This window comes from Neobacillus sp. KR4-4, assembly GCF_042136325.1.
Lineage (GTDB): Bacteria > Bacillota > Bacilli > Bacillales > Cytobacillaceae > Neobacillus.
In genome coordinates, this window is record NZ_JBHHJU010000009.1 from 1 (window position 1) to 56625 (window position 56625).

At 37.4% G+C, this 56625-nt stretch carries 65 protein-coding genes and 1 riboswitch (1 of these 66 only partly in view); of the genes, 43 read left to right on the plus strand and 22 right to left on the minus strand.

What is annotated here, in order from left to right; all coding sequences use genetic code 11:
* The 9 genes from ACE198_RS11025 to ACE198_RS11065 form a co-directional block, all read left to right on the plus strand.
* Positions 1 to 203, plus strand: a 203-nt coding sequence (locus ACE198_RS11025; protein WP_375375619.1) for a hypothetical protein, incomplete at its 5' end; no start/stop codon positions are given.
* A 37-nt stretch (positions 204 to 240) separates the two neighbouring features.
* Positions 241 to 861 (plus strand): transcriptional regulator CcpN, encoded by a 621-nt coding sequence (ccpN, locus tag ACE198_RS11030; protein ID WP_098575536.1) that lies wholly within the window; start codon positions 241 to 243, stop codon positions 859 to 861.
* 34 nt (positions 862 to 895) lie between these two features.
* Positions 896 to 1705 (plus strand): pyruvate, water dikinase regulatory protein, encoded by an 810-nt coding sequence (locus tag ACE198_RS11035; RefSeq protein WP_098575535.1) that lies wholly within the window; start codon positions 896 to 898, stop codon positions 1703 to 1705.
* A 598-nt stretch (positions 1706 to 2303) separates the two neighbouring features.
* Positions 2304 to 4112, plus strand: a complete 1809-nt coding sequence (dnaG, locus tag ACE198_RS11040) for a DNA primase (RefSeq protein ID WP_251457339.1) — start codon at positions 2304 to 2306, stop codon at positions 4110 to 4112.
* A gap of 42 nt (positions 4113 to 4154) precedes the next feature.
* Positions 4155 to 5285, plus strand: a complete 1131-nt coding sequence (gene rpoD / locus ACE198_RS11045; RefSeq protein WP_098575532.1) for an RNA polymerase sigma factor RpoD — start codon at positions 4155 to 4157, stop codon at positions 5283 to 5285.
* Positions 5286 to 5663: 378 nt separating this feature from the next.
* Positions 5664 to 6803, plus strand: a complete 1140-nt coding sequence (locus tag ACE198_RS11050) for an acyl-CoA dehydrogenase family protein (protein WP_375375620.1) — start codon at positions 5664 to 5666, stop codon at positions 6801 to 6803.
* A 196-nt stretch (positions 6804 to 6999) separates the two neighbouring features.
* Positions 7000 to 7365 (plus strand): cytochrome c550, encoded by a 366-nt coding sequence (gene cccA, locus ACE198_RS11055; RefSeq protein ID WP_098575530.1) that lies wholly within the window; start codon positions 7000 to 7002, stop codon positions 7363 to 7365.
* Positions 7366 to 7439: 74 nt separating this feature from the next.
* A complete protein-coding gene (locus ACE198_RS11060) occupies positions 7440 to 8159 on the plus strand; it encodes a tRNA (adenine(22)-N(1))-methyltransferase (protein WP_251457334.1) in 720 nt (239 codons plus the stop codon).
* Positions 8146 to 9261: a Nif3-like dinuclear metal center hexameric protein gene (locus tag ACE198_RS11065; RefSeq protein WP_251457329.1), complete on the plus strand. Its 1116-nt coding sequence runs from the start codon at positions 8146 to 8148 to the stop codon at positions 9259 to 9261. The genes ACE198_RS11060 and ACE198_RS11065 overlap by 14 nt, the downstream gene beginning before the upstream one ends.
* 49 nt (positions 9262 to 9310) lie before the next feature.
* Here ACE198_RS11065 and ACE198_RS11070 read toward each other — a convergent pair whose 3' ends face one another.
* Positions 9311 to 10252, minus strand: a complete 942-nt coding sequence (locus ACE198_RS11070; protein ID WP_251457326.1) for a 4-hydroxy-3-methylbut-2-enyl diphosphate reductase — start codon at positions 10250 to 10252, stop codon at positions 9311 to 9313.
* A gap of 137 nt (positions 10253 to 10389) precedes the next feature.
* Complete coding sequence (locus ACE198_RS11075; protein ID WP_251457323.1) at positions 10390 to 11049, minus strand: YqfQ family protein; 660 nt, start codon at positions 11047 to 11049, stop codon at positions 10390 to 10392.
* Between the two features lie 252 nt (positions 11050 to 11301).
* Between ACE198_RS11075 and ACE198_RS11080 the strand changes: the two genes are divergently transcribed.
* Both ACE198_RS11080 and ACE198_RS11085 read left to right on the plus strand, forming a co-directional pair.
* Complete coding sequence (locus ACE198_RS11080) at positions 11302 to 12618, plus strand: DEAD/DEAH box helicase (protein WP_098575525.1); 1317 nt, start codon at positions 11302 to 11304, stop codon at positions 12616 to 12618.
* A gap of 22 nt (positions 12619 to 12640) precedes the next feature.
* Positions 12641 to 13534, plus strand: coding sequence for a deoxyribonuclease IV (locus ACE198_RS11085; RefSeq protein WP_098575524.1), 894 nt, complete (start codon positions 12641 to 12643; stop codon positions 13532 to 13534).
* A gap of 29 nt (positions 13535 to 13563) precedes the next feature.
* Here ACE198_RS11085 and ACE198_RS11090 read toward each other — a convergent pair whose 3' ends face one another.
* Positions 13564 to 13821, minus strand: a complete 258-nt coding sequence (locus ACE198_RS11090) for a DUF2624 domain-containing protein (RefSeq protein WP_251457321.1) — start codon at positions 13819 to 13821, stop codon at positions 13564 to 13566.
* A gap of 171 nt (positions 13822 to 13992) precedes the next feature.
* Between ACE198_RS11090 and ACE198_RS11095 the strand changes: the two genes are divergently transcribed.
* From ACE198_RS11095 to zur, 3 genes are read left to right on the plus strand one after another with little or no spacing between them, the layout of a single operon-like run.
* Complete coding sequence (locus ACE198_RS11095; RefSeq protein ID WP_251457318.1) at positions 13993 to 14766, plus strand: metal ABC transporter ATP-binding protein; 774 nt, start codon at positions 13993 to 13995, stop codon at positions 14764 to 14766.
* Positions 14763 to 15620: a metal ABC transporter permease gene (locus ACE198_RS11100; protein WP_375375621.1), complete on the plus strand. Its 858-nt coding sequence runs from the start codon at positions 14763 to 14765 to the stop codon at positions 15618 to 15620. The genes ACE198_RS11095 and ACE198_RS11100 overlap by 4 nt, the downstream gene beginning before the upstream one ends.
* Entirely contained in the window at positions 15610 to 16020 is a 411-nt protein-coding gene (gene zur, locus ACE198_RS11105) for a zinc uptake transcriptional repressor Zur (protein WP_251457313.1), read from the plus strand. The genes ACE198_RS11100 and zur overlap by 11 nt, the downstream gene beginning before the upstream one ends.
* Before the next feature lie 44 nt (positions 16021 to 16064).
* Here zur and ACE198_RS11110 read toward each other — a convergent pair whose 3' ends face one another.
* Positions 16065 to 16658, minus strand: coding sequence for a 5' nucleotidase, NT5C type (locus ACE198_RS11110; RefSeq protein WP_251457311.1), 594 nt, complete (start codon positions 16656 to 16658; stop codon positions 16065 to 16067).
* Between the two features lie 197 nt (positions 16659 to 16855).
* On the opposite strand from ACE198_RS11110, the gene ACE198_RS11115 reads away from it, so the two are divergent.
* Positions 16856 to 17338, plus strand: coding sequence for a DUF4190 domain-containing protein (locus ACE198_RS11115; protein WP_251457309.1), 483 nt, complete (start codon positions 16856 to 16858; stop codon positions 17336 to 17338).
* Between the two features lie 57 nt (positions 17339 to 17395).
* Here the strand turns inward: ACE198_RS11115 and ispG are convergent, their stop codons facing one another.
* From ispG to ACE198_RS11130, 3 genes are all read right to left on the minus strand, one after another.
* The gene (gene ispG / locus ACE198_RS11120; protein ID WP_180230196.1) at positions 17396 to 18496 is read right to left on the minus strand and encodes a flavodoxin-dependent (E)-4-hydroxy-3-methylbut-2-enyl-diphosphate synthase; all 1101 of its coding nucleotides are present in this window, start codon (positions 18494 to 18496) and stop codon (positions 17396 to 17398) included.
* A 117-nt stretch (positions 18497 to 18613) separates the two neighbouring features.
* Entirely contained in the window at positions 18614 to 18946 is a 333-nt protein-coding gene (locus ACE198_RS11125; protein ID WP_251457307.1) for a hypothetical protein, read from the minus strand.
* Between the two features lie 97 nt (positions 18947 to 19043).
* On the minus strand, positions 19044 to 19817 hold the full coding sequence (locus ACE198_RS11130) for a DUF1189 domain-containing protein (protein ID WP_251457304.1): 774 nt from the start codon (positions 19815 to 19817) through the stop codon (positions 19044 to 19046).
* Between the two features lie 176 nt (positions 19818 to 19993).
* Between ACE198_RS11130 and ACE198_RS11135 the strand changes: the two genes are divergently transcribed.
* The gene (locus tag ACE198_RS11135) at positions 19994 to 20479 is read left to right on the plus strand and encodes a DUF456 domain-containing protein (RefSeq protein ID WP_098575515.1); all 486 of its coding nucleotides are present in this window, start codon (positions 19994 to 19996) and stop codon (positions 20477 to 20479) included.
* A gap of 285 nt (positions 20480 to 20764) precedes the next feature.
* Here ACE198_RS11135 and ACE198_RS11140 read toward each other — a convergent pair whose 3' ends face one another.
* Positions 20765 to 21460 (minus strand): Crp/Fnr family transcriptional regulator, encoded by a 696-nt coding sequence (locus ACE198_RS11140; RefSeq protein WP_375375622.1) that lies wholly within the window; start codon positions 21458 to 21460, stop codon positions 20765 to 20767.
* 347 nt (positions 21461 to 21807) lie between these two features.
* On the opposite strand from ACE198_RS11140, the gene ACE198_RS11145 reads away from it, so the two are divergent.
* The 20 genes from ACE198_RS11145 to ACE198_RS11240 all read left to right on the plus strand — a co-directional run bounded on the left by ACE198_RS11145 (position 21808) and on the right by ACE198_RS11240 (position 39856).
* On the plus strand, positions 21808 to 22416 hold the full coding sequence (locus tag ACE198_RS11145; protein WP_251457298.1) for a superoxide dismutase: 609 nt from the start codon (positions 21808 to 21810) through the stop codon (positions 22414 to 22416).
* Positions 22417 to 22516: 100 nt separating this feature from the next.
* Positions 22517 to 23746, plus strand: a complete 1230-nt coding sequence (locus tag ACE198_RS11150) for an MFS transporter (protein WP_251457295.1) — start codon at positions 22517 to 22519, stop codon at positions 23744 to 23746.
* A gap of 191 nt (positions 23747 to 23937) precedes the next feature.
* On the plus strand, positions 23938 to 26016 hold the full coding sequence (locus ACE198_RS11155) for a peptidoglycan D,D-transpeptidase FtsI family protein (protein ID WP_251457639.1): 2079 nt from the start codon (positions 23938 to 23940) through the stop codon (positions 26014 to 26016).
* Between the two features lie 194 nt (positions 26017 to 26210).
* On the plus strand, positions 26211 to 27128 hold the full coding sequence (locus ACE198_RS11160) for a phosphate ABC transporter substrate-binding protein (protein ID WP_251457292.1): 918 nt from the start codon (positions 26211 to 26213) through the stop codon (positions 27126 to 27128).
* A 79-nt stretch (positions 27129 to 27207) separates the two neighbouring features.
* Positions 27208 to 28128, plus strand: coding sequence for a phosphate ABC transporter permease subunit PstC (gene pstC, locus ACE198_RS11165; protein ID WP_251457289.1), 921 nt, complete (start codon positions 27208 to 27210; stop codon positions 28126 to 28128).
* Positions 28128 to 29015, plus strand: coding sequence for a phosphate ABC transporter permease PstA (gene pstA, locus ACE198_RS11170; protein WP_251457287.1), 888 nt, complete (start codon positions 28128 to 28130; stop codon positions 29013 to 29015). The genes pstC and pstA overlap by 1 nt, the downstream gene beginning before the upstream one ends.
* A 43-nt stretch (positions 29016 to 29058) precedes the next feature.
* Positions 29059 to 29853, plus strand: coding sequence for a phosphate ABC transporter ATP-binding protein PstB (gene pstB, locus ACE198_RS11175; RefSeq protein ID WP_375375711.1), 795 nt, complete (start codon positions 29059 to 29061; stop codon positions 29851 to 29853).
* Between the two features lie 12 nt (positions 29854 to 29865).
* On the plus strand, positions 29866 to 30639 hold the full coding sequence (pstB, locus tag ACE198_RS11180) for a phosphate ABC transporter ATP-binding protein PstB (protein ID WP_375375623.1): 774 nt from the start codon (positions 29866 to 29868) through the stop codon (positions 30637 to 30639).
* A 13-nt stretch (positions 30640 to 30652) separates the two neighbouring features.
* Complete coding sequence (gene phoU, locus ACE198_RS11185) at positions 30653 to 31312, plus strand: phosphate signaling complex protein PhoU (protein ID WP_375375624.1); 660 nt, start codon at positions 30653 to 30655, stop codon at positions 31310 to 31312.
* A gap of 218 nt (positions 31313 to 31530) precedes the next feature.
* Positions 31531 to 32139, plus strand: coding sequence for a hypothetical protein (locus tag ACE198_RS11190; RefSeq protein WP_375375625.1), 609 nt, complete (start codon positions 31531 to 31533; stop codon positions 32137 to 32139).
* Positions 32140 to 32244: 105 nt separating this feature from the next.
* On the plus strand, positions 32245 to 32394 hold the full coding sequence (rpmG, locus tag ACE198_RS11195) for a 50S ribosomal protein L33 (protein WP_015594975.1): 150 nt from the start codon (positions 32245 to 32247) through the stop codon (positions 32392 to 32394).
* A gap of 61 nt (positions 32395 to 32455) precedes the next feature.
* Positions 32456 to 33022, plus strand: a complete 567-nt coding sequence (locus ACE198_RS11200; protein ID WP_098571119.1) for a 5-formyltetrahydrofolate cyclo-ligase — start codon at positions 32456 to 32458, stop codon at positions 33020 to 33022.
* Positions 33019 to 33807, plus strand: coding sequence for a DUF92 domain-containing protein (locus ACE198_RS11205; protein ID WP_375375626.1), 789 nt, complete (start codon positions 33019 to 33021; stop codon positions 33805 to 33807). The genes ACE198_RS11200 and ACE198_RS11205 overlap by 4 nt, the downstream gene beginning before the upstream one ends.
* Before the next feature lie 59 nt (positions 33808 to 33866).
* On the plus strand, positions 33867 to 34823 hold the full coding sequence (locus ACE198_RS11210; RefSeq protein ID WP_098571121.1) for an L-lactate dehydrogenase: 957 nt from the start codon (positions 33867 to 33869) through the stop codon (positions 34821 to 34823).
* Between the two features lie 70 nt (positions 34824 to 34893).
* Positions 34894 to 35088, plus strand: a complete 195-nt coding sequence (locus ACE198_RS11215; protein WP_251457274.1) for a hypothetical protein — start codon at positions 34894 to 34896, stop codon at positions 35086 to 35088.
* Between the two features lie 170 nt (positions 35089 to 35258).
* Entirely contained in the window at positions 35259 to 36821 is a 1563-nt protein-coding gene (locus tag ACE198_RS11220) for a rhomboid family intramembrane serine protease (RefSeq protein ID WP_251457272.1), read from the plus strand.
* Between the two features lie 113 nt (positions 36822 to 36934).
* Positions 36935 to 37141, plus strand: a complete 207-nt coding sequence (locus ACE198_RS11225) for a YqgQ family protein (RefSeq protein WP_098571123.1) — start codon at positions 36935 to 36937, stop codon at positions 37139 to 37141.
* A 14-nt stretch (positions 37142 to 37155) separates the two neighbouring features.
* A complete protein-coding gene (locus tag ACE198_RS11230) occupies positions 37156 to 38127 on the plus strand; it encodes an ROK family glucokinase (protein ID WP_251457270.1) in 972 nt (323 codons plus the stop codon).
* A gap of 174 nt (positions 38128 to 38301) precedes the next feature.
* A complete protein-coding gene (locus ACE198_RS11235; RefSeq protein WP_375375627.1) occupies positions 38302 to 39447 on the plus strand; it encodes a YqgU-like beta propeller domain-containing protein in 1146 nt (381 codons plus the stop codon).
* 91 nt (positions 39448 to 39538) lie between these two features.
* On the plus strand, positions 39539 to 39856 hold the full coding sequence (locus tag ACE198_RS11240; RefSeq protein WP_375375628.1) for an MTH1187 family thiamine-binding protein: 318 nt from the start codon (positions 39539 to 39541) through the stop codon (positions 39854 to 39856).
* Positions 39857 to 39951: 95 nt separating this feature from the next.
* Here the strand turns inward: ACE198_RS11240 and ACE198_RS11245 are convergent, their stop codons facing one another.
* Positions 39952 to 40128, minus strand: coding sequence for a DUF2759 domain-containing protein (locus tag ACE198_RS11245; protein WP_375375629.1), 177 nt, complete (start codon positions 40126 to 40128; stop codon positions 39952 to 39954).
* A 214-nt stretch (positions 40129 to 40342) separates the two neighbouring features.
* Here ACE198_RS11245 and ACE198_RS11250 point away from each other — a divergent pair, with 214 nt between their 5' ends.
* Both ACE198_RS11250 and ACE198_RS11255 read left to right on the plus strand, forming a co-directional pair.
* Positions 40343 to 40978, plus strand: a complete 636-nt coding sequence (locus tag ACE198_RS11250) for an MBL fold metallo-hydrolase (protein ID WP_098571128.1) — start codon at positions 40343 to 40345, stop codon at positions 40976 to 40978.
* Between the two features lie 163 nt (positions 40979 to 41141).
* Entirely contained in the window at positions 41142 to 42233 is a 1092-nt protein-coding gene (locus ACE198_RS11255) for a class I SAM-dependent methyltransferase (RefSeq protein ID WP_375375630.1), read from the plus strand.
* Between the two features lie 44 nt (positions 42234 to 42277).
* On the opposite strand, the gene ACE198_RS11260 is transcribed toward ACE198_RS11255, so the two are convergent.
* The 12 genes from ACE198_RS11260 to ACE198_RS11315 all read right to left on the minus strand — a co-directional run bounded on the left by ACE198_RS11260 (position 42278) and on the right by ACE198_RS11315 (position 50379).
* Positions 42278 to 42520 carry a DUF2626 domain-containing protein gene (locus ACE198_RS11260; protein WP_088088969.1) on the minus strand — a complete coding sequence of 81 codons (243 nt, stop codon included), beginning with the start codon at positions 42518 to 42520 and terminating at the stop codon, positions 42278 to 42280.
* A gap of 83 nt (positions 42521 to 42603) precedes the next feature.
* Positions 42604 to 43302: a helix-turn-helix transcriptional regulator gene (locus ACE198_RS11265; RefSeq protein WP_375375631.1), complete on the minus strand. Its 699-nt coding sequence runs from the start codon at positions 43300 to 43302 to the stop codon at positions 42604 to 42606.
* A 217-nt stretch (positions 43303 to 43519) separates the two neighbouring features.
* A complete protein-coding gene (locus tag ACE198_RS11270; protein ID WP_026563593.1) occupies positions 43520 to 43705 on the minus strand; it encodes a YqzE family protein in 186 nt (61 codons plus the stop codon).
* Between the two features lie 49 nt (positions 43706 to 43754).
* Positions 43755 to 44141: a competence type IV pilus minor pilin ComGG gene (gene comGG / locus ACE198_RS11275; RefSeq protein WP_375375632.1), complete on the minus strand. Its 387-nt coding sequence runs from the start codon at positions 44139 to 44141 to the stop codon at positions 43755 to 43757.
* A complete protein-coding gene (gene comGF / locus ACE198_RS11280) occupies positions 44138 to 44614 on the minus strand; it encodes a competence type IV pilus minor pilin ComGF (RefSeq protein ID WP_375375633.1) in 477 nt (158 codons plus the stop codon). The genes comGG and comGF overlap by 4 nt, the downstream gene beginning before the upstream one ends.
* Complete coding sequence (locus ACE198_RS11285; protein WP_375375634.1) at positions 44562 to 44900, minus strand: hypothetical protein; 339 nt, start codon at positions 44898 to 44900, stop codon at positions 44562 to 44564. The genes comGF and ACE198_RS11285 overlap by 53 nt, the downstream gene beginning before the upstream one ends.
* Positions 44884 to 45324: a competence type IV pilus minor pilin ComGD gene (gene comGD, locus ACE198_RS11290; RefSeq protein WP_375375635.1), complete on the minus strand. Its 441-nt coding sequence runs from the start codon at positions 45322 to 45324 to the stop codon at positions 44884 to 44886. Before comGD ends, ACE198_RS11285 begins: the two co-directional genes overlap by 17 nt.
* Positions 45325 to 45330: 6 nt before the next feature.
* Complete coding sequence (gene comGC, locus ACE198_RS11295) at positions 45331 to 45642, minus strand: competence type IV pilus major pilin ComGC (protein WP_251457255.1); 312 nt, start codon at positions 45640 to 45642, stop codon at positions 45331 to 45333.
* A gap of 21 nt (positions 45643 to 45663) precedes the next feature.
* A complete protein-coding gene (gene comGB / locus ACE198_RS11300) occupies positions 45664 to 46695 on the minus strand; it encodes a competence type IV pilus assembly protein ComGB (protein WP_375375636.1) in 1032 nt (343 codons plus the stop codon).
* Positions 46682 to 47764 (minus strand): competence type IV pilus ATPase ComGA, encoded by a 1083-nt coding sequence (gene comGA, locus ACE198_RS11305; RefSeq protein WP_375375637.1) that lies wholly within the window; start codon positions 47762 to 47764, stop codon positions 46682 to 46684. Before comGA ends, comGB begins: the two co-directional genes overlap by 14 nt.
* Positions 47765 to 47921: 157 nt before the next feature.
* Positions 47922 to 48713, minus strand: coding sequence for a YqhG family protein (locus ACE198_RS11310; protein WP_375375638.1), 792 nt, complete (start codon positions 48711 to 48713; stop codon positions 47922 to 47924).
* Positions 48691 to 50379, minus strand: coding sequence for a DEAD/DEAH box helicase (locus ACE198_RS11315; RefSeq protein WP_375375639.1), 1689 nt, complete (start codon positions 50377 to 50379; stop codon positions 48691 to 48693). The genes ACE198_RS11310 and ACE198_RS11315 overlap by 23 nt, the downstream gene beginning before the upstream one ends.
* 175 nt (positions 50380 to 50554) lie before the next feature.
* Positions 50555 to 50642: riboswitch (glycine riboswitch) on the plus strand.
* Between the two features lie 172 nt (positions 50643 to 50814).
* Between ACE198_RS11315 and gcvT the strand changes: the two genes are divergently transcribed.
* From gcvT to gcvPB, 3 genes are read left to right on the plus strand one after another with little or no spacing between them, the layout of a single operon-like run.
* On the plus strand, positions 50815 to 51921 hold the full coding sequence (gene gcvT, locus ACE198_RS11320) for a glycine cleavage system aminomethyltransferase GcvT (RefSeq protein WP_375375640.1): 1107 nt from the start codon (positions 50815 to 50817) through the stop codon (positions 51919 to 51921).
* A gap of 18 nt (positions 51922 to 51939) precedes the next feature.
* Complete coding sequence (gene gcvPA / locus ACE198_RS11325; RefSeq protein ID WP_375375641.1) at positions 51940 to 53286, plus strand: aminomethyl-transferring glycine dehydrogenase subunit GcvPA; 1347 nt, start codon at positions 51940 to 51942, stop codon at positions 53284 to 53286.
* Positions 53279 to 54739: an aminomethyl-transferring glycine dehydrogenase subunit GcvPB gene (gene gcvPB, locus ACE198_RS11330; protein WP_375375642.1), complete on the plus strand. Its 1461-nt coding sequence runs from the start codon at positions 53279 to 53281 to the stop codon at positions 54737 to 54739. The genes gcvPA and gcvPB overlap by 8 nt, the downstream gene beginning before the upstream one ends.
* A gap of 92 nt (positions 54740 to 54831) precedes the next feature.
* On the opposite strand, the gene ACE198_RS11335 is transcribed toward gcvPB, so the two are convergent.
* Positions 54832 to 55215, minus strand: coding sequence for a rhodanese-like domain-containing protein (locus tag ACE198_RS11335; protein ID WP_098571143.1), 384 nt, complete (start codon positions 55213 to 55215; stop codon positions 54832 to 54834).
* 192 nt (positions 55216 to 55407) lie between these two features.
* Between ACE198_RS11335 and ACE198_RS11340 the strand changes: the two genes are divergently transcribed.
* Both ACE198_RS11340 and ACE198_RS11345 read left to right on the plus strand, forming a co-directional pair.
* Complete coding sequence (locus ACE198_RS11340) at positions 55408 to 56244, plus strand: lipoate--protein ligase family protein (protein WP_251457238.1); 837 nt, start codon at positions 55408 to 55410, stop codon at positions 56242 to 56244.
* Positions 56245 to 56572: 328 nt separating this feature from the next.
* On the plus strand, positions 56573 to 56625 hold the beginning of the coding sequence (locus ACE198_RS11345) for a vitamin B12-dependent ribonucleotide reductase (RefSeq protein WP_375375643.1). The gene runs 2506 nt beyond the window's last position; 53 of the gene's 2559 nt are visible here — the first part of the coding sequence; it begins with the start codon at positions 56573 to 56575; its stop codon lies off the right edge, out of view.

A 56625-nucleotide genomic window follows, 5' to 3' on the forward strand; every position in this document is an offset into this window, starting at 1 on the left:
GGCTCCCCGAACCGCCCGCGGAAAGCGAAGCCGCCTGGAACGGAAATCAACAGACTAGTTTAATGAGCCAAACAAAAAAGACTGTCGATTTAAAACCCGAAATCCTTCGGATTTGTCGACAGTCTGAACTCGCCAATTGGCGAGTTTTCTTAATAGATTCAATAGTATATAATATTTCTAATAAAGTAAGTATCTTGAGATAAAAACCTTTCTAAATGGGAAACTAAGGTGGTGTGAACAATCGAACTAACCAAACGGCAAGAACATATTTTGCAAATTGTAAAAGAAAACGGGCCTATCACAGGGGAACATATTGCAGAGCAACTAAGTTTGACTAGGGCGACGCTTAGACCGGATCTTGCCATTCTGACGATGGCAGGTTATTTAGATGCAAGGCCCCGTGTAGGTTATTTTTATACTGGGAAATCAGGGACACAGCTTTTAACCGAAAATTTACAAAAAATATACGTGAAGGAATATCAGTCTATCCCTGTTGTGGTGAATGAAAATATTTCCGTTTATGATGCCATCTGTACGATGTTCCTGGAAGATGTGGGAACCTTATTTGTAGTAGATCAAAACACCATTCTTGTTGGAGTATTATCCAGAAAGGATTTGCTCCGTGCTAGTATAGGGAAGCAAGAACTAACCACCATTCCTGTTAATATTATAATGACAAGAATGCCTAATATCACTATGTGTGAACGAGAAGATTTATTAATTGATATCGCTAAGAAATTAATTGAAAAACAAATCGATGCACTTCCAGTGGTTCGGAAAACAGAAAATGGATTTGAGGTTATCGGAAGAATAACCAAAACAAGTATTACCAAAGCGTTCGTCGCACTGGGTGATGAGTAACAAAGATAATATGTTAAGGGGTTGTTGAGGGAGAATGAGTTCGCCAATTATTTATGTCGTATCCGATTCAGTGGGGGAAACAGCTGAATTAGTTACAAAAGCAGCAATAAGCCAATTCAATGGCTCAGGAATGATATTAAAACGATTCCCATATGTGGAAGATAAGGAACATATTGATGAAGTTCTTTCACTGGTTTTATTAGATAAAGCAATGGTTGCATTTACGCTGGTCAAACCTGAAATGCGTACATATATTAAGAATAGAACTGAACAGGAAGGGATTTTAGCTGTCGATCTAATTGGTCCAATTATGGATCAGATTCAACAGTTTAGTGGAAAAACACCTTTATGTGAACCAGGACTTGTTCGAAAATTGGATGAAGATTATTTTAAAAAAGTCGAAGCAATCGAATTTGCCGTTAAATATGATGATGGTCGTGACCCGAGAGGAATATTAAAAGCAGATATTGTATTAATAGGGGTTTCAAGGACTTCAAAAACACCACTTTCACAGTACTTAGCTCATAAAAGATTAAAGGTAGCAAATGTCCCGCTTGTACCAGAAGTGGATCCGCCAGAAGAACTCTATAGAGTTCCAATCGAGAAATGTTTTGGTTTGAAAATAAGTCCTGAAAAGTTAAACCATATCAGAAGGGAACGGTTAATTTCTTTAGGCTTAAATGATAAGGCAAGTTATGCTACGCTCGACAGGATTAAAGCGGAATTAATCTTTTTTGAGAAAGTAGTACAGAAAATAAATTGCCCAGTTATTGATGTTACCAATAAAGCGGTTGAAGAAACGGCAAATGTTATCTTAAATTATTTTCATAAAGGGAGAGTCTAGCACATAATCATTTGATTATGTGTTTTCTACTGATAGAAAGTGGAATAATAATGATAAAAAGTTATGGTAAAATGATAATAAATGTACTATAATAAAAAATTGTGATAAAAATATATCTTTTTAGGTTTAGACTTGCTTATGAACGAATAAACTATTTATTGTTAGATGTCAAGGGGACCCCCTAAAAAGAATTCGACATAACTCCTTTTGCAAAAGTTATTTCTTAAAGAAGGAATATGCGGAGTAATGTAGAATTAATACTTATGTAAACGGCAATTCGACTATTTATGCCGGTGTAGATTCATGCCCGGATTAAACGGAGATTGTCGAAATAGTGTTGGTGTTTAGTCCTCATATTCTTTTTGCTGCTTTCTACGTTCATCATATGAAAGAAGAAAACTCTACATATACAAACTGGAAATATGTTGATGTGCACAAGCAAGAAAAAGGGGGATTTATGGAAAGGAACCAAAACTTTTTCAAACAGAAGAGCGTGAAAAATTTAAGACAGAATTAAATTCCAAAAATTTTGTCGAATTTTGCAGGAATTAAGAGGGTGCCTGCCGAATACCTGATAGACCAAATGGAGTTGTTTTACATGGCAGAACGTATTGCCGAAGAAAAGATTAATCAAATTCGTCAGTCTGTTGATATTGTCGAAGTAATCAGCGATTATGTTCAACTGAAAAAGCAGGGGCGAAATTACTTCGGATTATGTCCATTCCATGGAGAAAGCACCCCGTCATTTTCTGTATCTATTGATAAACAAATTTTCCATTGCTTTGGTTGCGGCGCTGGTGGTAATGTCTTTTCATTTCTAATGGAGCTAGAAGGGATCTCCTTCCAAGAAGCAGCCATAAAACTAGCTGCAAAGGCTAATATAGACCTTGAAATCAATTTGTCTGGCGGATATGGTGAGAAAAAGTTTTCGGAAGAGCACCAAGCATTTTTAGGTGCTCATGAGCTGTTACAGAAATTTTACCATCATTTGCTAGTAAATACAAAAGAAGGTCAACATGCTTTGGAATATTTGCTTCAGAGGGGATTCACTCGAGAATCAATAGATAAGTTTCAAATTGGGTATTCTTTAAATTCATGGGATTATGTTTTTAAGTTTCTTTCAAAAAGAGATTTTCCGCCTGAATGGATGGAGAAAGCCGGATTAATTATCAAACGTGAAAGAGATGGGACTTATTTCGATCGATTTAGGGATCGGATTATGTTTCCGATTTTTGACCGAAACGGCAATACGATTGCTTTTTCAGGAAGAACACTTGGGGCCGACGAGCCCAAATATTTAAATAGTCCTGAAACGCCAATCTTTAATAAAAGTAAAATTTTATACAATTACCATAATGCGAAGCCAAGTTTAAAAAAATCGCAATTTGCTGTTTTATTTGAGGGATTTGCTGATGTTATTTCTGCAAATCGCGCTGGTGTGGAAAATGGTATAGCCACGATGGGGACTTCCTTGACAGATGAACATATAGCCCTCTTACGGCAAAATGTCCAATCCGTAACCATTTGCTACGATTCTGATAAACCCGGAATTGAGGCAGCCTATCGTGCTGGAAACCATCTTAGTAATGGTGGATTTCAAGTAAAGGTTGCGATGATGCCAGATGGAATGGACCCAGATGAATATATTAAAAAGAATGGTCCCGAAAAATTCCGAAATGAGGTTATTAGTGCAAGTCTAACGTGGATGGCGTTCAAATTTCTTTACTTTCGCAGGGGGAAAAATCTGCAAATTGAAGGAGATAGACTTGCATATATCGAAGTGTTAATAAAGGAAATCAGCACTTTGAATAAAGCAGTTGAAAGGGATCACTATTTACGTCAACTTGCCGCTGAATTCTCACTCTCACTTGATGCTTTAAAACAGCAGCAAAAGGAGATATTCTTCGCAGAAAAAAGAAAATCAACTGGAAGTAAGCAACCTGCAAATAAGCCTATTTTAGTCCCAAAGCAAGATAGCAAACTTAAGCCAAAGCATTATACAGCAGAGAGACGATTAATTGCTCACATGTTAAAGGATCGAGATGTGGCTTATAAGGTGCAGGATTTGTTACAGGGTAATACGTTTAATATTGATGAACATCAGGCAATAATAACCTATCTGTTAGCATTTTATGAAGAACATTTCCAGTCTGATTCAAGTGCGTTTTTGTCCTATATTCAAGATGATAATCTCAGACGAATGGTTGCAAACATTGAAATGATGCCCATTAACGATGAGTTAACAAATCATGAATTAAGTGATTATATCAAACAGGTGTTGAATTATCAAAAATTGTTAAAGATAAAAGAAAAAGAAGTGGAACAAAAAGAAGCAGAGCGGCAAAGTGATTTTAGTAAAGCTGCTGCAATTGCAATGGAAATTCTTCAATTGCGTAAATCTCTATAGATTCCATTTTTACTGTCTTTGATTCTGGAAGGAGTGGGACATATGGCTGCTGAAAAATCAGCCCGTTCAAAAGAAGTGGAAAATGAATTCACTTTTGAACAAGTGAAAGACCAGTTAACGGTACTGGGGAAGAAAACCGGCGTCCTTGCCTATGATGATATTGCTGAGAAATTGGCTAACTATGAATTAGATTCTCACCAAATGGAAGAATTTTTTGAGTTCCTCGGTGACCAAGGTATTGAACTAGTTGGCGATAGTGAAGAGGAAGATCCAAATCCTAAGCAATTGGCAAAAGGTGATGATGATGAATTTGATTTAAACGATCTTAGCGTTCCTCCTGGAGTTAAGATTAATGATCCGGTTCGTATGTATCTAAAAGAAATCGGCCGGGTTGACCTGCTTTCCGCTGATGAAGAAAAAAAATTGGCTCTCCGTATTGAACAAGGTGATGAAGAAGCCAAGCGACGCCTTGCAGAGGCAAACCTAAGGCTGGTAGTAAGTATTGCCAAGCGTTATGTGGGCCGCGGAATGTTGTTCCTTGATTTAATCCAAGAAGGAAATATGGGATTAATTAAGGCCGTTGAAAAATTTGATTATCAAAAAGGTTTTAAATTCAGTACTTATGCAACCTGGTGGATTCGCCAAGCGATTACACGTGCAATTGCTGACCAAGCGAGGACGATTCGTATTCCTGTGCATATGGTTGAAACGATTAATAAATTAATCCGTGTTCAGCGTCAGTTACTTCAGGATCTTGGCCGTGAACCAACACCAGAAGAAATTGGTGAAGATATGGATCTCACACCTGATAAGGTTAGAGAAATTTTGAAAATCGCCCAAGAGCCTGTATCACTTGAAACACCAATTGGTGAAGAAGATGATTCCCATCTAGGTGATTTTATTGAGGACCAAGATGCAACCTCTCCTTCAGAACATGCTGCTTATGAATTATTAAAAGAGCAGTTGGAAGATGTCCTAGATACACTTACTGACAGAGAAGAAAATGTCCTCCGCCTGCGTTTTGGACTGGATGATGGCCGAACTCGTACACTTGAAGAGGTTGGTAAAGTCTTCGGTGTTACACGGGAACGTATCCGTCAAATTGAAGCTAAGGCATTAAGGAAATTACGCCATCCTAGCCGCAGTAAGCGATTAAAAGATTTCTTAGAATAAAATTCATTAATAAATAGTTTACTTCATCATTTGAAGTAGGCTATTTTTTTTGCCAAGCATACGTAATATCATAAATGGAAATGTAAGCACTTTCTGTATTTGAATCCATTTTACTGAATTGTCTCTCATTTTGCAAATAGACATGAGAATTTCCTGACATGGTTTTTTATCTTTTACTTTTGTAAAAAAGAGATAGAATTTGTTTTCCATTAACAGAATAGTGAAATATTTTAGTTATCCGTTATCATTGATTGAATTTTTATTATATCCATATAATAGAATATTTTTTAAAATTTTTAAGTATTGTGAAATAAAGATAATTCCTCTTATAATAGTAAAGAAAGCGCATTCATTTGGTTTTTGATAAGGGGGATGAACATGAATTTTGACTTAACTTCTGAGCAGGAAATGATAAAGAGAACAATGCGTCAATTTGCGGAAGAGGAAGTCGCACCAAGTGCGATTGAGCGCGACCGAAATAAACAATTTCCAGTAGAAATATTTAAAAAATTAGCTGAAATGGGCATTATGGGACTGCCTTTTCCTGAGGAATTCGGCGGGGGAGGAGCAGATACAGTCAGCTTTGCGATTGTAACCGAAGAGCTAAGCCGAGCATGCGGCTCGACAGGGATTACCTATTCTGCTCATATTTCTTTAGGAGGGGCACCACTAAATTTATTTGGCACCAAGGAGCAAAAGTTAAAATATCTAACTCCGATTTGTACTGGGGAATCATTTGGTGCGTTTGGGCTTACAGAGCCTAACGCTGGATCTGATGCTGGCGGGACTAGAACATCTGCACGTGAAGAAGACGGTATGTTTGTCATAAACGGAAATAAATGTTTTATTACAAATGCTAGTTATGCCAAGCACCTATCGTTAACGGCCATTACAGGAGAAAAGGACGGAAAAAAAGAAATAAGTGCAATTATTGTTCCAACTAGTACAGATGGATTCTCTATTATTGATAACTATGAGAAAATGGGCCTGCATTCATCAAATACAACCGAATTAGTGTTAGAGGATGTACGAGTGCCTGTTGAGAACCTTTTAGGCAAGCGTGGAGAGGGTTTTAAACAGTTTTTAATAACGTTAGACGGTGGTCGTATAGGAATTGGTGCGATGGCTGTAGGAATTGCTCAGGGGGCTTATGAAAAAGCTTTAGCCTATGCAAAGGAAAGGAGACAGTTTGGGAAGTCTATTTCCTCTTTCCAAGCTATACAGTTTAAGCTTGCTGATATGGCCATGAAGATCGAATTGGCCCGGAATATGGTGTATAAGGCAGCCTGGTTAAAGGATCAGGGAAGACCATTTTCAAAGGAGTCAGCAATGTGTAAACTCTATGCATCAGAAATTTGCATGGAAGTGACTGACCAAGCTGTTCAAATTCATGGCGGTTATGGTTATATGAAAGAATATCATGTGGAGCGAATGATGAGAGATGCAAAGCTGCTTGAAATTGGCGAAGGTACTTCAGAGGTCCAAAGAATGGTCATTTCAAGGTTAATTGGATGTTAATAAGATAAAAGAGTGAAATTTAGAACAGGCTAAATTAGAAAATTTTACAAATTTAGCCTGTTTTCTTTTTTTTATGAAGATTATAGTGATAAAATAAGTTTAGGGCTTTTCCTTCTGTTCTTTTTCGAGTAAAATAGTAGTTGTTTGCAGACTATTTTCATATTTACTGACGTTCGTACATAAGGGAGGTAATATCATGAAGCGAAATCCGGTTATTCCTTACGTTCTTATCATGGCTTTTGGAATTGTGCTGATGCTAATTTTGTCTTTCAAAGGTCTTGGTGATAGTAAAGAAATTGCGAAGGATAAAGGAGAAGGCACTGAGAAAACTGAGGTTGCCGCATCAAAGCCTGAGGACATTTACAAGCAATCTTGTATTGGTTGTCATGGCGATCAGTACCAAGGGGTTGTAGGACCATCACTTAAAGGTGTAGGCAGCAAGTATTCTAAAGAAGAAATTATGACCTTTGTAACAAAAGGTAAGGGTACAGGTATGCCAGCAGGACTTGTTCCAGAAGAACAAGCAGCTGCAATGGCAGACTGGTTAGCAACAATAAAATAAGTAAAAAAGGTCCTTTGCATCTGTAAAGGACTTTTTTTATACTATATAAATTACATATAAAAGTGGTGGTATGATTGAATACAGATAAATTATCAGCTAGGTTAGCAGCGGTTGCCAAATATGTCCCAAGTGGGGCGAGGGTTGCTGATATTGGCTCAGACCATGCATATTTACCTTGTTTCCTAGCGAAAAACAAAGGGATATCATTTGGAATTGCAGGTGAAGTTGCAGTAGGTCCATTTCAATTAGCTGAAAGAAATGTATTAGCAGAAGGATTGACGGATATCATTTCGGTGCGAATGGGTGATGGTCTAGAGGTTATTGAAGATGGAGAAGTCGATTGTATTACTATCGCTGGTATGGGCGGGGCTTTAATTGCGAGTATTTTAGAGAATGGTAAAGAAAAGTTAACCTCAGTCAAGCGCCTTGTCTTACAGCCCAATATTAATGCTATTTCCATTAGGCAATGGTTTATAGAAAATCATTGGGAGCTTATTGCGGAAGAAATACTTGAAGAAGATGGGAAAATATACGAAATATTAATCGGAGAAAAGGGCGACCCGTATAAGCCGTATAATAAAAATCAAGATTTAGGGCTATTAGTTGGACCTTTCCTTGTTGAAGAACTGGATGAGACTTTTAAGAAAAAATGGACGGCAGAACTGAATAACTGGAAACGTATATATAAGGCACTAGAAAATGCAGCACAATCTCCTGAAACGGAAGATAAAAAGCAAGAAATTATTGGCAAAATTCAGCTTGTAAAGGAGGTTTTAATGGATGAAAATTCCTAATGGCCATGAAGTCATTCAATTGTTTGAACAGTTTTCACCAAAAGGATTGGCGATGGAGGGTGATAAGATTGGATTACAAGTCGGTCGTTTAAATAAAAAAGTAGAGCGAATCATGATTGCACTCGATGTCCTTGAAAATGTTATCGATGAGGCGATTGCAAAAGATGTCCAACTCATTATCGCTCATCATCCGATTATTTATCGTCCCCTTAAGAATTTATTAACGGAATCCGTTCAGGGGAAAATCATTGAAAAATTATTGAAACACGATATTGCTGTTTACGCAGCGCATACGAATCTTGACATAGCAACAGGCGGGGTAAATGATCTGCTTGCAGAAGCACTAGAGCTGGAAAGTACAGAGGTTCTAGTACCTACATTCGAAACTAATCTTAAGAAATTAGTTGTTTTTGTTCCAGTCAGTCATGCAGAGGATCTCAGGAAGGTTCTTGGAAATGCAGGTGCAGGATTTATTGGGAACTACAGCCATTGTTCATTTTCCGGAAGTGGTACGGGACGATTCTTACCAGGAGAAAATACGACTCCATTTCTTGGTGAAACAGGCCGTTTAGAAGAAGTGGAGGAAGTGAGGATTGAGACGATTGTCCCAGAATCTATTCTCAAAAAGACAATAACGGCCATGATCAAAGCCCATCCATATGAAGAAGTGGCCTATGATGTCTATCCACTTGAAAACAAAGGAGAAGTACTCGGTCTTGGACGTATCGGAAAAGTTCCTGAAATGACATTAGAAGAATTTGCGGAAAAAGTTAAAAAGACATTAGAAGTTTCTCATGTCCGAGTGGTTGGGGATTTGTCTTCAAAAGTTAAAAAGGTAGCTGTGTTAGGCGGAGATGGAAATAAATACTTTATGAATGCCAAGTTTCAAGGGGCAGATGTATATGTTACGGGGGATATTTATTATCACACCGCACATGATGCAATGATGCAAGGCTTGAATATGATTGATCCAGGTCATAATGTTGAAAAAGTAATGAAAAAAGGGTTAACAACAGTTCTACAGAAGATGTGCCATGATTCAGGTTTTGAAGTGGAGATTTTTCCTTCTGCTGAAAATACCGATCCATTCCAATTTATATAAAAGAAAAGAACCGGTCATGTAGACTCGGTTCTTTCGATTATTTTTAGGTTTATAATTTTTTTACCTTTGGGAGAATTCTGCTCAGCTGAACTTTTTTGCGGCGGTCCCATGTAACTTCATTATTTGGATCAAATTGCTCCAGGAATGTAATAACTTCTTTTGTTATTGGTGTCGGAGTGGAAGCTCCTGATGTGACGGCAACGTTTTTCGCGTTTTTAATCCAATCAATTTCTAACTCGGTTATATCAGCAATTCGATACGCTTTTGTTCCGGCGATTTCTTCTGAAACTTGTGCAAGACGATTGGAATTATTACTCTTCGGATCACCGACAACAATCGTTACATCTGCTTCTGTTGCTTGTTCAGCAACTGCTTCTTGGCGAATTTGTGTTGCATGGCAAATTTCATTATAGACTTCAACATGTGGATATTTTTCCTGAACTTTTTTCATCGTATCGGATACATCCCATTGACTCATTGTTGTCTGATTAGTGACTAACAATTTGTTACTGTCAATTGTTAAGAGCTCTACATCTTGTGGAGTTTCAACCAAATGTACCATTTCAGGTGCGACCCCAACGGCGCCCTCAGGCTCAGGATGGCCTTTTTTTCCTATATAGATGACTTGATATCCTTGTTTTGTTTTTTCTTCAATTAGATCATGGGTTCTAGTTACATCTGGACAGGTAGCGTCTATCGTTACTAGTCCTTTCTTTTTAGCTAACTCTCTTACTTCAGGCGATATTCCATGGGCCGTAAATATTACGGTTCCTGTGTCTACTTTATCGAGAATATCCTTGCGATTTTTTCCATCTAGGGTAATAATCCCTTCTTCCTCGAACGCATCAGTAACATGTTTATTGTGAACAATCATCCCTAATATGTATATAGGGCGAGGCAATGTTTTATCTAAAGCGGCATTACGTGCAATTACCATTGCATCAACAACACCGTAGCAATAGCCTCGTGGTGAAATTTTGATGATTTGCATATTAAAAGTCCCCCTAAAAAAGACATTGATTCATAGTTTTATGTATTTATTATATAAAACTAATAGATATAATACAAAGATACATTTTTCCTTAACAGTTTTAGGAAAAAAAGAATGCTGTTGCCAGCATCCTTCATTTAAATATACATTTTAGGAATGGAAGATCCCTTTTGGGAAGAAGTTTTTCGTGAAGAAACTGGCTGTTGATGGTTCTTGCGTTTGACCTTTTTTTGGGTACTTTTATTTTCAGATACGTCATGAGAAGATGATTCTTCTGAGGCTGCTTCGGTTTGTTGGCTATTTTTGTCTGAGGCCGCATCCGTATCCTTTGTGGCATTTTTAAATCCTTTATAAATTTTCCACATGGCAGGGAGATTTTTAATCATTGGTCCATATTGTTGGACCATTGGACCGAGGGATTGGGCTGTTTTTAGTACCTGCTGGGTATTATTTAACATGCTTGTTAAGCCGCCGGGGCTACTTAACGATTGAAGCAGACCTCCACCTCCGGATGCAGCTTTGCCAGCTGATTGCATTCCCATAAAGCCGCCTGCTTGGTTGCTTCTTCCAAATAATTTCGAAAGAATTCCACCGCCCCGTGTATTCATCTGATTCGGTCTTCCCATCATTTGTCCCATCATTGGGTTGAATCCTCCTCCAAATTGGTTGGATGAGGGCCCCATCATTGGGCTCCTGCTGCCAAAAGGGTTAAATCCGGGATTCATCATCTGATTATTCCGCCCGAATGGCCCAGGTCCCATTCCCCCTTGCATTGGCATTCTAGATCTTGGTTGCATATCTTAGCCTCCTTTCAAATTGCCTCATGCTTTAAATTATGCATTTATCCTAATTTGGTTTAGGTATTATGCACAGGACAAAGACTAAATTTAGTTGTTTAAAAGTTAGCAGAAGGTAGAAAATGATATTAAAATGAAAGATAACTGGAGTTTTGAAGGAATATTGACTATAATTGCATGATGGAATAAAAAGTGTTAATCATGCTGAAATAAGAAAAACTAATTCAAAGTTTTAATATAAGGAGAAACAATATGAAAGAAAATCGTTTTGATCGTTTTACGTTTCAACCATTTATTATAGAAGCTATTAAAGGATTCGGTTTTACCAATCCGACTGAAATTCAAGAGCGCATGATCCCGGTTGCTTTAAAGGGAGAAAGTGCAATTGGCCAATCTCAAACAGGGACGGGGAAAACCCTCGCTTTTGTCCTGCCTATTCTTGAAAAAATTGATCCGAAACGCTCGGAAGTACAGGCTGTCATAACTGCACCTACCAGAGAACTAGCCTCGCAAATTTACCATCAAATTCTAAAAATAACCGAACACTGCAACCCAGAGCAAGCGATAATGACTAGATGCTACATTGGGGGAACAGACAAGCAGCGAACAATTGAAAAATTAAAAGTCCAACCACATATTGTTGTCGGGACTCCTGGAAGAATCAAGGACCTGATGAGTGATAAGGCGTTATTTGTTCATACTGCGGAAATACTGGTGGTCGATGAAGCAGACATGATGTTAGACATGGGATTTATTGAGGATTTGGACAGAGTGGCTGGAAAAATGCCTGAAAATCTGCAAATGCTTGTTTTCTCAGCAACAATCCCTGAAAAATTAAAACCTTTCCTTAAAAAGTATATGGAAAATCCGAAAACAATTCAAATTGAACCGAAAAGAAGGTCAGCAGAAAATCTAGAGCACTACCTCCTTCCTTCAAGACATCGGAGTAAGAAGCAGCTGGTTCATGATGCACTTGTTGCTTACAATCCCTATTTAGCGATTGTGTTTACAAATACTAAAAAAATGGCTGAAGAGGTCGCTTACTTTTTAAATGAAAAAGGATTAAAGGTTGGCCGAGTTCATGGTGATTTAAACCCGCGTGAACGAAAACAAATGATGAAACAAATACAGGATTTAGAGTACCAATATATAGTTGCGACGGACCTTGCTTCACGAGGAATTGATATTGAAGGGATCAGCCATATCATCAATTATGAGCTTCCTACAGACTTAGATTTTTATATCCATCGCGTCGGGCGAACTGCTCGTGCCGGATATTCTGGGATTGCACTGACAATCTATGAAGCATCAGATGAGGATGCGTTAAATCGATTAGAGAAAATGGGGATACAATTTAATTACGTTGATCTTAAAAATAACGAACTTGTGAAAATTGATGAGCGTAATAAGCGGAAGACCCGTGTAAGACAAGAGGATAAGGCCGATCAAAAAGCCAAATCAATGGTAAAGAAACCAACCAAAGTGAAGCCTGGTTATAAAAAGAAAATGCAGTGGGAAATGGATAAAATAAAAAAACGAGAACGAAGAATCGAACAAAGAAAAAAATAATGGAAGCAGGGAGAGAAAAGTCATGCTGAAATTAGGATCGCATGTATCAATGAGTGGAAAGGGCATGCTTCTTGCAGCAAGTGAAGAAGCAGTTTCCTATGGTGCAAACACGTTTATGGTTTATACAGGAGCACCGCAAAATACAAGAAGAAAAAAAATAGAGGACCTTAATATTGAAGCTGGACGCAGACATATGGAGCAAAACGGTATTTCTGAAATTATTGTCCATGCTCCATATATCATCAATATTGGAAACACAACTAACCCAGATACATTTGAATTGGGTGTCAGGTTTCTTCGATCAGAAATTGAACGAACCGAAGCAATCGGAGCAAAGCAAATTGTCTTACATCCAGGAGCACATGTTAGTGCTGGAACGGAAGCGGGCATTAAAAAAATTATCGAAGGATTAAACGAAGTTCTAACAGGGAAAGAGCAAGTGCAAATTGCCTTGGAAACGATGGCAGGGAAGGGCTCTGAATGTGGTAAATCGTTCGAGGAAATAGCCATGATTATGGACGGTGTCAACTATAGTGATAAGCTATCCGTTTGCTTTGATACTTGTCATACCCATGATGCGGGTTATAATATTGTCGAGGATTTCGATGGAGTTTTAAATGATTTTGATAAAATTATTGGCGTGGACAAACTGAAGGTCTTGCATATTAATGATAGTAAGAATGCTGTCGGGATGAGAAAGGACAGACATGAAAATATCGGTTTTGGCCATATCGGCTTCAAGGCACTTAATTATATCGTCCACCATCCACAACTTTCAGATGTTCCTAAAATTTTAGAAACTCCATTTGTGGGTGAAGATAAGAATAATAAAAAAGCACCCTATAAATATGAAATCAATATGCTTCGTGAGCAGAAGTTTGATGAGAATTTGCTGAATCTAATCATGGAATCATAAGGAAAAAAGCTGTGAGAAGTCACAGCTTTTTACTTTTTGGCCAGTTGCATAAATAATTTATTTACTTCTCGCGCGGTTGTAGGACCAGCAGTTTTGGCAATTTCTTTTACTAATTGAGCCCTTTGTGAATCATCAAAAATATTAACATTTTTCCCTCTTAAGTATTCCGCAATTTTCGCAGCTTGCTGCTTAGTCACAGAGATATTAAACTGTTCTGCATATTTTAGCAGTTCTTCAGCGGTTATCGTATTGATTTTATGATTGATGATGCTCTGAAAAATTGTCACACTCACCACTCCTCACCTTAATGTATGATGAAGTTCCCAGAGTGTGATTACAGATTTTTTGAAACAACTAACTAACTTTAGTGTTATTGGCTTTACAATCAATCAGACCTATTGTATACTACTTGAGTTAAATCGGAATGATTCTTATAATTAAAAGGTGATGTGCAATTTATGCAATCAATTATTGAAATAAAAAAACTTTTTTACCGTTATGAAAAAGATGCGGTTTTGGAGGATATCAATATTATTGTTCCTCATGGTTCTTTCTTAGCGATTGTCGGGCCTAATGGTTCTGGTAAATCAACACTTTTGAAGTTAATCTTAGGTTTATTAAAGCCGCAAAAAGGGGAAATTTATTTATTTGGCCAGGAAATTAATAAATTTAAGGATTGGCAAAAAATTGGCTATGTTTCTCAAAAGGCTAATTCCTTCAACACTGGTTTTCCGGCAACTGTATCGGAAGTGGTCGAGAGTGGTTTGACGAAAAAGCTAGGAATGTTTAAGTTTTTTAAAAAGGAGCATGCTCAAAAAGTTCGCGATGCCTTGGATGCAGTTGGGATGACTAAGTTCAGTAACAGAAATATTGGCGAACTCTCTGGAGGTCAACAACAAAGAGTTTTTATTGCCCGAGCCCTAGTTAGTGAACCGAGCCTCCTTATTCTTGATGAACCCACCGTAGGCGTAGATGCGGAGAATGTAAGTAATTTTTATCAAATGCTTGGTGAATTAAATAAAAATCGTGAAATTACCCTTCTATTGGTTACACATGATATTGGAACAATCTCGGATAAAGTTTCACATGTAGCCTGCTTAAATAAACATTTGCATTTTCATGGAGAAACAAACGAATTTGAACAACTCCGAGCGGATGATATGTCTAAAGCCTATGGGCACGATGTTCACCTGCTAGCCCATCATCATGAGCACGGAGGCGTTATAAGATGATTCAAGGAATTTTCCATTATGAATTTTTACAAAATGCCTTTTTAACTGGGATGATGATCGGGATTATTGCCCCGTTATTAGGAGTGTTTGTTGTTGTCAGGAGATTATCATTAATAGCAGATGCCCTAAGCCATGTAACATTAGCCGGGATAGCAGCTAGTTTGCTTGTAGAAAGAAATGTGGCCATGATGGCGGGTTTAAATCCACTGTACTTAGGAATGGTTTTTTCAGTGGGAGGATCACTATTCATTGAGAAACTAAGAAGTGTTTATAAGCACTACCAAGAACTTGCGATTCCAATTATCCTTTCGAGCGGGATTGGCTTAGGTGTCATATTTATCTCACTTGCCAATGGCTTTAATACTGACTTATTCAGTTATTTGTTCGGCAGTGTCTCCGCCGTTAGCAGAACTGATTTATGGGTCGTGTTTATAATTGGAATTTTAGTGATTCTGGTGATTATCTTATTATATAAAGAACTGTTTTTACTTTCTTTTGATGAGGAACATGCCAAAGCCTCCGGTATTGCAGCAAAAAGTATTCATTTCATTTTTATTGTCATGGTAGCCTTGGTGATCGCGGCATCGATGAGAATTGTTGGGATTTTGTTGGTGTCATCACTAATGACATTACCTGTTGCTGCCAGCATTCGGATCGCGAGAGGATTTAAGCAAACCATTTTCTTATCTGTTTTGTTTGGCGAAGTTTCAGTTCTAGGCGGCTTGTTTACAGCTTACTACCTAGATTTGGCTCCCGGAGGAACAATCGTAATGATTGCCGTTCTCATCTTAATTATCTCCATCTTTTACAAAAAATTATTAATTCATAAGGGGGGGCAGCCTGGTGAACGTTGATGAAGCGATACAATATTTAAAAGAAAAGGGATTTAAACAAACAGGTAAAAGAGAAGATATGCTGCAATTGTTTGCAGAAAGTGATAAATATTTAACGGCTAAGGACGTATTGGATCACCTCAAAGATGATTACCCTGGTCTGAGTTTTGATACGATATATCGGAATCTCTCTTTATTTGTTAATATGGGAATTCTAGAGATGACTGAATTATCAGGTGAAAAGCACTTCCGTTTTTCTTGTTCAAGGCAGCACCATCATCATCATTTCATTTGTTTGACTTGTGGAAAAACGAAAGAAATTGATACCTGCCCAATGCAAGATCTAAGTGAAAATTTAAAAGGATACGACATTTCCGGTCATAAATTCGAGATTTACGGTCTTTGTCCTGAGTGTCATTAAAAAACAGCTTGTGAAATTCACAAGCTGTTTTTTTATAGGTATTGTTAGAACGTTTGTACCAATGGGCGACTTTCCTTCATCCAATGTTCTACCCAATTCTTTGCTTCATTCCAGTTATTAACACGAATTACCCCATTTGGAATGGGGTCTTGATTATACGGCGTATCAAATAAAATGACTGGGATCTTACACTCTTCATGTATCATAACCGCATTATCATGCTTATCCTCAAAAAAGATATCTAAGCGATGCTTTTTAACGGATGCGACTTTGTCATGTGAGCCAATTAATTCAATGTGATCAAAGGTTAAGCCATTATTAATAAACCATTTAATGGTAATATCAAGCAAATGAGAACTGCGAGCACTGATAAAAAACAATTCATGCTGATTTTCCCATTTTTTAAGGACATGTTCTGCTCCATTCGCAAGTGGGGAATTGGCGTAAATAACCGGTTCGTTTGCTGTAAACCATTCAGCAAACACCTTTTCAGAGACATTTACGTATGGAGTATATTCATATTGGGTAACGTCCTCATACGATATGTTCAGTCCAAATGCTTTATTAATAACAGGTAGGATGGATGATTTTGGGCACGTTACGGTTCCATCGATATCGATACCAAATCTTTTTTTCATGTGTAGACTCACTTTCCTATTTCTTTTCCGTATTTCTTTATATTTTACCAAAGTATTGGGTTCAATAAAGTAACTATTTACAATTAATTTTTTAAGAATAGAAATAAAAAACTATTTTAGGCAAACATTGACATACTAAAATTGATTCTAAAGCAAACAATAATTAATGCTCCTATTACTGAAAGTGAGGGATTAGGATGGCAGACGAAAGAGACACGAAAGTGCAAGAGGCTCTTCAAAGCTCAACAATTGGTCAAGATATACCCAATTCTCCTGCTTCATTTAGGGAGGAAACCGCATCAGAATTTACTGAACCTATTAAGGCTCACTACACTTTGAAAAAAGATGAGTCTACGCCAAGGATTGGTGCTTCGGTTCCGATACATTCTTCTGAATATAGGGAAGAGACAGCTGCAGAGATTGCTGCACCTGCTCCCCTTGTTCGCAGAAAGGAACACGATGGGGTAAGGGAAAAAGCTGCTGGTGGTACTGGTATCGGGACGCTTGCGTTAGTGCTTTCGATTTTATCACTATTTGTTATGCCAATACTTTTTGGTGCTGCAGGGATTGTGTTAGGCTTCGTTGCCAGAAGAAGAGGAGCCAATGGTTTAGGTGCTTGGGCAATTGGTATCGGTGCAATTTCAATTGTAATCGGTATCTTTATTCTCCCGTTCTTTTAATGTAAACCTGCAGAGGAGCAAAAAGAAACCCGGTGATTTATACCGGGTTTCTTCGTGTTATTGAATGACCTTTTCTTCTTCTGCTTTTTTTTGGAAGTACTCCTCGGCAATTTGATCGATTTCCTTTTTCAATTCCTCTACTAATTGCGCTTCAGGAACTTTGCGGACAATCTCACCCTTCCTGAATAGTAACCCTTCACCACGAGCACCAGCAATTCCAATATCAGCTTCGCGTGCCTCGCCAGGACCGTTAACAGCACAGCCTAATACCGCTACTTTAATCGGTGCTTTAATTTTTTCAATGTATTCTTCCACTTCATTTGCAATACTGATTAAATCAATTTCAATCCGGCCGCAAGTCGGGCATGAGATCAATGTGGCAGCGTTAGAAGAAAGTCCAAAAACTTTTAACAGTTCTCTGGCAACCTTTACTTCTTGAACAGGATCCGCGCTTAAGGAAACGCGAAGTGTGTTCCCGATCCCTTTGTGTAAAATAGCACCTAAACCAGCGGCGCTTTTTATACTGCCAGCAAAAAGAGTGCCTGATTCCGTAATCCCAAGATGGAGGGGATAATCGAATGCTCGAGATGCCTTTTCATACGCTTCAATCGCAAGATTAACATCAGATGCTTTCATGGATACAATAATGTCATGAAAATCTAAATCCTCAAGAATTTTAATATGGTGGAGTGCACTCTCAACCATGCCATCGGCTGTTGGATAACCATATTTCTCTAATATTCTCTTCTCGAGCGAACCTGCATTGACACCAATCCGGATTGGAATACCACGTTCTTTTGCAGCCTTTACAACTGCTTCTACCTTTTCACGTTTACCAATATTTCCTGGATTGATTCTAATTTTATCTGCTCCGCCTTCAATAGCTTTCAGAGCCAATTTATAATCAAAATGAATGTCAACGACAAGTGGTATGTTAATTCTTTTCTTAATTTCAGATATAGCATTTGCCGCGCGTTCATCAGGACAAGCCACCCGCACGATCTGGCAGCCCGCTTCTTCAAGACGTTTTATTTCAGCAACAGTTGCTTCCACATCATGTGTTTTTGTTGTAGTCATACTTTGGATAAATAATTCGTTACTCCCGCCAATTGTTAAGTTACCTACTTTAATTGGCCGGGTCTTTGTGCGATGTATTATTTCACTCACGTGTAATTCGCTCCTTCAAAATGGGATTCGAATATGGTATTAAAAAACAATCCGCCTTTTATTTTATCAGCCTTTCACTATTTTTGACAATAATAAGCATTATCCTCTTTATTTTGAGTAATCAGGGAAATGATATGTAGAGCCAATTTGAATTTTTTCTGGTGTTTCCCCGGGGTTTAGTTTTCGGAAGTCCTGAATTAAGTCAGTGATCGAGACAGGAAGTGGTTTATCCAGTTGATGTTCGACAATTGATATTACGGTTGCTCCGGGTTCCACTTTTGCTTCAAAGGAAGGCAGGTCTGATTTCACCTGCAGTTTGGGTGCCTCGACTTTAGCGTCGACCTGCTGTGTTAGTGAAGAGGGGAGAGTACCAACAGTTAAGTCAATATAGATGACGTATATAATTAAAACGGCTAATAAGAAACCAAATAATTTTTTCATCGGACAAGCCTCCAAATAGGACAGTTTGTACATTGGTATGCTTGTCCAATGGTAAAAAGAACGAGTTTATAAAAAAAACGCCCGCAATGGGCGAATTTTAGTTTACTTTTTTGGGTTTCGGAATTTCCTTTATTGCTAAAGATAATACAATGATTACGACAAACCAATTTATCATAAAGCTGCTGGGAACCGTTGTTTTAATCGCAGCCATGATGGTGAAAAACAGGGTGGGCAACGTTTCACTGTATGCGGCCATTCTCCACAACTGCCGGTAATTAAGATTTCTTCCAAAAAGATTTTTAAGTAACAATCCTATCAATGCCAATACTGTGACTTCAATAAAACTGCCAGCACTTGCAAATAAGTAAATAAATAATGCTCCAACAGGGATGATGATCCATTTCATACCGCTAATTCCGTTAATAAAATTGACGAAGTCACCCTTTGTGATGGCTAATCCTTCTAACATTGAATAGGGATATGTTTCAACTCTGCCCCCTGCTGCAAATACAAATTGATCCTCCAATAATGCAAAAGCGTTACCTTCATCCTCAACATCAGTATCAGAAACAGCACCTGTTGGGTCGAGAATGATTGTAAAGTCATCTCTATTTATCGTAATTGGAACCTTGGTATCCGCAGTTAAATGTCCATCTTCAATAGAAAAATCAGGTAATTTATCATTGATAATTGTATCTGCACTTTCCAGTCCAGTGGTAACAGCTGTGCTTAAATAAATAACGGAAGGGAGAATCGAAATAAAAGTTAAGAAAAAGACATATAGAATTGTCTTTCCAATTCCTTGAAACCGAAACAAGGCAATATCCTTTGGGGAATAGATACTTTTATAAAGTTGTTTAAAAATATTCATAATGACCACCTTTACACATAAATACAAATAAATGCTTCAGCATCTATTGTATCTTTAGTAAGGGTTATATACAAGAATGATACCATTTATAAAAAATTTGAAACCGTTCATAAGATTATTCGTATGAAGGAATGTATACATGTAATAATATCAACAAGTTATGAGGGATGAGTAGAATGGAAATGGTATATTGGGGTATCGTCATATTATTATTTATCGTCGCGTTTGTAGGTCTTGTTTATCCAATCATTCCAAGTGTATTGTTTTTATTAGCTGGGTTTTTATTATATGGTGTGTTTTTTAGTTTTGAACCCTTTCGATGGTATTTTTGGTTGATACAAGGTTTGTTTATCGTCCTTCTTTTTATTGCTGATTACATTGCCAATATGATTGGAATTAAAAAATATGGTGGTTCTAAGGCGGGTGTCTGGGGGAGTACGATTGGAATTTTGGTTGGCCCGTTTGTTATTCCTTTTTTAGGAATTCTCATTGGTCCATTTATCGGGGCCATAGCAGCAGAATTAATTTTTAACAAAAGAAGTTTCACGGAGAGCCTAAAAGTTGGATTTGGGTCAGTGATTGGCTTCATAAGTAGTGTTATCACGAAAACTATTATTCAAATCATCATGGTCATCTTTTTTTTCATCGTCGTACTTAAATAGAAAAAAGCCATGCCATGCTTTAGAGATCATTAATGATTTTATAACCCTGTTGATTGTAGTGGAAGGCGGCGAAGACTCCTGCGGGAGTACGGGGCAGGGTAGACCCCGCAGACGCTGAAAGCGGCGAGGAGGCTCCCCGGCACGCCCGCGGAAAGCGAAGCCGCCTGGAACGGAAATCAACAGACTAGTTTAATGTAGCCAAACAAAAAAGACTGTCGATTTAAAACCCGAAATCCTTCGGATTTGATGACAGTCTGAAAAGCCACCTAGGTGGCTTTTTTTCAATTAATTCAATCCACAAATTTCAAAGGAGCAGTTTTGGCAGTCGACTTCTTCTTTTAAGTTGTTTAGTTTTTTTACGGTAAACTTCTGATTATCATAGGAGATAATCTTCTTTTCGCGCAGATCTTTTAATGAGCGTTGAATTACTTCACGTGTTCCAAATGTTAAATTAGCCAGTTCCTGATGTGTTAATGGAAGGTCAATTAGAATACCTTCTTCTGTTTTTATCCCATATGAATTGCATAAGCGAATAAGGATCGAATATAAACCGCCTTTTTTTCCATTCATAATGAGGTCCTGACATTTCATCTGTGCTTTTAAATAACCTGTACTTAACCATGTAACAAAAGAATTCATTGCCTCAGGGTCTGTTAAAATGAAATCTTCAAATTGCTCTTTTCTTATTAGTATCATTTCACAATCAGTTAGTGTTTTTGCGTAAAATTGATAATGAGGATTTTCCTTGAAAAGTTGGTACTCTACAATTAATTCTTGATCGTTTAAGATTTTTAAGATAAAATCTTTGCCGCGTAAATGAACTCTTCCAATTGAAATGCTCCCTTTAAGTAATAAATAAACATACTGAGCAGCATCTTTTTCTTGAAAAAGGATTGAACCGGCTTTTATTTTTTGAATAGGTTCTTTTTTTTGAAAAAAGGCAACTAATAAATTATATATAGAAGAACGGTTTAATTGCATAGAAAATCACTCCTTATCTACCACTTCCCTTTGATTTAAATAGATAATTTATTAAGTGTCAATATGGCTATTACAGGATTTAGAAGTGACAAAAGTTGGATATGACAAAAATCGTTGACAGATTGCCCTTTAGGTAAAAGGTGACAATTTTTCGAAAAATTACGAATGGATGGGCTTCAATACATATTTTTGAATAATATCCAACTGAACGGGAATGGTAAATATGTTAAGAACCTAAGCATTTTATTTGATACAAATAACCAACTTTGGTATCTTAAGGAGGAAAGCTTTAGAAATATTCGAAATTCTAAAGCCGATAAAATCACTTATACATAGGAGGAATTAAAATGGCATTTGAATTACCACAATTACCTTATGCAGAAAACGCACTTGAACCACATATTGACAAAGAAACTATGAATATTCACCACACAAGACACCATAACACATATGTAACAAATTTAAATAACGCTTTAGCTGGTAATGAAGAATTACTTTCTAAATCAGTTGAAGAAGTTATTGCTAATTTGGATGCGGTTCCAGAGGCTGTTCGTACAGCAGTTCGTAACAATGGCGGCGGACACGCTAACCATTCTTTATTCTGGCAAATCCTTTCTCCAAATGGCGGCGGTGCACCAACAGGTGAATTAGCTGACGCAATCAGCAGTAAATTTGGCAGCTTCGAAAACTTTAAAGAAGAATTTGCTAAAGCAGCAACTACTCGTTTCGGATCTGGTTGGGCATGGTTATCTGTAAACAATGGTGAGTTAGAAGTTTCTAGTACACCAAACCAAGATTCTCCATTAATGGAAGGCAAAACTCCAATTCTAGGTCTTGATGTTTGGGAGCATGCTTACTACTTAAACTATCAAAACAAACGCCCAGACTATATTTCCGCTTTCTGGAATGTAGTAAATTGGGATGAAGTTTCAAACCGCTACAGCCAAGCTAAATAATAATGATAATGAAAAAAGGCAGCCCAAGGGTTGTCTTTTTTTGTGAATAAGAAAAACTAGCTTGTTAAAGACTACCCATAAGATAAAAGGGGAGTTTTTGATGGCAAAAAAAATTAAGATTCTGGGTGATGTTACACTTACAAAAGATTTATTACTATTGCTGGTTATTGGAGGGCTATACTCATTAAGTATTGCTTTGTCTAACACCTTTGTTAATATTTATCTTTGGAAACAGACGGGGAAATACTCGGATATCGCCTTCTTTAACCTTTCGACCGTGATTCTACAATTGCTGACATTTATCTTAGCAGGACGATGGGCGAAAAAAATTGACAGGGTAATTGTGCTTAGGATTGGGGTTATTTTTTTAGCTTTATTTTATGTATTGGTTTTAGTGTTTGGTACAAATGCTTCAACCTATTTACTTCTTTTAGGAAGTTTTTTAGGAGTAGGGTATGGTTTTTATTGGCTTGCCTACAATGTATTAACATTTGAAATAACTGAACCAGATACTCGAGATTTTTTTAATGGTTTTTTAGGGATATTATCATCTGCAGGGGGGATGATTGGCCCCATCGCTGCAGGTATCATTATTACCAAATTTGAAAAATATACTGGCTACACGATTGTTTTTGGACTATCACTTGCTTTATTTGCACTGGCGGTTTTTATGAGTTTTTCATTGAAACCACGACCGTCATCAGGCAGTTATTGCTTCATGAAAATTGTAAATGAAAGAAAACAAAATGAAAATTGGCGTTTAATTACAAATGCTAACTTCTTTCAGGGCTTGAGGGAAGGTACCTTTGCCTTTGTTATCTCTGTTTTTGTTTACCTTTCAACGGGAAGTGAAATGTCTCTTGGGACATTCGGTCTTCTTAATTCAGGAGTATCATTCGTAGCGTATTATTTTGCTTCACGTTTAATAAAACAAAAAAATCGAAAAAAAGCCATTCTTATTGGAGGGATTATTTTATATGCATCTGTTCTGTTAATTGTTTGGGACGTTAGTTTTGTCAAATTACTTATCTATGGCGGGATGATTGCAATCGCTTATCCGCTTTTACTCGTGCCATATATGTCGACTACATACGATGTTATTGGAACCGGATGGAAGGCTGCGGAAATGAGAATTGAATATATTGTTGTTCGTGAAATATACTTGAATCTGGGCAGGATCATTTCTATCGTATCTTTTTTAGTTGGTATCACTTGGTTCAAAGCTGAGAACAGTATTCCCATTCTCCTTCTCATTTTAGGTGCGGGGCACTCATGCATCTATTTTTTTCTTAAAAGGGTACACTTACCAGCCCCGGAATGCGTTGAGTAAATTATTTACTCAACGCCATTTTTTTCATTGGCATTATTACCTTATAAATTGGTAAGGGTTTTTCATAGAAAAAAGCAGACTTATCCTATAAAATAGAGAAAGTTAAGCTTAAGCCGTGAAAAAGGAAGTGTTTTTACCCCTTGAATAATAAAAAGAAAAAAAAGAAGGAACATGTGCCGTTTCGTTTAAACATGTTATTCTTTGTGGTATTCATACTATTTTCTGTCCTCATTCTTAGACTTGGAGAATTACAAATCGTTTTTGGGGATGATTTTAAACGTGAAATTGAACGGACAGAAGATGTAACAGTCAATAACCCTGTCCCAAGAGGGAAAATGTTTGACCGGAATGGGAAAATTATTGTTGATAATACACCATTGAACGCGATTACTTATACGAAATATCAACAAACAACCCAAGAGGAAATGTTGGAAAGTGCAGCGAAATTGGCAAAAATTATTGACAAAACTGATGATGCAAAAAAAGTCCCTATTCGGGAAAGAAAAGATTATTGGATTACAAAACATCCCGAAGAAGCAAAAGCAAAAATTACTGATAAAGAATGGGCTCTCTATAAACAAAAGAAGTTAGATGATAAGCAAATTTATCAACTTCAGGTGGATCGAGTAACTGATGAAGAAGTGAAAAGTATTGTCGGTGAAGAGCTTGAAACTCTTGCGATCTATAGAGTCTTTAACAGTGGTTATGCCTTAACACCACAAATTGTTAAAAACAAAGACGTTACACCTGAAGAATTTGCGGTGGTCAGCGAAAACCTAGAAAATTTACCTGGTGTTGATACAACAACGGATTGGACGCGAAAGTATGTTTTCGGGAAGACACTAAAGTCAATATTAGGAGATGTTACTACCTCTGAGGCAGGAATTCCCAAAGAGCAATTAGAAAAATATATGGCCCGTGACTATAGCCGTAATGACCGAGTTGGAAAAAGTTATCTTGAATTAAAATACGAAGATGTCTTACATGGTCAAAAGGCAAAAGTGAAAAATGTAACAGATAAAACGGGAAAAATCCTTTCAACAGAAGTTGTTTCAGAAGGTAAAAGAGGTAAAGATCTTGTTTTAACGATTGATATGGATCTTCAGAAGAAGGTAGAAAATATCATCGAAGAAGAAATGTGGAGTGCAAAGCAAAAACCAAATACAGCCCTTCTCGACCGTGCATTTGTCGTTTTGATGGATCCTCATACCGGTGAAGTCTTATCACTGGCTGGAAAACAAATTAGTAAAGATAAAAAAGGTAAAACAGTCATGAATGACTTTGCCGGAGGAAATATTACGACTTCTTACAATGTGGGGTCAGCAGTAAAAGGAGCAACGATTTTAACTGGTTATAAAACAGGGGCCATACAACCAGGCACCACACTACTTGATGAGCCTTTGAGAATTGCTAGTTCTCCTGTAATGTCTTCATGGAGAACATTTGGCCGGATCAATGATTTAAGGGCACTGCAGGTTTCATCCAACGTGTATATGTGGAAAACAGTTATTGCAATGGCGGGTGGACAGTATCGAGCAAATCAACCATTACCACTCGATTATTCAGCCTTTGATACGATGCGGCAGTCATTTAGTCAGTTTGGATTAGGAACGCGAACAGGAATTGACTTGCCTAATGAAATGAGCGGCTTTCCAGGTCCGGAAAGAACGCCTGGTTTACTCCTTTTCCTATCAATTGGTCAGTATGATACGTATACACCAATCCAACTCGCTCAGTATGTCTCCACGATAGCAAATGGCGGGAATCGTATCCAGCCTCATCTAGTGAAGGAAATTCGCGAACCTGTAATGGAAAATAATGAATTGGGTCCGATTGTTGAGGAAATCCAGCCTAAGGTATTAAACCGACTAGATATGAAAGAGTCATGGATCAAGCGGGTCCAAGAAGGTTTTCGAATGGTCATGCAAGTGGGTGATGGGACGGCTGTCAGCTACTTCAAAAGCGCAAAATATAACCCTGCGGGAAAAACGGGTACAGCCGAGGCATTTTATGATGGTTCCGATAAATCAAAACGAGGGACACCTGTAATGAATTTAAGTCTTGTAAGTTTTGCACCGGCAAATGATCCTGAGGTAGCCATGGCTGTTGTCGTCCCATGGGCATATCAAGGAAACAGCGGTCCAAGTATTAATAACCTAATAGGGCGAAGAGTCTTGGATGCTTATTTTGATTTAAAAAAAGAGCGTCAAGAAAAGGATAAAAAATCAACATCTGAACAAAAGGAAGAAACCACAAGTAATAACGAGTAAACTCAACATCCCTAACACCTGTCTCTCAAGTCGGAGACAGGTGTTTTTTTTATTCATGATTTACAAAAACTCAATATTCATTTACATAACCTTTACACAAGATTAAAACTCAGTTAACAGTTTAGCTTTATTCTTATACATGTAAGGCAGAACAAATCAAAAACAAACTTAAATTCACAGGGGGAATTAAACCAATGAAAAGTTATAAAAAAATTGGTCTAACACTTACTCTAGCAGCATTAATGGTACTTGTTGCTGCATGTGGTGGAGGAGCTTCTACTAATAAAAATGAAGGAACTTCTAATAAAGATAGTAAAAATGCTGAACTTTCAGGCTCATTAACTGTTTCAGGTTCCTCTGCGATGCAGCCATTAGTTGCAGCTGCTGCTGAAGAGTTTATGGCTGAAAATCCAAATGTCGATGTTCAGGTAAATGCGGGTGGATCTGGTACAGGCTTATCGCAAGTTGCGGAAGGGTCTGTTCAAATTGGTAACTCTGATGTATTTGCTGAAGAAAAAGAAGGAATCCCTGCTGACCAGCTTGTTGACCATAAAGTAGCTGTTGTGGGCATGACTGCTGCTGTTAACCCTAAAGTTGGTATTAAAGAAATTAAAAAAGCGGATTTAATTAAAGTTTTCACTGGTAAAATTACAAACTGGAAAGAACTTGGCGGTGCTGATCAAAAGATCGTTCTAGTAAACCGTCCAGACTCTTCAGGTACACGTGCAGTATTCAATAAATTCGCCCTTGATGGAGCAACACCTGCGGAAGGTATTACGGAAGACTCATCAAACACAGTTAAAAAGATTATTAATGAAACTGATGGTGCAGTTGGTTACCTTGCATTCTCATACTTCACTGACGATTCTGTCACACCACTAGCGATTGATGGAGTAGAACCAACAGAAGAAAATGTACAATCTGGACATTTCCCGATTTGGGCTTATCAACACTCTTATACAAAGGGCGAGGCAACAGATCTTGCTAAAGCGTTCCTTGACTATTTAATGTCTGATGATATCCAAAACACTTTATTAAAAGAACAAGGATATCTTCCTGTCACAAAAATGAAAGTAGAACGCGATGCTGAAGGGAATCAAAAAGACCTATAACAACAGGTTGAAAATAAAAGGGTAAATGCAAGTAGGCGTTTACCCTATTATGACGTATTTTAGGGGTGTTTGGTGCATTATGGAAAAATTAGAACCTGCAAAAGATAGATTATTAAAGTCTAAGAAAAATTGGCTGGATGGGGAAATACGCGGGAGAATTCTCGTTATCCTATGTGCTGTCATAATGATATCTGCAACCATCTCAATTACCATTTTCCTAGGATCAAAAGGGTTACAATCCTTTATAAAAAATGGTGTAAGTCTTATTGAGTTCATAACCAGTACACACTGGAATCCTACAAATCTAGCAAAACCGGAATATGGGGCATTACCGTTTATTTTTGGATCCTTTGCGGTAACCTTTTTATCAGCTTTGGTTGCAGCACCATTAGGGATTGGTGGAGCGATTTTTATGACGGAAATTGCACCCTCATGGGGGAGGAAAATTTTACAGCCTGTCATCGAGCTTTTGGTTGGAATTCCATCGGTTGTTTATGGTTTCATCGGGCTTACAGTATTAGTTCCCTTTATTCGGGAGCATGTGGGCGGACTGGGTTTTAGCTTGCTGTCTGGAACGATTGTTTTATCTATCATGATTTTGCCAACAGTAACAACAATTGCAACAGATGCGATGAGTTCACTGCCTAAAAATCTTCGTGAAGGTTCGTATGCTCTTGGCGCTACTCGCTGGCAGACGATTCGAAAAGTATTAATACCTGCCGCATTACCTACCCTCTTAACTGCTATTGTTCTTGGTATGGCAAGAGCATTTGGAGAGGCTCTTGCGGTACAAATGGTTATTGGTAACGTAAGAGACTTGCCAACAAGTTTATTAGATGCTTCAGCAACCTTAACAACCATTATTACTCTAAACATGGGTCATACAACCTATGGCAGTGTAGAAAATAATACGCTTTGGTCAATGGGCTTAATATTATTAATCATGTCGTTTGCGTTTATTCTCCTCATTCGCTACCTATCATCAAGGAGGAAAATGTAATGAACAGTAAAACTGCAGATCGAATTGCTACAGGCGTATTTATTACCATTGCAATCATAATCATTTCTATTTTAGTTGGCTTATTTTATTATATTTTGGGTAATGGACTTAAACATATTTCTCTTGAATTTTTAACCACTCCATCAAGCAATGTACGTGCTGGTGGGGGCATTCGCGACCAATTATTCAATTCGTTTTATATATTATTTATTACGATGTTAATCGCCCTTCCGTTAGGAATAGGCGGGGGGATCTATATGGCGGAATACGCTAAGCCAGGAAAAATTACTGATATGGTTCGTTCCTGTATAGAAGTTTTAGCTTCGCTGCCATCTATTGTTATTGGGATGTTTGGTTTATTAATGTTCGTTAATTTAACAGGCTGGGGCTACACCATCTTGGGAGGAGCTTTAGCATTAACTGTTTTCAACTTACCGGTAATTGTTCGTGTAAGTGAGGATGCTATTCGTGCAGTCCCGAGAGAGTTGAAAGAAGGAAGTCTAGCATTAGGGATTACTAAGTGGCATACGATAAAAACTGTTTTATTACCAAGTGCTTTTCCGTCTATTTTAACAGGAGCGATTCTTGCTGCAGGGCGTGTATTTGGGGAAGCTGCTGCGCTATTATTTACTGCTGGTCTTTCAACACCAAGACTTGATTACGCAAACTGGAATCCATTTTCCCCTCAATCACCATTAAATATCTTTCGTCCGGCTGAAACGCTTGCTGTTCATATTTGGTCCGTAAACACACAAGGGTTAATACCTGATGTTGAGGAAGTTTCCAATGGGTCAGCTGCTGTTTTAGTTTTATCGGTATTAGTATTTAACTTACTTGCTAGGTGGATTGGAAGTATGATTCATAAGAAAGCTACTGCATCTAAATAAAAGGCGGGGAGATAGAATGGTTACAACTTTTGAGGAAAAGGAAATGGTAAACCAAGCTGTTCGGTCAAACAGTCAATTACAAAATGACTTAATCCTAGAGGTAAATAATTTAGAAATATTCTATGGAGAAAAACGAGCAGTAAATGGAATTTCAATCGATATAGAAAAAAATTCAGTTACTGCTCTAATCGGTCCGTCAGGTTGTGGTAAGTCGACTTTTTTAAGAAGTATTAATCGAATGAATGATCTCATTCCCGGTGCAAGGGCAAAGGGAGAAATCATTTATGAAGATCTTAATATCTTGTCGGAACAAATAGATGTTGTTGCTCTCCGCAAGGAAATTGGGATGGTTTTTCAAAAACCCAACCCGTTTCCAAAATCAATTTATGAAAATATTACGCATGCCCTTAAGTTTGCTGGTATCAAGAAGAAAAGCGAACTGGATGAAATTGTAGAGGAGAGTTTGAAAAAGGCGGCATTATGGGAAGAGGTAAAGGACAGGCTTCATAAATCTGCACTATCCCTTTCAGGCGGGCAGCAGCAGCGTCTTTGCATTGCTAGGACGATTGCTATGAAACCTACAGTCATGCTTCTTGATGAGCCATCATCGGCGCTAGATCCGATATCCAATGCAAAAGTGGAGGATTTAATCGTTGATTTAAAAAAGGAATATTCAATAATCATCGTTACCCATAATATGCAGCAGGCATCACGTATTTCCGATAAAACTGCCTTCTTTTTGAGTGGTGATATCACTGAATATGATTATACTGAAAAGATTTTTACCAATCCATCTGTAAAAAAGACAGAGGAATATATCTCTGGAAGGTTTGGATAAGGAGGAAAAGTTGTGGAAACTTCAACATTAACCAGACAGGTTTTTGATATAAACGATCTGAATTTATGGTATGGTGAGCATCACGCATTAAAAAACATCCATTTTCCGATAAACAAGAAAGAGGTTACTGCCATCATCGGACCTTCGGGATGTGGTAAATCTACATTTATTAAAACACTAAATTTGATGATTAATATGGTCCCAAATGTAAAAATGACGGGCGAAATTAACATTAATGGCCAAAATATATTAGATAAGAAAGTGGATCTCGTCGATCTACGCAAACACGTAGGAATGGTTTTTCAGAAGGGAAATCCGTTTCCGAAATCTATTTATGATAATGTTGCTTATGGACCAAGGGTACATGGGATCACAAAAAAGACGCATCTAGATGAAATTGTCATTAAATCACTAATGGATGTGGCGTTATGGGAGGAAGTAAAGGATCGTTTACATGCTCCTGCATTAGGACTATCAGGGGGACAACAGCAAAGGTTATGTATTGCTAGAGCACTGGCAACCAAACCAGAAGTGATATTAATGGATGAGCCAACATCTGCGTTAGATCCAATTTCGACGCTAAAGATCGAAGAGATGATATTAGAATTAAAAGAAAAATACACGATTGTAATTGTAACCCACAACATGCAGCAGGCATCAAGGGTTTCAGATAAGACTGCATTCTTTTTAATGGGTGAATTAATCGAATTAGATTCAACATCGACAATTTTTTCAAATCCAAGAGACGAACGGACTGAAGGATACATTACAGGAAGATTCGGATGATGAGGTGTCTACTATGAGTACAAGGGCAATTTTTGATAACAATTTAAAAGAGTTGAAAGATTTGCTTTTAACAATGGCTGAAAAATCGGAGCATGCAATCAAGGAAGCGATGATTGCTCTTATTAATCAGGATATGGAAAAGGCTAACCAAGTTATCGATGGTGATAATGAAATCGATGATTTAGAATACGAAATAAATGATAAGGCATTATTATTAATTGCAAGACAATCACCCGTTGCGACGGATCTAAGGAAAATAAATGTAGCTTTAAAAGTATCATCTGAGGTTGAGCGATTTGCAGATATAGCAGTAAATATTGCTAAATCAGCATTGCATATTGGTAAAGAAAAACACTTTAAAGAAATCATTGATATCCCAAAAATGATGGAAATGGCCTTGGAGATGGTTTCAGATTCGATTAGGGCTTATTATTCAGAGGATATTACGGTTGCAAAAAAATGTGCAGAAAAAGATGATGAAGTAGATAAAATGTTTGGACGTTTAATACAAGAATTGTTGAGTCATATTCCACAAAATCCACATGCAACAAACCAAATTATTCAATTGGCATTTGTTTGCAGATATATCGAAAGAATCGCAGACCATTCAACGAATATTGCAGAACATGTCATTTACCTCGTGACAGGAACCCGAGTTAATTTAAATGCCTAAAGGATCATAGAGTTGTAAAAGATAAGGAGTTTTTTGCCTTATCTTTTTTTAATAATAGGAAAAAGTTATGGGCCTCAAAGTTTCCAAAAAACGACAATTTGTGTTTATTGTGCGCGGTAGCAACTGGTGGTACGATTAAATTATCATTTATTATGAATAATTTGAAAATTACTTCATATGCAAATGAACCACTATAATGAATAAAAAGGTGTAATTAGATGAATATAATTGAACGGCAACAAAAAAAATTTAGCCCCCTTTTTCCACAGGAAACACTTCAGTTTATTCCTGGTTTATGGGTAAACGGAAAGTACGTTTGGCTCCAAGATTGTAAAGAAAAGGTTTTACATAACGAAGAAATAATAATCAAAGTGAAAGAAGAGCAGATTCACTCCAAAATTCGATATTCAAGCGTTTATCTTAGTAATCACAGCAAGGAAATGAAAGAGATTCATGTTTTGGCCATGCACTACTATCCAATTGTTATTCAAGACAATCTTGCCTTTGTATCACCGGTAGATAAAAGAATCTTCCATCATGCCAATAATAATATTTATCTGGTAAATGGAGAACATAATGGAGTTGGAATGAAGGAATACACAGCCATGCCACAATGGAAGGTTTTTACTGATCAAATATGGAATTCGCTTCATAAAGGGAGCCTAAATTACCTGCCAATGGCAAAAACTCCCGCTTCTAGTATTTTTTCGATAAAAATGTCGTTAGATCCGCAGGAGAATGGAAAAATGAACACGTGGACGATTACCGGGTCTAATAAAAATGAATTACTCTCTTTGGAGCAAGCGCTTTTAAAGCAAGCGGAATGAAAGCAATAATTATCTAAAAAAAACATACTAGCATTTCCTTTTAAAAAATGATATTATGGATAAGTCGTATGAATGAAATGCTTAATTGTTTGGAGGGAAATAAACATGCGCGTGAATATTACATTAGCTTGCACTGAGTGTGGAGATCGTAACTATATTTCAACAAAAAATAAACGTAATAATCCAGATCGTCTTGAGCTTAAGAAATATTGCCCAAGAGAAAAACGTACAACAGCACACCGTGAAACAAAATAAGCAGTAGGGCTTCCTGCTGCTTTTTTTGTTGTCTAAAAAATTAGATGTGAGGTTACCTGTGATGAATAATAAAGTGTCTATTCGTAAGGATATGAAAGAGAAACTTTCCAGTCTTACAAAACCTTTATATGAACATTATTCAAATAATATAGCTTCCAGGCTTTATGAAGATCAAGATTGGAAACAAGCACAAGTGATAGGTCTAACCATATCAAAAAAGCCAGAAGTTGATACCTATCAAATTATTGAGAGAGCATGGGAATTAGGGAAACAAGTGGTTGTCCCAAAATGTGACCCCAAAGAAAAGAAAATGACTTTTAGAGCAATTACTGATTTTTCTCAACTTGAAACAGTATTTTATGGATTACTAGAGCCAATTGAGGCATTAACCAATCAAATGAACGCTGATAGGATTGACTTAATCATAGTCCCCGGTTTGGCCTACACACGAGAAGGCTACCGTTTGGGTTTTGGCGGAGGGTATTATGATCGTTATTTACAAAATTACTCTGGTAAAACCCTATCACTTGCCTTTGCTGAGCAGTTGGTTCCACAATTACACGTAGAGGATCATGATATTCCTGTTTCAAAAATTATTACAAACGATGAGGTTATCAAAATAAGATGATTGTAACCATTATTATAGTGATTTTTATCCTATTAGGATCTGCTTCAGGATATCAATCTAAATCCTTGACTCGATCGGGTGCTTTGGCAGCTAGTATTGTTGGACTAGCTGTTTATTTAGGATTCGGGATAAATGGTCTTTACCTGCTTGGTGCTTTTTTTGCTTCATCAACTTTTTGGTCAAAATATAAGAGTAGTTCAAAGTACATAATAGAAGAAAAGTTGGCAAAAGGTGCTACAAGAGATTGGCGTCAAGTTGCTGCGAATGGTGGTGCTGCGGGGCTTTTCAGTATCATTCATTATTTTAATCATGATATGATTTGGTTAATTGGCTTTTTAGTTTGTCTTGCAAGTGCTAATTCTGATACATGGGCTTCGGAAATTGGCAGTTTAAGTAAACAAGACCCCTTATACATACGCACCTTTAAGCGAGTTGAAAAGGGGACTTCTGGAGCGATTAGTTTTTTAGGAAGTGCGGCTTCGCTTGCAGGGTCTTTTCTCATTTCAATTATAGGATTTTGGCTTTTTGATTTAGGTCTTTTTTTTACTTGTCTGGTGTTTTTATTTGGATATCTCGGGAATGTCATTGATACGTTGATTGGGGCCTTTTATCAGCAGTTATATGTATGTGGGCAATGTGGTATTGAAACTGAGAAGAAGAGTCATTGTCAGATGCCAACCGCTAGAATAAAAGGAATGGTCTTTGTAGATAATGATATGGTGAATTTTCTTTCAGGCTTTCTTGCTTCGGTATTTGCAATCATAATCACGATCTTAAATAATTAGCTCAGCTTATCAATTGCACTTGATATAGTATTATTATACTTTCAAATGGAGGAATGGTCATGGTAAATCGACGAGTAAATAGGGTTGCCCTCATCGGAACCGGGTTTGTTGGCTCAAGCTATGCTTTTGCACTATTAAATCAAGGAATTACGGAAGAACTAGTCTTAATTGATTTAAATAAGGAAAAAGCAGAAGGAGACGCGATGGACCTAAATCATGGATTACCGTTCTCTCCATCACGAACAAAGATATGGTTTGGGAGTTACCAGGATTGTGGTCAGGCTGATCTAGTCGTAATTACAGCAGGAGCTAATCAAAAGCCTGGGGAGACACGGCTTGACTTGGTTGAAAAGAATACAAGAATCTTTAAAGGAATTGTGGATGAAATTATGGCAAGTGGTTTCGACGGTATTTTCCTTGTGGCCACAAATCCAGTAGATATTTTAACATATGCGGTTTGGAAATTTTCAGGGTTGCCAAAGGAACGGGTAATTGGTTCAGGGACGATTTTAGATACAGCGCGATTTCGGTTTTTGTTGGGAGATTACTTTGATGTGGACACCCGAAACGTGCATGCTTATATCATTGGAGAACACGGCGATACAGAATTGCCTGTGTGGAGCAATGCTGAGATTGCTGGAACTTCCATTAGTGATTGGTCAAAAAACAAAACTGGTTTTAAGAAAACAGATCTTGATCAAATTTTTCTAAATGTTCGGGATGCAGCCTACCATATCATTGAGCGAAAGGGTGCAACCTATTATGGAATTGCTATGGGTCTTGTCAGATTGACCAAAGCGATTCTCCGTGATGAAAATTCAGTCCTCACTGTTTCCTCGTATTTAGATGGAGAATATGGACAAACCGATATTTTTATTGGCGTACCAGCCGTAGTTAATCGTGAGGGAGTTAGACAAGTGGTTGAACTGAATTTAAATCAAGAAGAGCAAACAAAATTCGAGAATTCCGTTAATGTATTAAAGAAAACAATGGAGCCGGTCTTTAAGAACTATTAATAAGAATTCAATCATTTTAATTGGATAATTTAATCGTCATCATCACAAAATAGAAAAAGGAGGGATGATGATGTCTCGAATACTAACATCCATATTAATGATTGGTTCGATAGGGTATTTGGTTTATAAGTATAAATTCCGACTGATTAATGTCCTGCTGGGATCTGGTTGGATCCGCAGAATTGCTGTAGGATCAATCATGAGTTTCCCAGGAGTAAAGCAAAAAATGATGCAATCGATGTTTGGAAGACCGTCTGAATGGTGAAAACCACAGATGGTTTTTTGTTTTGATTTGGAGAGTTAACTGCAAAAAATAATCAACTTGTTTAATTATTGTAACGAGAGATTTCGTTTATAATAAGTTATAAGGGATAGACGAATAAAATGAAAGCAGATTTGCCTAAAGCTTATTCTTACATAGGAAGTTGGGGGGATATGAGTAATAAAGAAGGATTCATTTTTTGGAATTTGGCCTATTCATTGATATCTGATCATGGTTATCGTATTATTCAGTTATTTGAAAATCAAAAAGAATTATGGCTCGAAAAGCTTGAAAATAAAAGAGCACCTATCATTCGCATGCTGCATCATAATTTGGATTGGAGTAATGCCATGCAGCGGGATATTGAGTTTACTGCTGCCAATGGTGAAAAAGTTCGAAAACAAATTGGTCGTCATGAGTTGAAGGTTGTTAACATCTACGTCAGTCAATTTCCACCTGTTGATGAATACGAATTTCGACTTACAAAGCCTTTTGTCCATTCAGGTGCAAATAAGACTATGGTCACCTCGGTCCTATTTGCACAGGGACAATACGAGGAAGGCTTCAGACATTTATCCGAGAGGCTATCGCTTGATATCTCTTTTGCAATAAATGAAAACTATTCAGAAGAAGATGTTGAGTTAATGAAGAAAGCAGCCTTAGATTATGCAATAAAAAAGGTAAAGACGGAGCGAGCGATTTTATTAAGTGGTAAACCATTCTTCACTTATGTATTTATCGCAATCCAGCTTGCTGTTTTTTTCTGGCTTCAAGTACATGGTGGCAGCACCAATACATCCACTTTGATTAAATATGGAGCAAAAGTTAATCAATTGATTGTTGATGGGGAATGGTGGAGATTTATTACGCCAGTTTTTCTTCATATTGGTTTTGTCCATCTAGCGATGAATACACTAGCTTTATACTTTCTTGGTATAGAAGTAGAAAGAATTTATGGCAGTATTCGGTTTTTAGTGATTTACTTATTTTCTGGAGTTATAGGCTTTGTTGCTAGTTTTATCTTTAGTGCGAACTTATCAGCAGGGGCAAGTGGTGCAATTTTTGGCTGTTTTGGCGCTTTACTTTATTTTGGAGTTATTTACCCGAAATTATTTTTCCGAACAATGGGAGTAAATTTGCTTGTTGTGCTAGGAATTAATTTGATGATCGGGTTCTCTGCATCTGGAATAGATAATGCAGGACATCTAGGCGGATTGGTTGGGGGATTCCTTGCCGCTGGTGTTGTCCACTTGCCGAAGAAAAAAAAGTTACTGTTGCAAATGTTATTTTTAATTGCATCTGCAGCATTGTTGTGGGGTTCTTTATTGTATGGTTATAGTGCATCTGGAAAAGCTCATGATGAAAACTCCAGTTTGTTAATGGCACAGGAATACATAAAACAAAACAATTATGATAAGGCATATACCGTATTAAAGGAATCTGAAAAAAATGCAGTGAATGTATCGGAGAGAACTTATTTTCTCTTATCCTACGTAGAAATTAAGAAGGATATGCTCCCTGAAGCCAAGGTACATTTGGAAAAGGCAATAAAACTAGATCCAAGTTTTGATGAGGCGTTTTATAATTTAGCTCTTATTAACCTAGAACAAAAAGAGTTGAAAGAAGCTAAAGAAAATATACAGCAGGCTAAGAAGCTTAATCCAAAACAACAGGATTATGCTGATTTACTACAAGAGATTAATCGCCAACTCCAATCTTCCAATAATGGGGAGTAGAATTGAAGTTTCTCTAAAACTAAGATTATATTTTCTTGAGGATAGATGCCGGGGTGGGTTATACTTTTTCTTGGATAATATTTTTTCTCCATTACATAACTAGGAGATATAGGATGAAAACAATTTATGATATTCAACAATTTTTAAAGAGATTTGGAACGATAATTTATATTGGTGATCGGGTTGCTGACCTTGAATTAATGGAAATGGAATTAAAGGAACTGTATCAGTCACAACTAATAGAACCAAGAGAATTCCAAACTGCATTATTAATTTTGAGGCATGAAATACAATTTCAAAAAGAAAAAAGTCAAAAATAAGATGGGTGATTTTATTGTCGAAACAATGGATTGTCGGTGTTGACCTTGGTGGTACAACGACTAAACTAGCTTTTATAACAATGGATGGAGAGATTGTTCGTAAATGGGAAATACCAACAGATAATACGAATGAAGGAAAAAACATAACCCATAATATTGCAAGAGCAATTGATGAAAAATTAACAGAACTGGGTCAAACAAAAGATTGTTTAATAGGAATTGGGATGGGAGCACCCGGTCCAGTTAACTATGAAAAGGGCATACTTTTAAATGTTGTAAACTTAGGCTGGCCTAATAACTATCCTTTAAAGAACAGTCTCGAGACCGCAACATCACTCCCAGCTGCAATTGAAAATGATGCAAATTGTGCAGCGTTGGGTGAAATGTGGATGGGAGCGGGCAATGGAGCCAAGGATCTTGTTTGCGTAACCCTTGGAACAGGTGTCGGCGGGGGTGTTATTGCTGGTGGAAAAGTTGTTCAAGGTATTAATGGTGCAGCTGGTGAAATCGGTCATATTACTGCCATTCCTTCTAATGGTGCACTGTGTAACTGCGGGAAATCGGGATGTCTAGAAACAGTTGCTTCTGCAACAGGAATAGTACGCCTTGCCCGATTGGAACTTGCTAAGGGAACACAAAGTGAATTAACTGCAATAATGGCTGAGAATCACACGATTACAGCTAAAGACGTCTTTGATGCAGCACGAAATAACGATCAGTTGGCTCAGACCGTTTTGAATGAGGTTTCCTTTCACTTAGGTTTTGCATTGGCTAGTATTGCTAATACACTAAATCCAGAGAAAATCGTTCTTGGCGGCGGTGTTTCTAAAGCAGGCGATATTTTATTAAATTCAGTCATAAGTAATTTTGAGAAGTTTGCTTTTTCAGCAGTTCGTGACTCAACAAAACTAGCATTGGCTACACTCGGAAATGATGCAGGTGTGCTTGGTGCTGCTTGGCTTATTAAAAATCAATTGAATCAATAAACAGACTATAAAGGAAAATCCGCAGATATGTGGCTTTTCCTTTATTACTTTCCGTAATACTTGTAATAGATGATTATGGCTTTTTTCCTATTTTGAAAAACTTGTTATAATATTGAAACAATATAGTTTAAAAAACGTACTTATTTATGAGAGAGAATAAGAGAGGAGGAAGTATTGAATACTTTGAAAAGGAATAATAGTAAATATCCAATGTTTCTGATCCTCTATTTATTTATATCCGTCCTCATCTTAGGTGCATGCGCTCATAACGAGCAAGTAAAACAAAAAGTTCCTGCTAAAAATGGTAAAACTAATTCTCTTGTTACCAATGCTTCAGGAAATAAGTGGAAATTACCAATTTCGATCCCTGAAGGTGAATTTTCCAAACTCGCCGGCTGGCTTTCTGAGAAACAAATCCTCTATATTACGAATCTAGAACAAACTTCAAGTATATACCGCTACGAACTCTTTACAGGTAAAAGTGAATTAATTTATAAAAGTGAATATCCCATTATCAATGTACAAATTAGTCCATCCCGAAAAAGTATTCTTATCCATGCTTCGAAAACAAATACTGAAGGATTAGTTACAATAATTGATACGAAAGGAAACGTAATCTTTAAAAAGGATTTTCCATCCTATGAATTAGCATTTGAATGGAATCCATATAATGAATCTCGGGTCTTAGTAACAAAATTTGCTGAGGATTGGAGTTTTCAAGTGTTATTGCTGGATTTCGAACAATCAACCACAACCGAACTTGATGTGCCTCAGCCTTTTATGAAGTGGATAGCTTCGAATCAGATAGCTTGGATTAGTTGGAATGTGGATCAGCCATCGTTATTTGCACCGCTTAATAGTAGAAATTTAGATACTGGAATGGAGAAGAAGTTGTTTTCTTCAGTTATTCATTTTTCTGCATTTCCTGACTTAACCATGACAATCACCATAAATGAACAAGACCAATCCATGTCCAGTTATTCATTTTATGATAAAGACCTGCGTAAACTATCTACTTTTTCAATGCCGCAATTAACAAAGTATTCAGATTGGTTCGTTCCTTTTTATGACTATAATAAAGAAAAAGGACAATTTACAACCTTAAGACCCCTATCAAGCGGAGAATCGGATGCTTATTCAGAGGGTTTCCAGCTTCTAAATTATAATATTAAAAATGGCCGCAGCGAGCTAATAATGGAAGGCTTAGAAAATGAGCCATTGATACTGTCACCTACAGGTGGGGCACTTTTGTATGGGAATCGGTTTGAAAAAATTATTGATCTTAATCATAAGAAAATATATGAATTGATAAAAGAATGACACTAGGATACACAGTGTCATTTTTTTATTTTATCTTCTGTTATGATAAAATCACGTTGAATCAAAAATTAAAAGAGGCAGGTATTCAGTCATGGCTATTGTAGATGTAACTGTTATTCCAATTGGAACAGAAACTCCTAGTGTAAGTAAATATGTAGCAAGTGTTCAAAAGGTTTTGAGAAAATATCAAGACGAAGGGAAAATACGTTTTCAATTAACACCCATGAATACCATTATCGAAGGTGAGCTTCCCATCCTATTTGAAGTTATTCAAGAAATGCACGAGGTACCCTTCTCTGAAGGGATCCATCGGGTCGCTACGACGATTCGTATTGATGACAGAAGAGATGTCAAGCGAAGCATGGAATATAAAGTAGACCGGGTTACTAGCCTTTTAAAAGAGGACTAAATTCAAGGAGATTACAAAAAAGTAATATGTGTGTCGAGGACAATTTCACTCCATGTAAAATAAAAAGACTGCCGGTTGGCAGTCTTTTAAAATTCTTAGTGAGTTCCTGTTGGAAATCCAGAATTAATGATGGTCATTACTGTAAACCAGCCAAAAACCACAAATGAAGCTACACCCCAAAATGCAGCTAAGAAATTTTTTTTCTTAAGTGCTGAAAATCCACCGAAAGCAGCAAGAATGGTTACAAGAGCAAAAATTATTACTAAACCCATGGAAAACCCCCCTTTTATTATGATAAGCAGGCATACATCAAACAAATTTAAGAAAATTATGTACCTATATTATTTACATTCGTTTCTTATTTTATATTTTTTTCTTTCGTTTGTCGAGAGCAAAAAAGAACTCGGGTGAATTTGTATTCTTTCTCTCTGCTTAATACTTAGTGTAAAATAATGATATCGCAAATTCAATTGGAGGTACGAAAATATGAAATGGCAGCAAATTCCATTGGGGGCACTTCAAACTAACTGTTACATCGTAGAAAATTCTGACCGAGCATGTTTAATTTTTGATCCCGGCGGTGAAGGGAAAAAGCTCATTCAGTTGTTGAATAATAGAAAACTGAAACCTCTTGCTATTATTCTAACTCATGCACATTTTGATCATATCGGAGGTGTCGATGAAGTAAGGGACTTTTATAAAATTCCAGTATATCTTCATAAAAAGGAAGAAAACTGGCTTGGTGATCCTGCGCGAAATGGTTCACAATTTTTTATGATTCAGGATTCAATAAGAGTCAATCCCGCTGATCAGATTATTAATAATGAAGGTGTTATGAAAATTGGCGAATTTGAATTTAGCATTTTTCATACTCCTGGTCATTCACCAGGAAGTATCTCTTGTTATTTTGAAGAGCAAGGCTTTGTTATCTCTGGAGATGCCCTTTTTCAAGGCAGTATTGGCCGTACAGACCTAATGGAAGGGAACGCATCACAGTTATTAAAAAGTATCCACGATAAACTGCTTGTATTACCTGAGGATACGTATGTATTATCTGGTCATGGACCTGTGACAACCATTGGTGCAGAAATGGATAGTAATCCATTTTTGAATGGATTTTAGCAATTAGGGGAGACGATATAGAAAAACCCTTCTCCGAAATGAGAAGGGTTTTTCTGGGGGATATTCTATTCTAATATGGGAGGGGATAAAGTTTAAGCTACTATCCTTACAATATTATAAAGTTTTCACTGTGTCAATAGTGTTTATTTGAAAAGGAGTATATATGGACACATTTTTTAGAACATTAATTTCAACTTCTCCCAATGAGTTAATTTCCTATGAAAAATACATTGGCTCAGCATTGTATCATCCTGAATTTGGCTATTATATGAAGGATAAACAAAAAATTGGGCGGCAAGGTGATTTCATAACAACAAGTAATATTTCTGATATATATGGAAGAATGATGGCAACTTGGTTTTCTCACGTATGTACCAATTCACAACTTGACCCAGTATTTTGTGAAATAGGTGCTGGAAATGGACGATTTGCCAAAGCGTTTTTACAGGAATGGAAAGAAAGGATTCAAACGCCTTTAACATATATTATTGTTGAAAGCAGCCCTTTTCATCGAAAACTGCAACGGGAATTGTTAATGGATGATTTTCCCATTGTTCAAGTGGAGAACATCAACGAAGTTAACGCATTTGAAGGAATGATTTTTTCAAACGAACTCTTTGATGCATTACCAGTTCATGTCATTGAAAAAGAAAATCAGGAACTGCAAGAAGTTATGATAGGGATTCGAAATAATGAACTGTATGAACAAAAGGTACCTTTAACCAATACTGATATCAAATTGTTTTTAAAGGAAAGCCAGATTGAATTAAAGGAAAAGCAGCGGTTGGAGGTCCCGTTAGCCATGGTGGAGATGATAAAGGGAATCTCCCGTGCATTGATAAAAGGGATTGTAGTAACAGCTGATTATGGTTATACAAATGAAGAGTGGATGGACCCTAGAAGGGTAAAGGGGAGTTTGAGAGGTTATTATCAGCATCAGCTGATTGATGATATTTTGCAAAACCCTGGTGAAATGGACATTACCACTCATATCCATTTTGATTATTTAATTCAAAAAGGGGAACAGGAAAACTTAGAACTTGTTTCAAAGCTAAGGCAGGATGAGTTTTTATTACAGGCAGGTATTCTGAAAGAATTAGCAAACCATTACGATCCCAATCCCTTTTCAGAGGTAAGCAAACGGAATCGAGCGATTCGCAGTTTGATTATGCCTTCAGGAATTAGTTCCTATTTTTATGTGGTTATCCAGCAAAAAGAGCTAAAATTAAAATGGAGTGATTTCTTCAGCGAATAAAGAAAAAACGCCGGAATTTTCCGGCGTTTTTTTCTAATGGTTACTTAATGTCCTGCACCAGGCACCATCATGAACGTTGTCCAATAAGTGAAGCCTGCGAAGAAAACTGTTAAATAAGCTCCGAATACCCACAAATACATGCGCTCGGATAGTTTTAGATAGCTAAGCAGAACGAAAAAACCTGTTTGGGCTAAGAATAACATTGCCGTCTTATCCATATCACCAAGATAAAACATTACTGTAAAAATGCCCGTCCAGAAACCACAAACTCTGAACATGCGATCCATATGTATCCCTCCTTTTACCCTTCGATCCCATCATTACAATATTATAAAGTAAAAGGAGGTACAATGTAAATAATGGTTTCGATTTAGTTTGTTACAAGCGCTTGATAAGAACAAGTTTCACAACCAGAAATAATATTTTCTTTTTCAATTAACTCAACTGATTCAAAAAGTGCTCCAAACATTCCTTTTAAGAATTCATGGTGCATACTGCAAACTGTTTCCGAATGATCTTCTGCCACTTCTTTGAAAGGGCAATTGAAAATTTGGAAATAGATTTTTGTTTTATCGCCATTTGCTTCAAATTCAGGATAAAAACCAGCAAGCGTTGCCGCACTTTTTAATATTGTGAGCTTTTGGTCAAATTCTAATTCCTCTCCAAACGCCCTTTTTGCCTTTTCTTGTTCAATCAGCTCTGCACCGAAACGCTTTCCAGTATGGAAAAGTGCTTTTTTACCAATCTCTCCAAGTGAAATCATGGTTTGGAATGCGACTTTAGATAAGAGCATGTAGTCACGAAATGGGAAATGCAATTGTATTACATCATCTGAGAGACGATATAATCTACTCGGTCTGCCGCCTTTACCAGTTTTCTTAGTTTCAGACACTAACATGTTCACATCTTCAAGTTTTGATAAATGTAATCGTGCAACATTTGGGTGAATATTAAAGTTTTCTGCCACTTCTTGTACTGTTACTTCTTGATGACGTTTGGTAATGTATTGATAAATATAGTACCGCGTTGGATCTGATAAAACGTTTGTTATCTTTAATGTTTGTTCCATCATTGTTCACCTCGGACCCCCATAATTTATTCCATTATAATACAGCCCTTCTAACATGGGAATGAGGTTAACAATGTTAACACAGTATGTTTAGAAAATGTTCACAATTTGCGACTTTATATTGTAACAATGTGTTAAAAGAAAGCAATTTTAGGTTATAAAATCATTTGTCAACAGTAAAATTATCATTTTTTGAAAAATAAGGCATTTAGAGAAGCTACATTCTTCGCCTTTTTTTAACTTCAAAATAGAGGATGTAAGGAAGTATACCGAACCAACGATACCAGAAAGAAGCTTTTGTTTCTTTTCGTTCGGTACGAAGACGCTTCCTTTCATCCTTTGGTTGATCTGCATATTTTACAATCGTTTGAGTCATGAATTTTACATAATCATTGGTTTTCATGGACATTCACCTGCCTTTAAATTTCATGAACAAGTATGCCCATATTTAGTTATTTCAATTCAAGCCATTTGGATAATCGTTTGGTCCGCGTATCAAAATATCCCCTTCCGTTAACTGTTATACCATCATTATTGAGGTGCAATGTAAAATTGACCTTTTGAATATACCCTATGGGTGTTTCAGTTTGGTAATCCATGTTTCCCTTTACATACGGCACCGTCCCTTTGGCAGGCAGTATGCCAGTCTTTTGAAAAATCGATTCAATCTTTTTTACTGATGAGAGGAAATAATACTCCTCGAGCATGATGGTATTCGTTTCGTGAGCAATTTTTCTTTCAGATAAAAATACTTCCATTCGGCTCGAAAGAAATAATAAAAAAATGATTAGAAGGCACAAGGTTAGTGGGTAAGTGAAGCCACTCTCATTATTTTTCATGGAACATTCAGCCAATTTCCCATTGAGAAAGCAATTACTGAATTTTTTCTTCCCCTTAGGTCAGTTACATCGATTTTGACGGCATTATTTAAGAGAGTGAACGAATGCTGTGAAACATTTTGGAGGAGTATCTCATGACCAGTTGAATTGACACGGCGCCTAAGGTTCGTTCCGTATTTTTCATACTGAATGGTTTCCGCATCTTTTGTTAGAATTAAGCGATTCGAGATCACCTCTGCTCGACTGGAAAGCCGAATCTCCTTTTTAATTTGGCTCGAAAAAACATCCCACTCCATAGCTTGTAAAGAAGCCTCCGTATCCTTATGATTAAGAATTATTTGGAATAATGGTGTCATAAAAAAAATAATTGTTGTGAAAATAGAAAAAGAAATAAGCACTTCAATGAGTGTAAAGGCATTATCATTCAAGCAGCCCGCAAACTTCAACTTCAGGAAGGAACGAATTTTTTTCAACTCTCACACACACCTCCTTTTGTCCAGCCATCTCACTGTCCTTCCATATGATTTGAAATTCAATTCCATTTTGAATAGAAGTGGAATTTGATGTTCCATGATTACTGACTAAATTCGCATGTAATTCTTCGTACATCAACTGTCTAGACATATTTTCTAATTCCAATTTCCGGGATTGTTCTCTTAGTTCGGTCAATAATGGCAGTAAAAACAAACTAATTATGAACAATGCTGATAAGGAAAGTAGAAGCTCAAGCAGAAAATAGCCTTTAGAACTCCTTAACATAAAACCGTCCCTTTCCGATTAACAGGGTCATTTGATAGGTTTTATTTTTGGTTTGGATGAGAAAGGTACCAAACTGGTTCACATTTCCATCGTTTAGGAATTTGAAATATAAGGGTATGGAAGCTTCAGCAAGATAAATATTTCTTGAATAATTTCGTACGAGGATTGGCGGAAGGTCGCTCCTCAATAACATGTAATACTTATACTGCGTTGGAAGAATAACAACGGATACTTCATGTTGATGAGATATAGCATATTGTTGTGAATAATATAGGTCTGCTTTTAATTGGGTTAAAAAGGCCTCATCCTCCAGGACTGAGTGCTGCGGTTTTAAGGAGAAGACTGTAATTGAGGAGATAATCATGAAGATGAAGAGAACTAACAGGGACTCAATTAAAGTGAAGCCATTTTGATCGTTTTTCATTGGGGATTAGTTACTTTCTGTTGAAGTTACATTGCCATCAACGTCTATTGCAACTGTATTCCCATTCGGACAACCTTTTGAGTCTTCCTTTAAATATCCTTCTGATTTTAGTTCCGCAATTGTGGGGATTTTGTTTTTGTCCATTTCATATGCTTGAACTTGAGCCTGGACCATTTTCACGTAGGCCTCACAGCCTTTATTGTTGATATTTGAATTATGTTTTGCAACGTTAGGAATTGTAATAATTAACAGTACTGAGATTACTAGCATAACAATCATCATTTCTATTAATGTAAAACCTTTTTCATTTTTTATCATTCTAACTAACCTCCAATTTTTTTAAATACCATCAAGCAGGTGAAACATGGGTAAAAGAATAGCTAAATACATTGACACGACAAGAAATCCAATAATGATGTAAAGAATAGGTTGAATAGTTGCTAAGCGTTTTTGAATCATTTCTTCCATGTTTGTGATACAGTGCTTGCTGAAAAATAGCAGTTCCTGCTCCAACTTTCCATTCTCTTGTCCATGTTTTACAATCATCGGAAATTCTTTTTCGAAGTATGACATCGTTGCCAAAATTGACTCTAATCTTTCTCCGGTAATTAGCTTACTTTTAATTGCAGCAGCTAAGTGACTGTAAAAAGGATGTCTGAGATTCTGTTCAAAAAGTAGTAGTGCTTCAGAAACCGATAATCCACCGGAAAGTAAGAAGCTTAGTTGAATGGAAAAGTAGTGAGTGAATAGTAATTTGAGGATCCTGCCAACAATTGGGATGCGAACTAGATGTGCCCTTTGTTGTAGGACGGTGAGCTTTCGAAATATCAGCAAATAATACATTGTTCCCAATGATAGAGTAAAAAGCAAGATGCCGATCACGATTGGAAAATAACGATCGAAAGCGTAAACGACATTCATAAAAAAATTTGCTTCTAGACCAAGGGACGAAAAAAGACTTGTGAACCTTGGGAGTAATGTATTTTCGACGAAAATAAATAGAAATCCTGTAATGACAATGAGCAAAGCAGGATACTGAAGCAGTTTTAGAAGCTTGTGTAAATCTTTATCTTTAAGTAATGCAAGTTCACTTCCCTCCAGCAGAGCATCCGCAAAGCAGCCATGTTGTTCGGCAAAATAGACATAACCGACTAAATCTTTTTGGAAGCCAAGATTATTTAGTGCAACATGAAATGGTAGACCTTTTTTCAATTCTTCTAAACAATCATTAAGTTCCTCCTTTCGTTTTGAGGGTAATTGTAATGCTATGGATTCAATTGCAAGTGCAATTGGATATCCCCTTGCCAAAAGTTCACCAGTTCTTCTCAAGAAATTTGCTTGTTCATTCACTGTCCATTTATGACGATTCATCATCATACACCAATCGCTCGTATTCAGATTCTTGAATATAACCAAGGGCAATACCTTTGTTTATTACATCTTTTAAGGTGCGGTAACGCGTATTTATTTTATCACCTTGGGCTGCCTTCATTACCCCGTGTAAATTTCTTCCTGATAATAGTTCAAACACACTTGCGCGTTTCCATCTGTTATAGGAATAGCAAATAGGTGTGCAATCCCCCTCGCAAAAAGGGCACGAGAGTTCCACCAATCTTTGTGCGGTAATGGCAATCAGTGTCTGTTCAACTTCTAACCAATTCACACCAAACTCTCGCAGGCGATAAACTGCCCCCTTTGCGTCGCGAGTATGCATTGTGGAGAGGACAAGATGGCCTGTTAAGGCAGCTCTTACTGCGATTTTTGCCGTCTCAGCATCGCGAATTTCACCGACCATAATAATGTCTGGGTCATGACGCAGAATTGCCTTTAGACCAGCCGCATATGTTACGCCTGCTTTTTCATTGACCTGTATTTGCAGGACGGAGTCATAGTTTTTTTCGATGGGATCCTCGAGCGTGATGACATTGCGGTGAAATAGGTGGGCTGTTTCATTTAAAAGGGAATAAAGTGTAGTTGTTTTGCCGCTGCCAGTTGGCCCGGTGAAAATGATAAGTCCATGAGCATGTTTAAGAAGGGCGAGTAGTTTTCGTGTCATTGACGGGAATAGTGAGAGTTGGTGAAAAGGGATTTGTTCTTGCTGTGGGAGCAGCCGGATGACAAGGCTCTCTCTGTTATTAGAAGGAAGCGTGGATAGTCTTAAACCCATTAATTGTCCGCCAACTTCACAAAAAAATGCTCCGCTTTGTGGCCGTCTTCTTTCACCGATATCCATATTGGCTGTGAATTTAAAATGTGAAATTAATCTGTCGCATTCGTCTTTAGGAAGGGATAGTCGGGGAATGAGTTTGTTGGTTAATCGTAGTTGAATGAGTGTGTCATTCTTCCTTGGAATAATGTGAATATCTGTTGCCTGATTCCTTGCCGCATCGGCAATAATTCGATTTGCTAAGATTTCTATCGCGCTAACAATAGGTACCACCGCCTTTAATATTTTTCATTTGATAATATTCGACAGCGTTCCTGCTTATCCTTCTTTATTTTCAAAAAATATTTTTATTTTTTCAGCAAAATAATATTAGGGTGTCAGGCACCATGTGAAATTTTCACATGGCGCCTGACACCCTCATTTTGTGCCTTTATATGGCTTTGTCGGTTAGATAGAAGAGGCCTCCGTTGATGAAGGATATGGATATTTTTGGTTCGTATTGCTCTTTTAGGGCTAGTTTTTCCGTTTCGAAGTTTTCATTTTCTTCTTCGACATCTTCATAAAAATGGTTTAAGAGTCGTAAATCCTGCTCCCAGCGTTTTCTTGCGTCTTCAGCCCAGGTGTGGTCATCTTTCTCAATCACGGAAGTTAGATACGCTTCTATCCTTGACATCCCACTTTGCGGCCTCACTAATGGTGATAAGGTAAAGGAATAATCCGGAATTTTTGGTGTTAACGGTATTTGCAGAAGCCTGTCATGGAAATCTTCGACCATTGTTCCGTTTATGAGTTGTAAACCGATGGACTTAAAAATATCACGCTTACGATCACATTGATATGAGATTTTAACATTCATACATAGCCATGGCATCAAGGGGGTCTGCCTGTTCTGATGGCAATGATTTTCGTAAAGCCGCATATAGCTGGCTAGTTTCTTAGTTGAAGCAAAAATTTGATGTAGACGAGGAGAACCAAAATGAATGATTTCCCCTTTTATATTTTCAGGAGCTGCATCTTGATTCGTGATAAAGGTTAGCCTCATCGGATTTGGAATCCCGCCTGTTTTTTCTAAATAATGCCAGTAAAAAGGGCGGTTCATTAATTCCTTGTCAAGTTCCACTGTTAACTGAACCATTAAATATCCAGGGCCATTCTCCACAATTTCACAATCATTAGCCAGAAAATAGGTCAATAGAAAGTTATGAATTTCCTGCTGCTGCATGGGAATCTCCTTTCTTCATCGATTCTGCAAATTCAATCATTGATGATAAGTTTTCCATTTTTATGCGCATTTCCCCTTCAGTAGAGGATTGTCCGAATATATCTATTAAGTGGTCTTCAATATTGCCAAATTCCAACTTTGTTAAAATATCGTCCAGTTCGCCGATTACTTTTTCGAATAAATGGATTTTTTCATAAAGAAGCTTTAAGATATGCTCCTCGACCGTGTTTTTTATTGCAAAGTTATAAATCATGACATCTTTTTCCTGCCCAAGACGATGAATACGACCAATCCGCTGTTCTAGCCGCATTGGATTCCATGGCAAATCGAAATTAATTATATGGTTGCAAAATTGAAGATTAATTCCTTCGCCGCCCGCTTCTGTCGCAATTAGAACTTGTGCATGCTTTTGAAATAATTCTCTCATCCAGTCCTTTTTCCCGCGCTTAAACCCGCCGCGAAAAGGGACAGATGTTATTCCATGCTGTTTTAAATACCATTGTAAGTACATTTGAGTGGCTCGATATTCTGTGAAAATAATCACTTTATCATTTACCTTTTGAATTAACTCTAATGCTTTTTCCGCTTTGGAATTTTTCTGAACAGCTTCGACCTTTTTCATTAAATATTGAATTTGTTCTTCGAAAGCTGGAGTTGGATTTTCCTTTTTTTGCAGCATATTCTTTAATGTATAAAAAACGGCCTCTCTGCTGCTGCATGCCTCACGCTGCAACGTCATGACTGAGAATGAACTAGTTTGTACCCAATTCCCTTCACTTTTTAAGTTTGTAATTGACTCGTAAAGATCTTTCTCCTCAGGGGTACATTCAATTGGAATCGTCTCAACATGCCGTTTTGTCCATTCGATTCCTGTATCTGCCCGCCTGTTCCGAATCATGACCTTGTTTACTAATTCTTTTAAATGTTCATCATCATTTAAGGATCGTGCATCACGCTTGTATTTTTCATAGAATGCCGTTTCGCTCCCTAAATGTCCTGGTTTTAATAACGAAACCAGATTAAAAATTTCCTCGACTCGGTTCTGAATCGGTGTTGCCGTCAACAATAAACAAAATTTCTTTTTCAGATTTTGAACAAATTCGTAGTTTTTTGTTTTGTTATTTTTTAGTTTATGTGCTTCATCAATGATGATGAGATCATAGTCTTGTTGGTAGATAATGTCGCGATGTGGATTACGTTTTGCTGTATCAATCGAGGATACGACGACATCGCACTGTTCCCACACATAGCTTTTTCTTTGTGATATAGCAGGAATGAAAAATTTGCTATTTAGCTCGGTCGACCACTGTGTAACTAAAGAAGCAGGGACAAGGATTAATACCTTTTTCACCAATCCGCGTATCATATATTCTTTTAGAATTAATCCAGCTTCAATTGTTTTTCCGAGCCCAACTTCATCAGCAAGGATAGCTTTTCCGTTCATATTTTCAATTACTTGTTTCGCTGTTTCGAGCTGGTGTGGAAGCGGGGTTAAATTAGATAAATGACTTGGTGCCAATAAACCGTTGAAATCAGGAACAACGAGATGTTTTTCTACTCCAATTGCTAGTTTAAAAAGCTCCCAATTCCCCCATGGACCATCGTTATCGATTCTATGTAAAAAATCATCCTTCCAAGAGGAATCAAATTCAATTTCGATCGACATGGTGTCAACTCCTTTTTTACAATTTCCAGCTTTATTCTTTCAAATAAAATTATTGCCCAATGTATTATTTTAATGGTAGGATGATTATAGTCTTGAATGTTTTAAATATTTTAATAAAGTAATTTATTTTATAAGTATAATTAGTATGACCAATTTGGATAATATTATAATGCGAATGATAACAAGGGGAGAGACTACCTTTGTAGCGCCGAAGGAGCAAGCAGAAATGTGAATCTCTCAGGCAAAAGAACTCTTGTTTGACGCAGCTCTGGAGAGTGCTGATTAGACATTTACAGCCACCAAAGGGGAAAGCCTTTAAAGGTAAACTTTCAGGTGCAAGGACAGAGACCTTCCTAATTTTTCATGGGAGGTTTCTGTCCTTTTTTATGGTTATCCTAAGAATAGTATGTGCCAAAGATTGAAGGGGGATTAAGAATGTCTGAATTAAAACGAACTCCGCTTTTTGATGTGTATAAGGAATGGGGAGGAAAAACCATTGATTTCGGTGGTTGGGAGCTGCCAGTTCAATTTTCCAGCATTAAAGAAGAGCATGAAGCTGTTCGCACACGTGCAGGATTATTTGATGTTTCCCATATGGGTGAAGTGGAAGTAAAAGGCAAGAATAGCTTGGATTTTTTACAAAAAATGATGACAAATGACATTTCAAAAATTAAAAATGGCGGTGCCCAGTACACGGCCATGTGTTATGAAAATGGCGGTACTGTCGATGACCTGCTTGTATATAAAATTGAGGACAATCATTACCTGTTAGTTGTTAATGCATCAAATATTGAAAAAGATTATAAGTGGCTTGAAGACCATGTAACTGGAGATGTTACTTTAGAAAACTTATCAGAAAAAACAGCGCAGCTTGCCCTTCAAGGACCACTTGCAGAAAAAGTACTGCAAAAGCTCGCTGGGAATACGGATTTGAGTGGGATTGGTTTTTTCAAATTCCAGCAAGAAGTAATCCTTAATGGGAAAAAATCCTTAGTATCAAGAACAGGATATACCGGTGAAGATGGTTTTGAAGTATATTGTGATGCAGAGGATGCAGTTGATCTTTGGAAAGATATTTTAGCAGCAGGTAAGGAAGACGGAGTAATTCCTGTTGGATTAGGTGCCCGCGATACACTGCGTTTTGAAGCAGTATTAGCACTTTATGGCCAAGAACTTTCTGCAGAAATTTCACCACTAGAAGCAGGGATTGGCTTTGCCGTGAAATTATCCAAGGAAGTTGATTTTATTGGGAAAGAAGCATTAATCCAACAAAAGGAAAAGGGCTTACCAAGAAAATTGGTAGGAATTGAAATGATTGATCGTGGGATTCCACGTCATGGGTACCCAGTATATAGTGGGGATCAGTTAATTGGTGAGGTTACAACAGGCACTCAATCACCAACTTTAAAGAAAAATATTGGTCTTGCTCTAATTAATTCGGAATTTACAGGCCTTGAATCCGTTGTTGAAGTGGAGATTCGCGGTAAACGCTTAAAGGCTACTGTCGTTCCAACACCTTTTTATAAAAGAGAAAAGAAATAACAGAAGGGAGTTAGTTTTATGAAACATCGCTATTTACCTATGACTGAACAAGATAAGAATGCTATGCTCGAGGCAATTGGTGTTTCCTCTATTGATGAACTGTTTAGCGATATCCCTGAAAAAGTAAGATTTAAGGGTGAATACAATATCAAAGCAGCTAAGTCTGAAACAACCTTAATGAAAGAATTGTTTAATATGGCTAGCAGGAACGCTGACCTAAAAAGAAATGTTTCTTTTATTGGTGCAGGTGTATATGACCATTACATGCCTGTTATTGTCGACCATGTTATTTCTAGATCAGAATTTTATACAGCTTATACACCATATCAACCAGAAATATCTCAAGGTGAACTTCAAGCAATCTTTGAATTTCAAACGATGATTTGTGAATTAACTGGCATGGATGTGGCCAATTCCTCTATGTATGATGGCGGAACAGCACTTGCTGAAGCAGCAATGCTTAGTGCGGGCCATACAAAAAGAAAAACAATTATAGTCTCTAGTGGCGTACATCCTGAAGCACGCGATGTTCTTAAAACATATGCAAAGGGTCAGTACCTCAATGTGGTCGAAGTACCTGTGAAAGATGGAGTTACGGATCTAGAAGCATTAAAAGGGCTCGTAAATGAGGATGTTGCAGCTGTTATTGTCCAATATCCAAACTTCTTTGGCCGAATCGAGCCTTTAAAAGAGCTGGAAGAAATTATCCACGCAAACAAGTCCATGTTTGTAGTTTCAAGCAATCCATTATCCCTTGGGGTGTTAACACCACCAGGTAAATTTGGTGCTGACATTGTTATTGGTGATGCCCAGCCATTTGGAATTCCAACCGCTTTTGGCGGACCTCATTGCGGCTATTTCGCAGTTACTACTAAGTTGATGAGAAAAGTTCCTGGACGTCTTGTTGGACAGACGACAGATGACCAAGGCCGTCGTGGGTTTGTTTTAACCTTGCAAGCTCGTGAACAGCATATCCGTCGTGATAAGGCGACATCAAATATTTGTTCAAACCAAGCATTAAATGCCCTTGCAGCATCTGTGGCAATGACAGCTTTAGGTAAAAAGGGTGTACGTGAGATGGCGGCTGCCAACTTACAAAAGGCTCATTATGCAAAAAATGCATTTAAGGAAGCTGGCTTTGAAGTGGTATATGATGGTCATTCATTCAACGAATTCGTTGTAAAATTAAATAAACCTGTCAAAGAAATTAATCAACAGCTTTTACAAAAAGGAATTATTGGCGGCTATGATTTGGGTCGTGATTATCCAGATCTTGTTAACCATATGCTGATTGCTGTAACAGAACAACGCTCGAAGGAAGAAATTGATACTCTAGTGAAAGAATTGGGGGATTTCCATGCATAATCAAGACCAGGCACTCATTTTTGAACTTAGCACACCAGGCCGCATCGGTTATAGTCTGCCAGAAATGGATGTACCAGAGCTAGATCTCAATGGACTTCTTCCTGATGGTTATATTCGTACGGAAGAGCCAGAACTTCCTGAGGTTTCAGAACTTGATATTATGCGCCACTACACGGCACTATCAAAAAGAAATCATGGTGTTGATTCAGGATTTTATCCACTCGGCTCTTGTACAATGAAATATAATCCAAAAATTAATGAAAATGTAGCACGCTTTAACGGCTTTGCACATGTCCATCCGCTGCAAGATGAAAGTTCTGTACAAGGTGCACTTGAACTTTTATATGATTTGCAGGAGCATTTAATTGAAATTACCGGGATGGATGAAGTGACTCTGCAGCCAGCAGCTGGAGCACATGGGGAATGGACCGGTTTAATGATGATCCGTGCTTACCATGAAGCCAACGGTGATATGAAACGTACAAAAGTTATTGTTCCTGATTCCGCACACGGGACAAATCCAGCATCAGCAACAATTGCAGGTCTAGAAACCATTACCGTTAAATCCAATGAACATGGTCTAGTTGACCTTGAAGATTTAAGAAGAGTGGTTGGTGAAGATACTGCAGCATTAATGTTAACCAATCCGAATACGCTTGGTTTATTTGAAGAAAACATTCTTGAATTAGCTGAAATTGTTCATGAAGCAGGTGGAAAGCTTTATTATGATGGAGCTAACTTAAATGCGGTTCTTTCAAAAGCACGTCCGGGAGATATGGGGTTTGATGTGGTTCACTTAAACCTTCATAAAACGTTTACAGGCCCACACGGTGGCGGCGGTCCTGGTTCTGGCCCAGTCGGTGTCAAAGCAGATTTGATTCCGTTCCTTCCTAAACCAATTATCACAAAACAAGGCGATGAGTTTGTTCTTGATTATGATCGCCCACTGTCAATTGGTCGTGTGAAGCCATATTACGGAAACTTTGGCATTAATGTTCGTGCGTACACATATATTCGCTCGATGGGTCCGGATGGATTAAAAGCAGTAACAGAGTATGCTGTACTAAACGCGAACTACATGATGAGAAGGCTTGCTGAATATTACGATCTACCATTTGATCGTCATTGTAAGCATGAATTTGTCCTTAGCGGAAGACGTCAGAAGAAATTAGGTGTCCGCACATTAGATATTGCGAAACGACTGCTCGATTTTGGCTATCATCCGCCAACCATTTACTTCCCGTTGAATGTAGAAGAATGTATCATGATTGAACCGACAGAAACCGAATCAAAAGAGACATTAGATTCATTCATCGATATTATGATCCAAATTGGTAAAGAAGCTGAGGAAAATCCAGAAATCGTTCAAGAAGCCCCACATACAACTGTGGTCGGCCGTATGGATGAAACAAAAGCTGCTCGTAAGCCAGTCTTAAAATATCAAAAAGCTTAAATATTAGAAAGGTCAGATTCGAAAATGGAATCTGACCTTCTCTATTTTTCAAAATAAAAAAGGCCCCGAAATACGGAACCTTGTTTATCTCGTTATTTCTTCGTTTTAACTTTACCAGACCATTTTTTAAACCCGCCTTGTAGTTGGGTTAGATCCCGGTAACCTTTTCGGTGTAAGAATTGTGCAGCACGGGCGCTGCGCATCCCACTTTGGCAGTATAAATATACCGGCATATCAGGTCGAATTTCTTTCATGCGCATTTTCATTTGTGACATGGGGATATTACGTGATCCTAAAATATGGCCGCCTTCGAATTCGTTTGCTTCACGAACATCTATTAGTTGTGCCTTTCTGTATCCCGCACGGAATTCTTCTTCTGTTACCGTTTTAACAATCCTTTTCTGATAGAAATAGGTGAAAACGGAATAGATGATAACTGCTGCAATGATAATTAATAAGGGATAAAGTGAACTCAATTTCTTTTTGCTCCTTTCAAGCTTTCCTGCACTAGTTTATTATATAAGCCAATCTCATAAAGATAAAGATGAATGCTAAAAAATCTTTTCAAAACTTCCTAAATTAATTATAGCAGAAACATCTTATTTTGAATCTATATCAGATTTTGGTAGACTTAAACTCGTAATAATATAAAAAATGAGGTCATTATAATGAAAAAAGAAGTTTGGCGTTTTATTGATACTGGAAATAGCTCACCATCTTTTAATATGGCTTTAGATGAGGCGCTGCTCGATTGGCATAGTGAGGGGAAAATTCCTCCAGTGATTCGATTCTATGGCTGGAACCCAGCAACCCTGTCAGTAGGATATTTTCAAAAAGTGGAAAAGGAAATTGATATGGAGGCGGTTAAGGCTCATCAATTAGGTTTTGTCAGGAGACCTACAGGCGGCCGTGGAGTACTTCATGAACACGAGCTTACGTACAGTGTAATCGTTTCTGAAGACCATCCAGAAATGCCAAATTCAGTGACAGAAGCCTATCGTGTGATATCTGAAGGTATTTTAAAAGGATTTCACCATTTAGGACTTGAGGCATACTTTGCTGTCCCAAAAACAGCGGAGGAAAGAGATGCATTAAAAAACCCTCGATCTGCTGTTTGCTTTGATGCCCCAAGTTGGTATGAGCTTGTGGTCGAAGGCAGAAAGGTAGCTGGCAGTGCACAAACAAGGCAAAAGGGAGTCATATTACAGCATGGATCCATATTGTTAGATTTAGATGAGGATAAATTATTTAGTTTATTTAAATATCCTAGTGAAAGGGTAAAGGAACGAATGAGGAAAGCCTTTAAGGATAAAGCGGTTGCTATCAACGCTATTAGTCCGAGGAGAATTTCTCTTGAGGAAGCAAAGGAAGCTTTTTATAAGGGCTTTGCGGAAGGTCTAAATGTTGAACTAGAGCCTTATCAATTAAATGAACAAGAGCTAGCCTACGTTAATAAGATTGCAAAAGAGCGCTATGAGAATGATGAATGGAATTATAAGAGATAATTGGAAGCGGCACACGTCGCTTCTTTGTTATTTAAGCAAAATAAGCAACCTGCGAATTTTGTTGAATTTTCCTGATTTATGACGAAAATCTTATTATTGCTATTGATTACTATTAATTATATTATTTTTTGAGTTTGACAAAAAGAATCTTGTTTGTTTGATTTACAATATATAGTGGTGTCGAAAATATTTTCGGTACTATATATTGATATTTAGTTGATTTATTCTAGGTGCCTATGATAACCTAAAAATACAAACCAACTAGATATAGCGCAATACTGCTAGATTTAGCACAATAGGTAGATATTAACATGAAGGAGTTGTTCTCATGTCTGTAGTTTTTAGACATACAATGAATATTGATTTTGAAAGGTTGAATGA

What these genes read in the sequence shown, in the direction of transcription:
- pstA (WP_251457287.1), top strand. Translation starts at nt 28,128, where the DNA reads ATGAACAGTAAAACTGCAGATCGAATTGCTACAGGCGTATTTATTACC.
- dnaG (WP_251457339.1), top strand. Translation starts at nt 2,304, where the DNA reads ATGGCAGAACGTATTGCCGAAGAAAAGATTAATCAAATTCGTCAGTCT.
- ACE198_RS11220 (WP_251457272.1), top strand. Translation starts at nt 35,259, where the DNA reads ATGAGTAATAAAGAAGGATTCATTTTTTGGAATTTGGCCTATTCATTG.
- comGD (WP_375375635.1), bottom strand. Translation starts at nt 45,324, where the DNA reads ATGAAAAACGATCAAAATGGCTTCACTTTAATTGAGTCCCTGTTAGTT.
- cccA (WP_098575530.1), top strand. Translation starts at nt 7,000, where the DNA reads ATGAAGCGAAATCCGGTTATTCCTTACGTTCTTATCATGGCTTTTGGA.
- ACE198_RS11150 (WP_251457295.1), top strand. Translation starts at nt 22,517, where the DNA reads ATGGCAAAAAAAATTAAGATTCTGGGTGATGTTACACTTACAAAAGAT.
- ACE198_RS11125 (WP_251457307.1), bottom strand. Translation starts at nt 18,946, where the DNA reads ATGAAAAAATTATTTGGTTTCTTATTAGCCGTTTTAATTATATACGTC.
- pstB (WP_375375711.1), top strand. Translation starts at nt 29,059, where the DNA reads ATGGTAAACCAAGCTGTTCGGTCAAACAGTCAATTACAAAATGACTTA.
- gcvT (WP_375375640.1), top strand. Translation starts at nt 50,815, where the DNA reads ATGTCTGAATTAAAACGAACTCCGCTTTTTGATGTGTATAAGGAATGG.
- ACE198_RS11130 (WP_251457304.1), bottom strand. Translation starts at nt 19,817, where the DNA reads ATGAATATTTTTAAACAACTTTATAAAAGTATCTATTCCCCAAAGGAT.
- ACE198_RS11210 (WP_098571121.1), top strand. Translation starts at nt 33,867, where the DNA reads ATGGTAAATCGACGAGTAAATAGGGTTGCCCTCATCGGAACCGGGTTT.
- phoU (WP_375375624.1), top strand. Translation starts at nt 30,653, where the DNA reads ATGAGTACAAGGGCAATTTTTGATAACAATTTAAAAGAGTTGAAAGAT.
- ACE198_RS11215 (WP_251457274.1), top strand. Translation starts at nt 34,894, where the DNA reads ATGTCTCGAATACTAACATCCATATTAATGATTGGTTCGATAGGGTAT.
- rpmG (WP_015594975.1), top strand. Translation starts at nt 32,245, where the DNA reads ATGCGCGTGAATATTACATTAGCTTGCACTGAGTGTGGAGATCGTAAC.
- ACE198_RS11095 (WP_251457318.1), top strand. Translation starts at nt 13,993, where the DNA reads ATGCAATCAATTATTGAAATAAAAAAACTTTTTTACCGTTATGAAAAA.
- ACE198_RS11260 (WP_088088969.1), bottom strand. Translation starts at nt 42,520, where the DNA reads ATGGATCGCATGTTCAGAGTTTGTGGTTTCTGGACGGGCATTTTTACA.
- ACE198_RS11200 (WP_098571119.1), top strand. Translation starts at nt 32,456, where the DNA reads ATGAATAATAAAGTGTCTATTCGTAAGGATATGAAAGAGAAACTTTCC.
- ACE198_RS11245 (WP_375375629.1), bottom strand. Translation starts at nt 40,128, where the DNA reads ATGGGTTTAGTAATAATTTTTGCTCTTGTAACCATTCTTGCTGCTTTC.
- ACE198_RS11205 (WP_375375626.1), top strand. Translation starts at nt 33,019, where the DNA reads ATGATTGTAACCATTATTATAGTGATTTTTATCCTATTAGGATCTGCT.
- pstC (WP_251457289.1), top strand. Translation starts at nt 27,208, where the DNA reads ATGGAAAAATTAGAACCTGCAAAAGATAGATTATTAAAGTCTAAGAAA.
- gcvPB (WP_375375642.1), top strand. Translation starts at nt 53,279, where the DNA reads ATGCATAATCAAGACCAGGCACTCATTTTTGAACTTAGCACACCAGGC.
- ACE198_RS11145 (WP_251457298.1), top strand. Translation starts at nt 21,808, where the DNA reads ATGGCATTTGAATTACCACAATTACCTTATGCAGAAAACGCACTTGAA.
- ACE198_RS11225 (WP_098571123.1), top strand. Translation starts at nt 36,935, where the DNA reads ATGAAAACAATTTATGATATTCAACAATTTTTAAAGAGATTTGGAACG.
- ACE198_RS11315 (WP_375375639.1), bottom strand. Translation starts at nt 50,379, where the DNA reads ATGTCGATCGAAATTGAATTTGATTCCTCTTGGAAGGATGATTTTTTA.
- ACE198_RS11310 (WP_375375638.1), bottom strand. Translation starts at nt 48,713, where the DNA reads ATGCAGCAGCAGGAAATTCATAACTTTCTATTGACCTATTTTCTGGCT.
- ACE198_RS11135 (WP_098575515.1), top strand. Translation starts at nt 19,994, where the DNA reads ATGGAAATGGTATATTGGGGTATCGTCATATTATTATTTATCGTCGCG.
- ACE198_RS11140 (WP_375375622.1), bottom strand. Translation starts at nt 21,460, where the DNA reads ATGCAATTAAACCGTTCTTCTATATATAATTTATTAGTTGCCTTTTTT.
- ACE198_RS11265 (WP_375375631.1), bottom strand. Translation starts at nt 43,302, where the DNA reads ATGGAACAAACATTAAAGATAACAAACGTTTTATCAGATCCAACGCGG.
- comGC (WP_251457255.1), bottom strand. Translation starts at nt 45,642, where the DNA reads ATGATAAAAAATGAAAAAGGTTTTACATTAATAGAAATGATGATTGTT.
- ACE198_RS11340 (WP_251457238.1), top strand. Translation starts at nt 55,408, where the DNA reads ATGAAAAAAGAAGTTTGGCGTTTTATTGATACTGGAAATAGCTCACCA.
- ACE198_RS11285 (WP_375375634.1), bottom strand. Translation starts at nt 44,900, where the DNA reads ATGTTAAGGAGTTCTAAAGGCTATTTTCTGCTTGAGCTTCTACTTTCC.
- rpoD (WP_098575532.1), top strand. Translation starts at nt 4,155, where the DNA reads ATGGCTGCTGAAAAATCAGCCCGTTCAAAAGAAGTGGAAAATGAATTC.
- ACE198_RS11035 (WP_098575535.1), top strand. Translation starts at nt 896, where the DNA reads ATGAGTTCGCCAATTATTTATGTCGTATCCGATTCAGTGGGGGAAACA.
- ACE198_RS11155 (WP_251457639.1), top strand. Translation starts at nt 23,938, where the DNA reads ATGTTATTCTTTGTGGTATTCATACTATTTTCTGTCCTCATTCTTAGA.
- gcvPA (WP_375375641.1), top strand. Translation starts at nt 51,940, where the DNA reads ATGAAACATCGCTATTTACCTATGACTGAACAAGATAAGAATGCTATG.
- ACE198_RS11085 (WP_098575524.1), top strand. Translation starts at nt 12,641, where the DNA reads ATGCTGAAATTAGGATCGCATGTATCAATGAGTGGAAAGGGCATGCTT.
- ACE198_RS11080 (WP_098575525.1), top strand. Translation starts at nt 11,302, where the DNA reads ATGAAAGAAAATCGTTTTGATCGTTTTACGTTTCAACCATTTATTATA.
- ACE198_RS11255 (WP_375375630.1), top strand. Translation starts at nt 41,142, where the DNA reads ATGGACACATTTTTTAGAACATTAATTTCAACTTCTCCCAATGAGTTA.
- ACE198_RS11160 (WP_251457292.1), top strand. Translation starts at nt 26,211, where the DNA reads ATGAAAAGTTATAAAAAAATTGGTCTAACACTTACTCTAGCAGCATTA.
- ACE198_RS11240 (WP_375375628.1), top strand. Translation starts at nt 39,539, where the DNA reads ATGGCTATTGTAGATGTAACTGTTATTCCAATTGGAACAGAAACTCCT.
- ACE198_RS11270 (WP_026563593.1), bottom strand. Translation starts at nt 43,705, where the DNA reads ATGAAAACCAATGATTATGTAAAATTCATGACTCAAACGATTGTAAAA.
- ACE198_RS11115 (WP_251457309.1), top strand. Translation starts at nt 16,856, where the DNA reads ATGGCAGACGAAAGAGACACGAAAGTGCAAGAGGCTCTTCAAAGCTCA.
- ACE198_RS11100 (WP_375375621.1), top strand. Translation starts at nt 14,763, where the DNA reads ATGATTCAAGGAATTTTCCATTATGAATTTTTACAAAATGCCTTTTTA.
- ACE198_RS11250 (WP_098571128.1), top strand. Translation starts at nt 40,343, where the DNA reads ATGAAATGGCAGCAAATTCCATTGGGGGCACTTCAAACTAACTGTTAC.
- ACE198_RS11190 (WP_375375625.1), top strand. Translation starts at nt 31,531, where the DNA reads ATGAATATAATTGAACGGCAACAAAAAAAATTTAGCCCCCTTTTTCCA.
- ACE198_RS11075 (WP_251457323.1), bottom strand. Translation starts at nt 11,049, where the DNA reads ATGCAACCAAGATCTAGAATGCCAATGCAAGGGGGAATGGGACCTGGG.
- ACE198_RS11070 (WP_251457326.1), bottom strand. Translation starts at nt 10,252, where the DNA reads ATGCAAATCATCAAAATTTCACCACGAGGCTATTGCTACGGTGTTGTT.
- comGB (WP_375375636.1), bottom strand. Translation starts at nt 46,695, where the DNA reads ATGAATCGTCATAAATGGACAGTGAATGAACAAGCAAATTTCTTGAGA.
- ACE198_RS11110 (WP_251457311.1), bottom strand. Translation starts at nt 16,658, where the DNA reads ATGAAAAAAAGATTTGGTATCGATATCGATGGAACCGTAACGTGCCCA.
- ACE198_RS11065 (WP_251457329.1), top strand. Translation starts at nt 8,146, where the DNA reads ATGAAAATTCCTAATGGCCATGAAGTCATTCAATTGTTTGAACAGTTT.
- ACE198_RS11050 (WP_375375620.1), top strand. Translation starts at nt 5,664, where the DNA reads ATGAATTTTGACTTAACTTCTGAGCAGGAAATGATAAAGAGAACAATG.
- comGG (WP_375375632.1), bottom strand. Translation starts at nt 44,141, where the DNA reads ATGAAAAATAATGAGAGTGGCTTCACTTACCCACTAACCTTGTGCCTT.